The sequence below is a fragment of the Pseudomonas sp. UM16 genome, assembly GCF_050312595.1.
Classification (GTDB): Bacteria; Pseudomonadota; Gammaproteobacteria; order Pseudomonadales; family Pseudomonadaceae; genus Aquipseudomonas.
In genome coordinates this window covers 230,687-273,744 of the sequence record NZ_JBNPJT010000007.1, presented here as the reverse complement: position 1 = coordinate 273,744, position 43,058 = coordinate 230,687, and the positions used below count along the sequence as shown (strand labels likewise).

The 43,058-nt window shown below is 60.4% G+C and carries 32 protein-coding genes and 2 pseudogenes (1 of these 34 cut by a window edge); 13 read left to right on the top strand and 21 right to left on the bottom strand.

Features of this window, described 5'->3' with window-relative positions; translation table 11 throughout:
- Positions 1-3,094, bottom strand: a 3,094-nt coding sequence (locus ACQRAX_RS10805) for an amino acid adenylation domain-containing protein (RefSeq protein ID WP_427867737.1), incomplete at its 3' end; no start/stop codon positions are given.
- A complete protein-coding gene (locus ACQRAX_RS10800; RefSeq protein ID WP_412037405.1) occupies positions 3,087-9,683 on the bottom strand; it encodes an amino acid adenylation domain-containing protein in 6,597 nt (2,198 codons plus the stop codon). The genes ACQRAX_RS10800 and ACQRAX_RS10805, both read right to left, overlap by 8 nt.
- Before the next feature lie 224 nt (positions 9,684-9,907).
- Between ACQRAX_RS10800 and ACQRAX_RS10795 the strand changes: the two genes are divergently transcribed.
- From ACQRAX_RS10795 to ACQRAX_RS10760, 8 genes are read left to right on the top strand one after another with little or no spacing between them, the layout of a single operon-like run.
- Positions 9,908-11,113, top strand: coding sequence for a PepSY-associated TM helix domain-containing protein (locus ACQRAX_RS10795; protein ID WP_412037404.1), 1,206 nt, complete (start codon positions 9,908-9,910; stop codon positions 11,111-11,113).
- Entirely contained in the window at positions 11,110-11,646 is a 537-nt protein-coding gene (locus ACQRAX_RS10790; RefSeq protein WP_412037403.1) for a thiamine pyrophosphate-binding protein, read from the top strand. Before ACQRAX_RS10795 ends, ACQRAX_RS10790 begins: the two co-directional genes overlap by 4 nt.
- Positions 11,646-11,966, top strand: a complete 321-nt coding sequence (locus tag ACQRAX_RS10785; RefSeq protein ID WP_412037402.1) for a hypothetical protein — start codon at positions 11,646-11,648, stop codon at positions 11,964-11,966. The genes ACQRAX_RS10790 and ACQRAX_RS10785 overlap by 1 nt, the downstream gene beginning before the upstream one ends.
- Complete coding sequence (locus ACQRAX_RS10780; protein WP_412037401.1) at positions 11,963-12,532, top strand: DUF6162 family protein; 570 nt, start codon at positions 11,963-11,965, stop codon at positions 12,530-12,532. Before ACQRAX_RS10785 ends, ACQRAX_RS10780 begins: the two co-directional genes overlap by 4 nt.
- A gap of 14 nt (positions 12,533-12,546) precedes the next feature.
- Positions 12,547-13,467, top strand: coding sequence for a metal ABC transporter substrate-binding protein (locus ACQRAX_RS10775; RefSeq protein WP_412037400.1), 921 nt, complete (start codon positions 12,547-12,549; stop codon positions 13,465-13,467).
- A complete protein-coding gene (locus tag ACQRAX_RS10770; RefSeq protein ID WP_412037399.1) occupies positions 13,464-14,213 on the top strand; it encodes a metal ABC transporter ATP-binding protein in 750 nt (249 codons plus the stop codon). Before ACQRAX_RS10775 ends, ACQRAX_RS10770 begins: the two co-directional genes overlap by 4 nt.
- Positions 14,213-15,112: a metal ABC transporter permease gene (locus ACQRAX_RS10765; protein ID WP_412037398.1), complete on the top strand. Its 900-nt coding sequence runs from the start codon at positions 14,213-14,215 to the stop codon at positions 15,110-15,112. The genes ACQRAX_RS10770 and ACQRAX_RS10765 overlap by 1 nt, the downstream gene beginning before the upstream one ends.
- Positions 15,109-16,026, top strand: a complete 918-nt coding sequence (locus ACQRAX_RS10760; protein WP_412037397.1) for a metal ABC transporter solute-binding protein, Zn/Mn family — start codon at positions 15,109-15,111, stop codon at positions 16,024-16,026. Before ACQRAX_RS10765 ends, ACQRAX_RS10760 begins: the two co-directional genes overlap by 4 nt.
- Before the next feature lie 31 nt (positions 16,027-16,057).
- Here ACQRAX_RS10760 and ACQRAX_RS10755 read toward each other — a convergent pair whose 3' ends face one another.
- From ACQRAX_RS10755 to ACQRAX_RS10730, 6 genes are all read right to left on the bottom strand, one after another.
- A complete protein-coding gene (locus ACQRAX_RS10755) occupies positions 16,058-17,137 on the bottom strand; it encodes a DUF1615 domain-containing protein (RefSeq protein WP_412037396.1) in 1,080 nt (359 codons plus the stop codon).
- A gap of 27 nt (positions 17,138-17,164) precedes the next feature.
- Positions 17,165-18,505, bottom strand: a complete 1,341-nt coding sequence (locus tag ACQRAX_RS10750) for an endonuclease/exonuclease/phosphatase family protein (RefSeq protein ID WP_412037395.1) — start codon at positions 18,503-18,505, stop codon at positions 17,165-17,167.
- A 43-nt stretch (positions 18,506-18,548) separates the two neighbouring features.
- Positions 18,549-19,439, bottom strand: coding sequence for a hypothetical protein (locus ACQRAX_RS10745; RefSeq protein ID WP_412037394.1), 891 nt, complete (start codon positions 19,437-19,439; stop codon positions 18,549-18,551).
- A gap of 114 nt (positions 19,440-19,553) precedes the next feature.
- Entirely contained in the window at positions 19,554-20,105 is a 552-nt protein-coding gene (locus ACQRAX_RS10740) for a hydrolase (RefSeq protein WP_412037393.1), read from the bottom strand.
- A gap of 69 nt (positions 20,106-20,174) precedes the next feature.
- Positions 20,175-20,894, bottom strand: coding sequence for a thioesterase II family protein (locus ACQRAX_RS10735; RefSeq protein WP_412037392.1), 720 nt, complete (start codon positions 20,892-20,894; stop codon positions 20,175-20,177).
- Between the two features lie 10 nt (positions 20,895-20,904).
- Positions 20,905-21,129, bottom strand: coding sequence for an MbtH family protein (locus ACQRAX_RS10730; protein WP_045180291.1), 225 nt, complete (start codon positions 21,127-21,129; stop codon positions 20,905-20,907).
- Positions 21,130-21,300: 171 nt separating this feature from the next.
- On the opposite strand from ACQRAX_RS10730, the gene ACQRAX_RS10725 reads away from it, so the two are divergent.
- Positions 21,301-21,855, top strand: a complete 555-nt coding sequence (locus ACQRAX_RS10725; protein ID WP_412037391.1) for a UPF0149 family protein — start codon at positions 21,301-21,303, stop codon at positions 21,853-21,855.
- A 76-nt stretch (positions 21,856-21,931) separates the two neighbouring features.
- Positions 21,932-22,378 (top strand): NUDIX hydrolase, encoded by a 447-nt coding sequence (locus ACQRAX_RS10720; protein ID WP_412037811.1) that lies wholly within the window; start codon positions 21,932-21,934, stop codon positions 22,376-22,378.
- An 81-nt stretch (positions 22,379-22,459) separates the two neighbouring features.
- Here ACQRAX_RS10720 and ACQRAX_RS10715 read toward each other — a convergent pair whose 3' ends face one another.
- The 12 genes from ACQRAX_RS10715 to ACQRAX_RS10660 form a co-directional block, all read right to left on the bottom strand.
- Entirely contained in the window at positions 22,460-23,533 is a 1,074-nt protein-coding gene (locus ACQRAX_RS10715) for a class I SAM-dependent methyltransferase (RefSeq protein ID WP_412037390.1), read from the bottom strand.
- A gap of 47 nt (positions 23,534-23,580) precedes the next feature.
- On the bottom strand, positions 23,581-25,032 hold the full coding sequence (locus ACQRAX_RS10710) for a class-II fumarase/aspartase family protein (RefSeq protein ID WP_412037389.1): 1,452 nt from the start codon (positions 25,030-25,032) through the stop codon (positions 23,581-23,583).
- Positions 25,032-26,465 (bottom strand): adenylosuccinate lyase, encoded by a 1,434-nt coding sequence (purB, locus tag ACQRAX_RS10705; protein ID WP_412037388.1) that lies wholly within the window; start codon positions 26,463-26,465, stop codon positions 25,032-25,034. The genes ACQRAX_RS10710 and purB overlap by 1 nt, the downstream gene beginning before the upstream one ends.
- 30 nt (positions 26,466-26,495) lie before the next feature.
- A complete protein-coding gene (locus ACQRAX_RS10700; RefSeq protein WP_412037387.1) occupies positions 26,496-27,482 on the bottom strand; it encodes an HOASN domain-containing protein in 987 nt (328 codons plus the stop codon).
- A gap of 41 nt (positions 27,483-27,523) precedes the next feature.
- Positions 27,524-28,549 (bottom strand): HOASN domain-containing protein, encoded by a 1,026-nt coding sequence (locus ACQRAX_RS10695; protein WP_412037386.1) that lies wholly within the window; start codon positions 28,547-28,549, stop codon positions 27,524-27,526.
- Positions 28,550-28,954: 405 nt separating this feature from the next.
- The gene (locus tag ACQRAX_RS10690; RefSeq protein ID WP_412037385.1) at positions 28,955-29,149 is read right to left on the bottom strand and encodes a heavy-metal-associated domain-containing protein; all 195 of its coding nucleotides are present in this window, start codon (positions 29,147-29,149) and stop codon (positions 28,955-28,957) included.
- A 49-nt stretch (positions 29,150-29,198) separates the two neighbouring features.
- A complete protein-coding gene (locus ACQRAX_RS10685; protein WP_412037384.1) occupies positions 29,199-29,447 on the bottom strand; it encodes a hypothetical protein in 249 nt (82 codons plus the stop codon).
- A 26-nt stretch (positions 29,448-29,473) separates the two neighbouring features.
- Positions 29,474-30,496 carry a 2Fe-2S iron-sulfur cluster-binding protein gene (locus tag ACQRAX_RS10680; RefSeq protein ID WP_412037383.1) on the bottom strand — a complete coding sequence of 341 codons (1,023 nt, stop codon included), beginning with the start codon at positions 30,494-30,496 and terminating at the stop codon, positions 29,474-29,476.
- A 24-nt stretch (positions 30,497-30,520) separates the two neighbouring features.
- The gene (locus ACQRAX_RS10675; protein WP_412037382.1) at positions 30,521-33,079 is read right to left on the bottom strand and encodes a heavy metal translocating P-type ATPase; all 2,559 of its coding nucleotides are present in this window, start codon (positions 33,077-33,079) and stop codon (positions 30,521-30,523) included.
- 60 nt (positions 33,080-33,139) lie between these two features.
- Positions 33,140-34,633 (bottom strand): efflux transporter outer membrane subunit, encoded by a 1,494-nt coding sequence (locus tag ACQRAX_RS10670; RefSeq protein WP_412037381.1) that lies wholly within the window; start codon positions 34,631-34,633, stop codon positions 33,140-33,142.
- On the bottom strand, positions 34,630-37,806 hold the full coding sequence (locus ACQRAX_RS10665) for an efflux RND transporter permease subunit (protein WP_412037380.1): 3,177 nt from the start codon (positions 37,804-37,806) through the stop codon (positions 34,630-34,632). Before ACQRAX_RS10665 ends, ACQRAX_RS10670 begins: the two co-directional genes overlap by 4 nt.
- Positions 37,803-38,969, bottom strand: coding sequence for an efflux RND transporter periplasmic adaptor subunit (locus ACQRAX_RS10660; protein ID WP_412037810.1), 1,167 nt, complete (start codon positions 38,967-38,969; stop codon positions 37,803-37,805). Before ACQRAX_RS10660 ends, ACQRAX_RS10665 begins: the two co-directional genes overlap by 4 nt.
- Positions 38,970-39,193: 224 nt before the next feature.
- Here ACQRAX_RS10660 and ACQRAX_RS10655 point away from each other — a divergent pair, with 224 nt between their 5' ends.
- On the top strand, positions 39,194-39,865 hold the full coding sequence (locus ACQRAX_RS10655) for a DUF3313 domain-containing protein (RefSeq protein WP_412037379.1): 672 nt from the start codon (positions 39,194-39,196) through the stop codon (positions 39,863-39,865).
- Between the two features lie 69 nt (positions 39,866-39,934).
- Here the strand turns inward: ACQRAX_RS10655 and ACQRAX_RS10650 are convergent.
- A pseudogene (locus tag ACQRAX_RS10650) lies at positions 39,935-41,095 on the bottom strand (IS3 family transposase).
- A 98-nt stretch (positions 41,096-41,193) separates the two neighbouring features.
- Here ACQRAX_RS10650 and ACQRAX_RS10645 point away from each other — a divergent pair.
- Together ACQRAX_RS10645 and ACQRAX_RS10640 are read left to right on the top strand one after the other, a co-directional pair.
- A pseudogene (locus ACQRAX_RS10645) lies at positions 41,194-42,078 on the top strand (IS5 family transposase); the annotation flags it as partial.
- A gap of 436 nt (positions 42,079-42,514) precedes the next feature.
- On the top strand, positions 42,515-43,058 hold the 5' portion of the coding sequence (locus tag ACQRAX_RS10640) for a hypothetical protein (RefSeq protein ID WP_412037378.1). Its footprint extends 500 nt past the window's final position; only the first 544 of its 1,044 coding nucleotides appear in the window; the start codon lies at positions 42,515-42,517; the stop codon falls past the right edge of the window.

The window sequence follows — 43,058 nt, the reverse complement described above, 5'->3', positions numbered from 1 at the left end:
CAACCTTCAGCACCTCCTGCCAGATCGCCGCGATTCGCTGTTCCAGCGCCGTACGCGGCGCCACGTAGGCTTTTTGCACGCGGTTGGCGTCAGGTTTGGGCAGGGCCTTGCGCTCCAGTTTGCCGTTGGGGCTCAGCGGCATCTGCTCGATGAACAGCAGCTGCGCCGGCACCATGTAGTCCGGTAGTGTCTGGCGCAGGGGTTCACGGATCGCTTCGCGCAGGGCCTCCTGAGTATCCGCCGCCCACTCGTCAGGCACCACGTAGGCAACCAGGGCACCCTCGATGGCCAGTACCACCGCCTCGCGCACCGCGTCTTGCTCCATCAGGCGGGCTTCGATTTCGCCCAACTCGATGCGCAGGCCACGGATCTTCACCTGGTGGTCGATACGTCCACGGTATTCGATCACGCCGTCAGCCCGTTGGCTGGCCAGGTCACCGGTGCGGTACAGGCGTTCGCCTTGGCCGAACGGGCTGGTGACGAAGCGCTCGGCGGTTAGCGCCGGACGACGGTGGTAACCGCGCGCCAGACCAGCACCACCCAGGTACAACTCACCCACCACGCCCACCGGCACGGCTTGCAGTTCGGCGTCGAGGACGTAGGTCTGCAGGTTGGCGATTGGCTGGCCAATCGGCACGCTGTCGCGGCCTTCCTCGCGGCAGGTCCAGTGGGTAACGTCGATGGCCGCTTCGGTCGGGCCATAGAGGTTGTACAGCGCGGCGGCCGGCAGCTTGGCCAGGACCTGGGTCTGGGCATCCACCGGCAATGCCTCGCCGCTGCAGATGATCCGGCGCAAGCCGGTGCAGCTGGCGACCTGTTCGTCGAGCAGGAACATCTGCAGCATCGACGGCACAAAATGCAAGGTGGTGACCTGGTGTGCATGGATCAGCTCGACCAGGCGCCGCGGGTCGCGGTGATCGCCAGGAGCGGCCATGGCCAGACGCGCGCCGGTCATCAGCGGCCAGAAGAACTCCCAGACCGAGACGTCGAAGCTGAACGGGGTTTTCTGCAACACCGTGTCGCCCGCGCCGAGGCCGTAGGCTTGCTGCATCCAGCACAGGCGGTTGGTCAGGGCTTTATGGCGGTTGCCAGCGCCCTTGGGCTTGCCGGTGGAACCGGAGGTGTAGATCACGTAAGCCAGGTGTTCGGGGTCGAGCGTGATCGCCGGGGCGTGTGCCGGGAAGCCTTCAAGCGCCAAACGATCCAGAGCCAGCACCGGTAGTTCGGCTGGGCATGGCAGGCGCAGGTGCGATTGAGTCAGCAGCAAGGCAATGCAGCTGTCCTCGATCATGTAGGCCAGACGCTCTTCAGGGTAGTCCGGGTCCAGCGGCACATAGGCGCCACCCGCCTTGAGAATCGCCAGCAGGCCGATGACCATGTCCAGGCTGCGCTCGACGGCGATACCGACCAGCACCTCGGGGCCGACGCCCAAGGCGATCAGTTGGTGAGCCAGTTGGTTGGCACACTGGTCCAACTCGCGGTAGCTCAGTTGCTGCTCGCCCATGCACAGGGCTGGGGCATCCGGGGTGGCGCGCACTTGCTGTTCGATCAGCCGGTGCACTGGAGTGTCCAGTGGGTAGGCGGTGCTGGTGGCGTTCCACTGCGCAACGATCTGCTGCTGTTCGTCGCCATCGAGCAGGGGTAATGCGCCAATCGTGGCCTGCGGCGCGGCGACGATCCCCTGCAGCAGGTTCAGCCAATGGCGCGCCATGCGCTCGATACTGCGGTGCTCGAACAGGTCGCTGGCGTAGATCAGTGCCGCTGACAGCCCTTGGCCGGAGTCCTGGGTTTCCAGGGTCAGGTCCAGCTGTGCCGTGCCGGCGTCCCACTCCAGTGCTTCGACCGTAAGCCCTGGCAACGCCAAGGAACCGGCTTGGCGCACCCCATCCTGATGGTTGTGCATGGCCTGGAACAAGGGGTTGTGGCTAAGGCTACGGGCCACACCCAAAGCCTCGACCAGATGCTCGAACGGTAGGTCCTGATGGGCCTGGGCGTCTTGCACCTGCTGGTCAATGCGCTGCAACAACGCCGTGAAACCTTCATCGCCGCGCAGCTGCGCTGTCAGCACTTGAGTATTGACGAACAGCCCGATCAAACGCTCGGTTTCCAGACGGTTGCGGTTAGCCACCGGCACCCCGACGCGGATCTCAGCCTGGCCGCTATAGCGGTGCAGCAACACCTGGAACGAGGCCAGCAACAGCACGAACAGGCTGACCCCCTGCCCTTGCGCCAGCTGACGTAAGGCGCTGGCCAGCACCGATGGCACAGCAAGCTCCAGACGGGCGCCGCGGTAGCTCATGGTCGCCGGGCGCGGTTGGTCGCAGGGCAGCTCGAGCACATCTTCAGATGCGCCCAGCTGACGCTTCCAGTACGCCAGCTGACGCTCGCCTTCCCCCGACTCCATCCACTGACGTTGCCACCCCGCAAAGTCGGCATATTGAATCGGCAGCGCCGCCAGCGTGGGTGCCTGGCCTTGCGAGTACGCCGCATAGCAAGCCATCAACTCTTCGACCATCAGGCTCATCGACCAGCCATCGGTGACGATGTGATGCAGCACCAGCACCAGCAGGTGCTGGTCCTCGGCCAAGCGCACCAGGCGCACCCGCAGCAACGGCCCGTGCTGCAGGTCGAACGGCTGCGCACTCAGCTCGGCGACGCAGGCACGCAGCAGCGCCTCGCGCTCACGCCCCTGCGCCTGCAGGCGGCTTTGTTCGATGCTAATCGGCGCCGGGGCATCGATGACCTGACGGACCTGGCCGTCGACTTCGACGAAGCGCGTGCGCAGGCAGGCATGGCGTTCGACCAGGGTCGCAAAGCTCTTTTCCAGGTCGGCGACGTTCACCGCACCCCGCAATATCAGCGCGGCGGGGATGTGGTAGGCGCTGCCGTGCGGCTCCAGTTGCCAGAGAAACCACTGGCGTTGTTGGGCATAGGACAGTGGCGCTTGCTCCTCGGCACGACCGGGGACAATGGGCAGCTTGGCGACATCGATGCCCATCTGCGCAAGCTTGGCGAACATCTGCCGGCGCTTGTCCGCCGACAAGCCCTTGATGCGCTCGACCAGTTGCTGGTTGCGACCTGATTGCTCAAACATTTTCCGTCTCCAGTTCATCCAGCACGCCGAAGATCTGATCCAGCTCGGCGTCTTGCGATTGCGCCGAGACGTCCTGTTCCAGGTGCGCCGCCAATTCGCCAAGGCTGCGCAAGCCATGGAAGTCCCTGATTTTCAGTTCCACGCCAAGCTCGCCGCGAATGCGCGAGAGCAGCATCACCAGTTGCAGGGAGTGCCCACCGAGGGCGAAAAAATCATCGTTGCGGCCGACGCGTTCAAGGCCCAGCACGTCCTGCCAGATCTGCGCCAGGCGCTGTTCAAGGTCGCTTTGCGGCGCCACGTAGTCCTGCTGCAGCAAGTTGGCATCCGGCACGGGCAACGCCTTGCGATCGAGCTTGCCGTTGGTGGTCAGCGGCAGCTCGCTGAGCAGCAGCAGATGCGCCGGAACCATGTACTCCGGCAGTTCGCTGCGTAGCGCACGCTTGAGGTGTTCGCGCAACTGCGCCTGCACTTCGCTGCTGGCCTCCACCAGCGCTGCATCGCGGGGCACCAGGTAGGCCACCAATTGCAGGGCTTCGCCTTCACCCCACGGCAATACCGCAACGCTGCCCACGGCCTCATCGGCCAGCAGGCGTGCTTCGATTTCACCCAGCTCGATACGGAAGCCGCGGATCTTCAACTGTTGGTCGATGCGGCCGATGTACTCAATCACCCCGTCCGCCTGATAGCGGGCCAGGTCGCCGGTGCGGTACAGGCGGCCGCCGTCGCGGCCGAACGGGTCGGGCACAAAGCGCGTCGCGGTAAGCTCGCCGCGCTTGAGGTAGCCACGCGCAAGGCCGGCGCGGCCAACGTAGAGCTCACCGACGCACCCCTTGGGCACCGGGTTCAGGTCGGCATCGAGCAGGTACCAGGACAGGTCGGCAATCGGCTCACCAATCGGGCTGCTCGCCTGCCGCTCAAGGTCGGCCAGCGACAGCGGCCGGTAGGTCACGTGCACGGTGGTTTCGGTGATGCCGTACATGTTCACCAAGTGCGGCGCACGGTCACCGAAACGTTCGAACCAGGGGCGCAGGCTCTTCACGTCCAGCGCTTCACCGCCAAAGATCACCTGGCGCAGTGCCTGTTTGCCGGGTTCGGTACAGGCCACTTGCATCAGCGCCTTGAACGCTGACGGCGTCTGGTTCAACACCGTTACCCCTTCGGCGCACAGCAACTGATAGAACTCGCGTGGCGAACGGCTGACCTCGTGGGGCACGACTAGCAGGCGACCGCCGTACAGCAGCGCGCCGAAGATTTCCCAGACCGAAAAGTCAAAGCCATAGGAATGGAACAGGCTCCAGACATCCTGCGGACCGAAGTTGAACCAACTATCGGTGGCGGCGAACAGGCGCAGCACGTTGCGGTGTGGCAACAGCGTGCCTTTGGGCTTGCCGGTGGAACCGGAGGTGTAGATCACATAGGCGAGGTTGTCCGGGGTCACCGTGGTCAGCGGGTCGTCTTCGCGCAATGCCTGCTCGCCCGCCTCCAGCAGCAATACCGGCAAATCCGCAGGTAGCGGCAGTTGCGCATGCAAGGCGGGCTGGCTCAGCAACAGGACAATGCCGCTGTCCTCGATCATGTAGGCCAGGCGCTCCTGCGGGTAGGCCGGGTCCAGCGGTACATAGGCGCCGCCAGCCTTGAGGATCGCCAGCAGGCCGATGACCATCTCCAGGCTGCGCTCCACCGCCAGACCGACCAACACATCCGGGCCGACGCCACGGGCAATCAGGGTATGGGCCAGGGCGTTGGCGCGGCCATTGAGCTGGGCGTAGGTCAATTGCTGCGCGCCGCAGGTTACCGCCACGGCATCGGCCGAGGCGCGGGCGCGCTGGGCAATCCGTTGGTGCAGGCAGTGCGCGACCGGGAAATCGACCACGGATTGGTTCCAGTCGCGAAGCGTCGTCTGGCGCTCGTCAGCATCAAGCATCGGCAGTTCGGCGATGCGTTGCTGCGGGGCATCCACCATCGCTTGCAGCAGCGCTTGCCAATGAGCGGCCAAGCGCTCGATGGTCGACGCTTCGAACAGATCACTGGCGTAGGTGAACAGCGCTTCGATACCTTCCGTGGAATCAAAAGTGTCGAGCATCAGATCGAACTGCGAGGTGTTACTCGCCAGGGCCAAGCCCTCCAGGCTCAACCCGCCCAACTGCTTAGGCAGTGCCCCCTGACGTGCCTGGGCCTGATGGTTGAACAGCACCTGGAACAATGGATGGTGGCTGGCATCACGTTGCGGTTGCAGAACTTCAACCAGTTGCTCGAACGGCAGATCCTGGTGCGCCTGTGCCTCCAGCGCCGCGTGCCTGGCCTGTTGCAGCAACGTCGACACCGCCATGTGCGAGTCGATGCGTGCCTGCATGACCTGAGTATTGACGAAGAAGCCGATCAGGCCCTCAGTCTCCAACTGCTGACGGTTGGCCACCGGAACACCCACGCGAATCGTCGATTGCCGGCTATAGCGATGCAGGAGCACCTGCAGGGAAGCCAGCAACACCATGTATAACGTGGCGCCCTCAGCCTGGGCCAGCGCTTTGAGCTGCGCACTCAGAGCGGGTGTCAAGCGCATGCCCAGGGTCGCGCCGCGGGTACTGGCCTGGGCTGGACGCAGATGATCAAGTGGCAGCTCCAGTACCGGGTGCTCGTCGCCCAACTGCGCCGTCCAGTAGGCCAACTGCCGTTCGCGCTCGCCACCGGCCATTTGCGTCCGCTGCCACTGGGCGTAGTCGGCGTACTGCACCGCCAGTGCAGGCAAATGCACCGGCTGCCCCTGACTGAAACCGTTATAAAACTGCAGCACCTCGTCGACCATGCGCTGCATCGACCAGGCATCGGAGACGATATGGTGCTGGGTCAGCGACAACACATGGTCATCTGCCGCCAGACGTAACAAGCCGACACGCAACAATGGTCCCTGTTCCAAGTCGAACAGACGACGGGACAGGGTTTCGATCCATGCGCTGATTTGCCCGGCAACCTCGCCGTGACCGCTCAGCGCTTGCTCTTCGATTGGCAACGAGGCTGTTGGCGCAATCATTTGCAGCAACTGCCCGTCCCGCTCGACAAAGGTAGTGCGCAAGGTTTCGTGACGGGCGATCAGCGCCTCGAAAGCACGCTGCAGCGCCGACACATCCAGCGGGCCGCGCAGACGCAGGGCGGTAGGGATATGGTAGGCAGTGCTTTGCGGGTTCAGTTGCCAGAGGTACCACTGGCTTTCCTGGGCGTAAGACAGCAGCAACGGCTGGCGACGATCGGCTGGCAGCAACCGCGCCTGGCGAGCCGGCGCCTGTTCTTGCAGGCTGGCGGCAAAGGCACGCAAGGTGGTGTGCTCGAACAGATGCTTGAGTGGCACTTGCATGTCCAGTGCCTGACGCAAGCGCGACACCACCTGGGTCGCCAGCAGCGAGTGGCCACCCAAGGCGAAGAAATCATCCTCAGCCCCCACTTGCGGTAGTTGCAAGACATCAGCCCAGATGCCTGCGACGGTTTCTTCAATCTGTCCTTGCGGCGCCACGTAGGCCTGCTGCAACAGACTGGTATCCGGCACGGGCAACGCCTTGCGATCGAGCTTGCCGTTGGTGGTCAGCGGCAGTTCGCTGAGCAGCAGCAGGTGCGCCGGGACCATGTACTCCGGCAGTTCGCTGCGCAGCGCGCGCTTGAGGTGTTCGCGCAACTGCGCCTGCACTTCGCTGCCGGCCTCCACCAGCGCCGCATCGCGTGGCACCAGATAGGCCACCAATTGCAGGGCCTCGCCTTCACCCCACGGCAATACCGCAACGCTGCCCACAGCCTCATCGGCCAGCAGGCGTGCTTCGATTTCGCCCAGTTCGATACGGAAGCCGCGGATCTTCAACTGATGGTCAATGCGGCCGATGTACTCAATCACCCCGTCCGCCTGATAGCGGGCCAGGTCGCCGGTGCGGTACAGGCGGCCGCCGTCGCTGCCGAACGGGTCGGGCACAAAGCGCGTCGCGGTAAGCTCGCCGCGCTTGAGGTAGCCACGCGCAAGGCCGGCGCGGCCAACGTAGAGCTCACCGACGCACCCCTTGGGCACCGGGTTCAGGTCGGCATCGAGCAGGTACCAGGACAGGTCGGCAATCGGCTCACCAATCGGGCTGCTCGCCTGCCGCTCAAGGTCGGCCAGCGACAGTGGCCGGTAGGTCACGTGCACGGTGGTTTCGGTGATGCCGTACATGTTCACCAACTGCGGAGCACGATCACCGAAGCATTCGAACCAGGGGCGCAGACTCTTCACGTCCAACGCTTCGCCGCCGAAAATCACCTGACGCAGCGCCGGTTTGCCAGGTTCGGTACAGGCCACTTGCATCAGCGCCTTGAACGCCGACGGGGTCTGGTTCAACACCGTTACCCCTTCGGCACACAGCAGTTGATAGAACTCGCGTGGCGAACGGCTGACCTCGTGGGGCACTACTAGTAGGCGGCCGCCGTACAGCAATGCGCCGAAGATTTCCCAGACCGAAAAATCGAAGCCATAGGAATGGAACAGGCTCCAGACATCCTGGGGGCCGAAGTTGAACCAACTATCGGTGGCGGCGAACAGGCGCAGCACATTGCGATGTGGCAACAGCGTGCCTTTGGGCTTGCCGGTGGAGCCGGAGGTGTAGATCACATAGGCGAGGTTGTCCGGGGTCACCGTGGTCAGCGGGTCGTCTTCGCGCAACACCTGCTCGCCCGCCTCCAGCAGCAATACCGGCAAATCCGCAGGTAGCGGCAGTTGCGCATGCAAGGCGGGCTGAGTCAGCAACAGGGCAATACCACTGTCCTCGATCATGTAGGCCAGGCGCTCCTGCGGGTAGGCCGGATCCAGCGGTACATAGGCGCCGCCGGCCTTGAGGATCGCCAGCAGGCCGATGACCATCTCCAGGCTGCGCTCCACCGCCAGACCGACCAGTACGTCCGGGCCGACGCCACGGGCAATCAAGGTATGGGCCAGGGCGTTGGCGCGGCCATTGAGCTGGGCGTAGGTCAATTGCTGCGCGCCGCAGGTTACCGCCACGGCATCGGCCGAGGCGCGGGCGCGCTGAGCAATCCGTTGGTGCAGGCAGTGCGCGACCGGGAAATCGACCACGGATTGGTTCCAGTCGCGAAGCGTCGCCTGGCGCTCGTCAGCATCAAGCATCGGCAGTTCGGCGATGCGTTGCTGCGGAGCATCCACCATCGCGTGCAGCAGCGCCTGCCAATGAGCGGCCAAGCGTTCGATGGTCGAGCCTTCAAACAGGTCACTGGCGTAGGTCAAGGCTGCATGCAGTTCGCCACCCTGCTCATAGGTGTCCAGCGTCAGGTCGAACACCGTGGTGCGGCTTTGCCATTGCAGTGGCTCCAGGGTCAGCCCCGAGGCCAGCGAGTAAGCCCCGATATCCGCCACCTGCGGCTGGTGGTTGTACATCACCTGGAACAACGGTGTACGGCTGGCGTCGCGCTCAAACTTGAGCGCTTCAACCAATTGTTCGAACGGTAAATCTTGATGCGCCTGGGCCCCCAGCACCACGGCCTTGACCTGCTCCAGGAAGCGGGCGACGCTCAATTGGCCGTCAACGCGATTGCACAACACCTGAGTGTTGACGAAGCAGCCGATCAGCCCCTCCACCTCGGCGCGGTTACGGTTGGCAATGGGTGAGCCGATGCGGATGTCCTGCTGGCCGCTGTAGCGCTGCAGCAGCAGGTTGAAGGCGGCCAACAACAGCATGAACAAGGTGACATTGTGCTGGCGGGCGAAACGGCGCAAGCGCTCGACCAGCGAAGAGTCGAGGGCGAATTCATGGCGGTGGCCACGGTAACTGGGCTGCGCTGGGCGCGGATGATCGAGCGGCAGCTCCAGCGCGGGATGATCGTTACCCACCTGTTGCAGCCAGTAGGCCAGCTGGCGCTGCTGCTCTCCCGCTTCCAACCAGCGCCGCTGCCACAGGGCGTAATCACTGTACTGGATCGCCAGGGCGGGTAACGCCGGCACCTGCTTGCCCACATGCGCCGCATACAGCTGACTGAACTCCTCGATCAGCACGTTCATCGACCAGCCGTCCGCAACAACGTGGTGCAGGGTCAGCAGCAGTACATGTTCATCAGCCTTGAGTTTGAGCAGGGTGATACGCAGCAGCGGCCCACGTGCCAGGTCGAAGGGTTGCAGCGACTGCTGCTGGGCAAGCTCGCGCACTTGCTGCTCGCGCGCGGGCTCCGTCATCGCCGAGAGGTCCAGATGGTCGACCTGTGGCCATTGCGGCGCGGCGCTCATTACCAGCCGTTCGTCGGGCCGCTGGACGAACACACTGCGCAGGGTTTCATGGCGCTGCACCAGGCTGGCAAAAGCCTGCTCCAGCGCCGCCACCTCCAGTGCGCCTCTCAGTCGCACTGCGCCGGGAAGGTTGTAGGCGGCACTGCCAGGCTCCAGTTGCCACAACAGCCACATACGCTGTTGGGCGTAGGACAACCCGTCGCGCTCGGCCACCGGCACCTGCGCCGGGATCGGAAACTGGGCAAAGTCGACGCCTTCGCGGGCCAGCCCCTGAAGAAAGACGCGGCGCTTTTCCAACGGCAACTCTATGAATCGGCGGGCAAGCTTGCGGGCATCTTCGGCATTCATCGACTTTCATCCATCCAGAGGAACAACGAGCCTGCAGGCCCGGTAGTCCAAGAAAAACGGATGAACGCGAATGAAAATTAACGACAAGAGGTATATCGTTTCGCAAGTTGAAACATTTGCTTTCAACTGAAGGTTAGGGATTTGCAATTCTCGTTCGTCTTATCTATTGCAGTCCCAAGGCTGAGCATTGACTCGACCTCAATTTCTCTAAAAAGACACCTGTGATGTCCCAAAAAACGAAGAAATCCAAGTCCAGACTGTGGTTCCTGGTGCATAGCTGGCTCGCCCTGCCGATCTGGTTTTTCGTCTTGATCGTCTGCGTTACCGGCACCCTGGCCGTGGTCAGTCAGGAAATCGTCTGGCTGGCCAACCCCGACGTGCGCGCCAGCAAACCCAGCGACGATGCCCAACCACTGAGTTTTCAGCAGGTGCTCGATGCCTTGCACAAGGCCGAACCGGACATGGCGGTGCGCTTTCTCAGCCAACCGGACGGTTCGCACTTCGCCCTCAATGCCTCGGTGACCTACCCCGACGGCAGCGCCCCGACGCTCTACGTCAACCCGTACACCGGGGCGATCCAGGGCAAGGTACCGGACTTCAACTTCGAAGCCTTCACCCGCGCCTTACACGGCTGGTGGCTGGTGCCCTTCACCAACGGCTACAGCTGGGGCTGGTACCTGGTGTCGTTGCTGGGCCTGCCGATGCTGGCCTCGCTGGTAACGGGGCTGGTGGTCTATAAACGCTTCTGGAAAGGATTCTTTAAGCCGACTTTGCGCTTTAACCATGGCTCGCGGATTTTCTGGGGCGATTTTCACCGCCTGAGCGGAATCTGGTCGATCTGGTTCATCGCGGTGATCTCGATCACCGGCACCTGGTTCCTGATTCAGGCGATCCTGGCTGACAACCATGTGACTATCTCCACCGAACCGGTGGTGCCGGTAATCGCCCGGGAAGACGTGCCACGCACCGAATCCGGTGAACCAGCGCCACGCATCAGCCTGGACGATGCCACGCGGATTGCCAAAGAACAGATCGCCGGCCTCGACGTGAGCTTCATCGTCATGCCCGGCAATGCCTATTCCCACGTTTACCTGGGTGGCCGCGGCTGGTATCCGTTGATGTTCCAGACGGTCAACGTCAACCCGTACAACAGCAAGATCGAATCGCAGTTCCTGCTCAGCGACCGCTCGCCTCTGGAATTCGTCACCGAGTCCATGCGCCCGTTGCACACCGGTGACTTCGGTGGGTTGATCATCAAACTGATCTGGGCGTTCTTCGGCCTGCTGCTGTCGATGATGGTGCTCAGCGGCCTGCTGATCTGGACCAAGCGCACCGCCCAGGCCACCGCTGCGGCACTCAAACGCAGCGAACGCACACCGCGCAAGGGCGCTGAAACCACTACCGATACCGCTACGGAGGTCAGCCTATGAGCAAGGCAGCCGTTGTGCCGCAAAGCCCACTGAGCCGTTTCTGGTACAAGTGGCGCTTCCACTTGAACATCCTCCTGTTGCTGATCCCGCTGGGTTTCATGCCCAAGTATTTTGCTGATGCTGCGCTGTTTCGCGGCGACAGCGGCCTGGGTGAGCGCGAACTGGGCGAAATCCAGGTCGGCCCGTGGAGCCTGCAACTGGCCGAGCTGCGTGACCAGGCGCCACTGGCCGACGGTCCGGCCGGGCACTTCAAGGCGTTCAACGCCAGCCTGTGCAAGACCTGCATCAACCAAGTCAAGGCCGTCTACCTGCGAATCGGCAAGCCGCGCAGCCTGCGCGCTGCCGGGACGATCTTCTTCGGTCCGCCGTACCGCATGGCAACCAACCTGCCGATTCCGACCAAGACCCGCCCAGATGCTGAAATCTGGATAACCCTCGAAGGCTGGGATGGCAGCATGCACCAAGCCGCCGTGCCACTGGCCAAGGCCTCTCCGGCCACCGTCGCCTGGCTGAACACACAAGGAGGCAAATGATGAAGTGCACTGCCCGCAAGCTGCTCCTGCCCCTACTTGTACTGGGCGTAGCCAGCCCGGCCCTGGCGCACAACCCGATGTGCGAATGCACGCCGATCGACGGCGAGCAGATCGAGTGCACCGGCGGTTTTTCCGATGGCAGCGGCGCGCCAGGGGTGACCCTTGACGTGATCGGCTACAACGAAGAGATCCTCGTGCCCGGCAAGCTCGGGGAAAACTCCAAGCTGACATTCAAGCGCCCTGAGGGCGAGTTCTATGTGCTGTTCGACGCAGGTCCCGGCCATGTCGTGGAAATCGACTACGCAGACATCGACCAATGAGCCGGGTCCAGGTGGTGCGCCCGGCCGGTGCTGGGCATGAAACCCTTTATGTACTGCTGATCAGCCTGTTCATCCTCTCCGTGGCGGCCGCTGTTGTCGCCCTGCGGGGGGAAAAACACGATGAGATCAGCATCGAGGCTCATCAACTCGATGCCCGCCGCAACCTCAGCGCCGCCGAACAGGGGGTATACGCTGACCTGCGGGTGGCCTTCGAGGAAATCCAGCTGCGCCGCGAAGAAGACCCGGCGCTGCTTGAAGTGGCAGTGCTGGCCGAGGAAGGCTTCCCACCCTTCGTCAAGGATGCCAGCAGCGCCAGCCGCGGCGAGCATCAATGGCAATTGCTGAGCGATCAGGCCTACCTGGGCCTTAGCCAGGCCACGAGCGTGGCCGGCAGTTTCCTCCTGTTGGTGCCAACGGCACATGACGGCGCCGCCGATGTCTGGCTGCAGCGCAAAGCCGACGCCTACGTGCCTGCCGACCTGAGTCCGGCCGCCTTGATCGCTGCCGGCTGGCAGCAGATTGCCGCCCACTACGACGCCGGCGTCACTCGCCAGCATCGCCACTGAGACAAGGACACCCCATGCTCCGCTCCGCCCTCGCCCGCTGCGCTTTGAGTGTATTGATTGCCTTGGCCCTGCCCTCGCTGGCGCTGGCCGAGGTCAATGGCAAGCCGCTGCGCATTGGCATCACCCTGCACCCGTACTACAGCTATGTGACCAACATCGTCGGCGACAAGGCTGAAGTGGTGCCGCTGATTCCCGCTGGTTTCAACCCCCACGCCTATGAGCCGCGCGCCGAAGACATCAAGCGCATTGGCAGTCTCGACGTGGTGGTGCTCAACGGCATCGGCCACGATGACTTTGCCGACCGCATGATCGCCGCCAGCGAAAAACCGCAGATCAGCGTGATCGAGTCCAATACCAACGTACCGCTGCTGGCCGCCACCGGGGTTGCCGCACGCGGCGCCGGCAAAGTGGTCAACCCGCACACCTTCCTGTCGATCAGCGCCAGCATCGCCCAGGTTAACAACATCGCCCGCGAACTGGGCAAGCTCGACCCGGACAACGCCAAGTACTACAGCCAGAATGCCCGTGCCTACGCCAAACGCCTGCGCAAGCTGCGCGCCGAGGCCCTGGCCCAGGTTACCGAAGCGCCCGGCGCCGAGTTCCGCGTGGCCACCATCCATGCGGCCTACGACTACCTGGTACGTGAGTTCGGCCTGGAAGTTACCGCCGTGGTTGAGCCAGCTCACGGTATCGAGCCAAGCCCGAGTCAGTTGAAAAAGACCATCGACCAGCTCAGAGCCCTGGATGTCAAAGTGATCTTCTCGGAAATGGACTTCCCCTCAGCCTATGTCGAAACCATCCAGCGTGAATCCGGTGTGAAGATCTACCCGTTGACGCACATTTCCTACGGTGACTACAGCAAAGAGAAGTACGAAGTCGAAATGAAGCGCAACCTCGACACCGTGGTTCGAGCGATCAAGGAGTCCAAGGCATGACAGCCGCCGAACCCGTCATCACCCTGCCCTGTGGGCCGGACATCGAGTTTGCCGCGATCGATCTGACCCTGGGCCGTACGCGAATTCTCGATCAAGTCAGCTTCAAAGTCGCCGCCGGTAGTGTGCATGCCCTGGTCGGCCCCAACGGCGGTGGCAAGAGTTCGCTGGTCAAGACGTTACTCGGACAGATGCCGCATCAGGGCCAACTGACCCTGACCTGGCCGGACGACACGCAGGTCATCGGCTATGTCCCGCAGGCGCTGGAATTTGACCGTGGCCTGCCGATGACCGTCGATGATTTCATGGCTGCGATGTGCCAGCGGCGTCCGGCCTTCCTCGGCCTGTCACGCAAGGTGGCCCCAGCCATTGATGCAGCATTGGAACGGGTTGGCATGCTCGATAAACGCAAGCGGCGCATGGGCGCCCTCTCCGGCGGTGAGCGCCAGCGCGTGCTGCTGGCCCAGGGCTTGATCCCAGCGCCGCAACTGCTGGTACTGGACGAACCGATGTCGGCGTTGGACGAAGCCGGCATTCAGGTGTTCGAGCGCTTGCTGCTGGACTGGCGCGCAGCTGGCACCACGGTGCTGTGGATCGAGCATGACCTGCAAGCGGTGGCGCGCCTGGCCGACAAGGTCACCGGCCTCAGCCGTCGGGTGTTGTTCGACGAGCCGCCACAACAGGCCCTTACCCCGGAGCGTCTGCTCAGCCTGTTCTCCATCCACCCGCGCAGCGAGAGCGTCGCCTGATGAACTACGAAGAATTTCGCCTGCTGATCCAGGGCTGGGCCAGTTCCGGCTACCTGCCGGAGGCCCTGGCCTATGGTTTTGTGGTCAATGCCCTGCTGGCCGGCCTGATGATCGGCCCGGTGCTCGGCGGTCTTGGCACTCTGGTGGTGGTCAAGCGCTTTGCCTTCTTTTCTGAAGCCGTCGGCCATGCGGCACTGACCGGGGTGGCCATCGGCATCCTCCTCGGCGAACCCTACACCGGCCCCTACGGCAGCTTGTTCGGCTATTGCCTGCTGTTCGGCATCCTGCTCAATTTCCTGCGTAATCGCACCGGGCTGTCGCCTGACACCCTGATCGGTGTGTTCCTCTCGGTATCCCTGGCCCTGGGCGCCAGTCTACTGCTGATGTTGGCCGGCAAGATCAACGTGCATATCCTCGAAAACGTACTGTTCGGTTCGGTGCTTACCGTCAACGGCCAGGACCTGCTGGTGCTCGGTATCGTCGGCAGCCTGGTGCTGGCCCTGGCCCTGCCGCTGTACAACCGCATCATGCTGGCCAGCTTCAACCCGCAACTGGCGGCAGTGCGCGGTGTGGCGGTGAAGAGCCTGGACTACCTGTTCGTGATTCTTGTCACCCTGGTCACGGTGGCGGCGGTGAAAGTCATCGGCGCCATTCTGGTCGGTGCCCTGCTGGTCATTCCGGCGGCGGCGGCGCGGCTGATCAGCCAATCACTCAAAGGCTTTTTCTGGGCGTCGGTAGTGATCGCCACGCTGAGCACCCTGGTCGGCATTTTGCTGCCAATTGTTTTCGACCTGCCGGTGCCGTCTGGCGCCGCGATCATTCTCGTCGCCGGCTGCTGCTTCGCCCTCGCCGCCCTGGCCCGCGGCCTTGTTCCACGCTTGCAAGGAAACCCGGCATGACTTTCGACCTCAAGCACCTGTGCCTGGCGCTGGCCCTGGCTGGCCTGCCGACATTGAACCTGGCGCAGGCTGCCCCGGCTGCGGCCGAGCAAGCACCAGGTGCTACTGTCCTCGCCGCGCTGCCGGTAACCTACGCACTGGCCAGCGCGCTGCTCGACGGCACGGCAATCAAACTGCAGCGCGCAGCACCGGCGAATATTCCGGCTTCGCGCCAACCTTCGTACTTCAGCGGTCGTGGTGGTCCGAACCTGCAGAAAGCGGCAAGCCAAGCCGATGCGGTGATCGCCCTGCGTTCGATCTGGAGTGATGATCCGCTCTATCCGATTGCGCGGCGCAGTAACATCCGCATCGTCGAGATCGACGCCGCACGCCCCGTCGACGGCGCCCTGCCGGGGATCGCGGTGCAGGGCAACAATGCCTTTGCCGCTTACCCCTGGCTCAACCCTACCAACCTTGGGCGCATGGCTGACGTGCTGGCCAACGACCTCGGCCGCCTGAGCCCCAGTGAGCAGCCGAAGATCCAAGCCAACCTGGCCAGCCTCAAGCGTCAGTTGCTGGAATTCAGCGCCGACAGCGAAGCGCGCCTGGCCGAGGCCGACAACCTCAGCGTGGTTAATCTGTCGGACCGTCTGGATTACTTGATTGGCGGCCTCAACCTGGACCTGATCGACCACCCGCGCGTAGCGGATGATCAATGGGATAACGCGGCACTCAAGCGACTAGGCGACGAGCTTAAAGGTCAGGATGTGGCCCTGGTGTTGCACCACAAGCAGCCGAGCAAGGAAATCGCCGAGGTGATCGCCGCCTCCGGCGCCAAGCTGCTGGTGATCGATACCGATCCGCAAGACACCCTGGCTGGCCTCAAGGCCAGTGTCGAGCAGGTGGTGGGAGCACTGGTGACGGGCAATAGTTGATACTGCGCCACCCATTCAGCCACCCCAGTTATCAGCGTTTCATGCAGCGCTGATAGCGCTCATCCACCCGTTTGGCGAACCAGGCGGTGGTCAACTTGCGGGTGATTTTTGGGCTCTTCAGTTCGATCCCCGGCAGTTGTGCCCGGGGCAACGGTTTGCCAGCCTTGCCGTCCGCCAGGGCGTACACGCCGCTGTACAACCGAGTCTCTTCAAACTCCAGGCTGTCGCCCTTCTCCAGTTGATTACGAATGCTCGGATTGCGCAGGTTGAGTTGCTCACCCAGGCGCCGCGCAGCCTTTTCGGTGTTGCCCGGCAGGATCGCACCCGGCGCGATCAAGTCGCCATCCAGGGCCAGCTTGACCCCGCTGGCACGGCTCAAGGCACTCTGAAAGGCCGCGTTGCGGCTCGCATACCACCCGGCGTTGAAGTCAGCAAAGCGGTACAACTGACGCTCATAATGGCTGGGGTAGCCGAGCAGGTGGGCAATGCCAAAGTACATGCCGCCACGCCGGGTGAACACCTCCTGGCGGATCGTCCCCTCATGGCTGTATGGATAGTCGCGGGCATTGCGCTCGGCAAAGGCAATGCTGACCTGCATCGGGCCACCGGTACGCACCGGGTTCAAGTCGCCCAGCAACGTGCGGCCTAGCGGCAGGCTGCCGATCAGGTCATCGAAGATCGCACTGAGCTGCTTTTCACTGCGCACCGCTCCAAGCCGTTGGCTATAGGTCTTGCCGTTGGGAGACTGGGTGTTCAGCGCAGCATTGACCAGCATCTGCGGGATATGCAAGCTGGCGGCGCGGCGGTCGATTTCCTGGCGTGCAATTCGCCCCAGGCCCGGCACCTGTGGGTCGGCCTGGAACGTCGATTCCTGTTCGGTGACCGCCAGCACAGCACACACATTGGAGCGGCTGGCGGTGATCTTCTGCGTGGTGAAAGCGGTCTGGATATCACGGGCCCAGCCTTCGCGATCCTTGGTGGCAGCAGGCAGCAAACGCTGAATCTGTGCCCGCACCTTGGCCGGATCTGACTCAGACTCTTCACGCTGCGTAACACAACCTTGCACCGTCAACAGCACGGCAAACCCAAACGCTAAACCTCGAACGTGCATGCAGCTCCCCGAACGCTCACTTGGCAGTCACTGATGGAAATTGAAAATGTAAGAGACCGCCAAATGATCAGACTGCCCCATACCACTTACAGTACCAAGATTTGTAGGCCCTACAGTACCGTTGCAGATCGCGTAGTCCAGCATGGTCACTGGCGCAACACTGGGATGCGTGTTGCCGTTCGCCAGGACAACCTGAGCAATGTCCGGAGGTGAGACCCAATTACCGCGATTAGCCTGCTGAGCATCAGGTTGTCGCGGGTCGCGATTGAAATCGCCGAGCAATACATAAGGCACGTCGGTATGCCAATTAATTTCCCTCAATAGCCGTGGCGCATTAGGACCTCCGCCTGAAATAGCGTGAAGATTCGCCACAACAACATCATTGACCATCCCATTCAAACGCAAACGTAGGCCTAGCACGGGCCGACTCGTGAGTGCGTTTGCATCGCGCGGTACACCATCGGCAACTACCATTACGGACTGAATGGTCAGAGGGGCTGCATCGGCGACAATGATTGCCAGATTGACCCGCAGACGCTGCACATCGAGGACAAATACTTGGTAGTTTCTCGGTTTTCTTGAAGTTCCCATTGCCCAGATGTAGTGATTTACCTCATGCTCACCACCAAATTGGTCAATGATGTGCATGTCCTCCAGATGCCGACAAGAAGCAGGTGGCGTACCCGCCTCCTGCAACACAATTACATGATTTCTGCGAGCTAGCTGAAATATGCTGGTGTGCCATTTATAGTCAGTCGATGCAGAGCTGCCTTGAAGATTCCAAGTGGCCACCTGCAGGTCAATCGATCGGCCGCCCCGGTTAAATCGACCTACTTCAATTTGCGCACCGCCGCCACTGATGTCCACCCTGGCATGGTGATATTCGCTTATCGCGCCACTCAACCGAACATGCGCATGCCACGGCCCAATTGCCGCCCCAACGATAATCTGCAGCATGCGCAGAGCATCGAAGGCATCTAATGTGGTAGCGCCGTCGCCGCTACGCAAGCCGTTCATTAACAAAGCGTGGTGAAAATGATAGATATTGACCAAGACTGCCAGGCTTTGCGCACGTGGGGCAGCAACAAACACATTGATCACGCCCCGCTCATTATAATTTCGTCGCAGCAACTCCGTCACATAGTAAGCATACCTTGCTTGCCGCGCCTGATTACTGCTACGCATAAACAGAAAAGAAATTTGATAGGCCAAGAAAGCGGACGTTGGCGGGGCATCATTCGGTGACCGCGCTAGCAAATCAATGATATCAGCGAAAACTATATCCAACTGACTCTCAAAAATTCCGGGCGACAAATCAAGCGTCAAGTTTTGCTCAATATAGCTGCGAATAGTTTGATCCAATGGCATGAAAATTTACTCTTATAGGTATTATACAATTCGGCGCCGCACCTCAACTCCGACCTCTGTAAACCACGTATAAGTAGTCATCTTGAACAGCCATAGAAACCTGAAATTGCGCGCCCAGCTCAAAACTAGATTCCGGCGAACTCAACGAATTCCCGTCGTAAGCGTACAAATCGAGACCCCTACTCCCATTGGCCCTCGTATCACTGAACGCTACTTTCAACAGGCCATTATGGATCGCTACGCCAGGAGAACTTGGATGGTCTTTTCCTATAAATGTCCTGGTACATGCCCAAGCGGATTCGCCATCAAACCTCATCAACTCCCAGCCAGGTTGAGTGCCACTTTTGACTATCAGATGGATCAGCCCATGATAACTGATCACGGCTGGCCCCACTGCCGGATGGAGATCTCGCACTCCATCAATCTTAACTGACTGTGGATCACTCCAGGTCGCCATATCACGTGTGGACTTCCATAAAAGCGCAGTGGTTCCCGGCGCTTTATAGAACATATAAAGTCGACCGTTATTCTCCACAAAACTAGCACCCCGTCGGTAGTCCGTTGAAAAGTTCGCAACCGTAAATGACCCGGTTAATTCATCGTATTCCGCCAGCCGGGTTGGTGTCACCAGATCATACGAAGGTGCGTCGCCACTACAGAGCACATAGAGCTTATCTTTAAAAGCAAAGACGCTCATCGCTTCATGTAAAAAAGTATCAAACTCGATACCAACAGGATCACTCCATGCATCGGCAACCGAGACCTTAGTCATCAACCTCGCACCACCATCAGTGCCACCATTGCCTTCGGCAACATAAAATAGAAACAGCACCCCCTTATGATTTATTATCTTCCCCGGATATTCCATGTTCACCGAAAAAGAAAATTGATTACTTAATATTCCGGAACGACTGTATGTGTACCAACACTTCATAGTAACTTACCTCCCCGCATGGAGGTCCAGTACACACTACGTCAAACCCTATAAGCACATGGAAATAATACACATACCTTTAATGGCCCATGTCGTCTTATCATCACGCGTAGATCAAGCACTCCCCGGCACAATGTAGGTCTTACTGATATGGCGGAATTGTTCGTGGGCCGAACTTTCCATCAGCTCGAACAGCGCCATCTCGCGGGTGACGATCTGGGCCCCGGCGTCGCGCATGCGGGCAAGGCCCGCTGCCTGGTTGTGGGCGCCGCGACAGTCGCAGGCATCTTCGACCACAAACACCTGCTTACCCAGTTCACGCAGGCCAAGCACGGTTTGCAGCACGCAGATATGGGTTTCCATGCCGCAGACAATCACCTGTTCGCGAGCAAGCAAGGATGCAGGCAGGCACTGAGCGGCCACGCAGGAAAAATGCAGTTTCTCCACCACCTGAGCATCCGGCGCTGCCTGCAGGAGGGCCGCGACGGTCGGGCCGAGGCCCTTGGGGTACTGCTCTGAAATCACCGTCGGCACACCAAGCTCGGCACTCGCCGCCAACAGCCAGCGGGTCCGGGCCAAGGTGCCTGTTGGATCGCTGACTGCGCCAATGAGTTTTTCCTGCACGTCGATGACCAGCAAGCTGGCCTGATTCGCCTTGATCAACATTCCTTGCACCTGCGTTATGGTTGAACCGTCAAGGCTCACCCAGCGCTGGTAGTCACGTCAATGGCCAGTTCAGGCCGACAACCGATGAGGTTCCAGCACGGCGCTGAGCACACCCAGCACCCGCTCTTCCTGCTCATGGATAAAGAAGTGACCACCAGGAAAAGTCTCCAGGGAGAAATCACCCAAGGTCTCCCGACGCCAGGCCAACAACTGCGCTTCACTGGCACGATCATCTTCGCCGCCCAGCACATGCAGCGGACACTGCAGTGGCGGACGCTGACGGTAGGCATAGTGGCCGCACAACAGAAAGTCGCCACGCAGCACCGGCAAGGTCAGGCTCATCAACTCCTGGTTGGCCAGCACCTCTTCCGGCGTACCCTGCAGCCTGCGCAACTCATCGATCAGTTCGGCATCGCTTTTGGGCTCGCGCCAGTTATCGCCGTCATAATCCTCGCGCCGGGTCGGTGCTGCCGTGCCGCAGGCAACCAGCGCCACCGGCGACGGACAACCCAGCGCCTGCAGCTCGTGGGCGAGCTCGAACGCCAACAAGGCCCCCAAGCTATGGCCAAGCAAGGCATAAGGCTGGCTGGCAGCCAAACGCTGTTCGCTGGCCAGTTGCCGGGCCAGGGCCTGCATGTCGGTTTGTACCGGCTCGCCCATGCGCGCCCCACGCCCGGGCAATTCCACCGGACGCAGGTTCAGCCAGGCCGGCAGCTTGCGCCGCCAGCGGCTGTAAACCATGGCACTGGCCCCGGAATACGGCAGGCACAACAGGTTCAGTGATGACACCAGTGGCCCCTTACTGCGCCGCAGCGGTTTCGGCCATTTTCTGGCGCAGGCTCAACGGCCGCATGTCGGTCCAGACTTCGTCGATGTAGGCCAGGCACTCTTTCTTCAGGCCGCTTTTGCCCACGGTGCGCCAGCCGGCTGGAACAGCCTTATAGTCGGGCCAGATGGAGTACTGTTCTTCATGGTTGACCACTACCTGGAACACGATGTCGTCGCGGTCGAATACGGATGTCATTGCCTGTCTCCTGGATTGAATGGGCCCGCCGCGCAGCGGGCGAGCGGTGGCTACCAAGAGAACGAACGACTGCGCGAATAAATTAATCCCGTCACACAGGGCTGGATAAAAACGCTGCAAAGCGCCATCCTCCCCGGTTTTTTTACGCTCACCTCGCCAAGGAACCTTTTTATGCACATTCACCCCCTCAGCCCCAGCGAGTTCGAGTTCATCGAAGACACGTTGCTTAAGTACGGTAACGACCACTCCGTGCTCAACCCCTCCGAGCTTGAAGGCTACTTCACTGCCCTGGTGTCGAGCCCGGCGCAGATCGACATTGCCGAATGGTTCCCGGCGATCTTTGGTGGGCAGACCCCGCAATGGCAGACGCCTGAAGAATGCCGCACATTCATCGACCTTTGTGTGCGTCTCCTCAACACCCTGGCAGCCCAGCTGACCACTGAACCGCAAGCCTTCAAGGCCCGCTTCGAACAGACCGAACACGCCGGCCAGCCGCTGGCCTTGGCGCAAGAGTGGTGTTTTGGCTACCTGCGTGGCGTCGCCGTCGGCAACTGGCCGGCTCTGCCGGAGCCACAAGCACTTCAATTGCAGAAGATCAGCGACTGCGCCGAGCAAGATAACTTCGACCTGCCGGTAGATCTGGATGTGGTGCTGCATCGTCAGCAAGTAGCCGCGATCGAGCCCGCAGCACGGGCACTGCAAGGGTATTGGGTAGCGCAGCGCTAGCATTTCCAGCGATGCAGACGCCCCATCCCGGCAGCAACAGATGAAGCAGCCACCTCTAACAAATGGATTTAACGTCGTGTCAGCGCCTCGCATTCGCGCCCTCGCCCTGTGCGTTTTTCATCATCAAGGAAAGATTCTAGTCAACGCGTTCTACGACGACGAAAAACAGCAGACGCTCTTTCGCCCTGTCGGTGGCGGCATTGAATTTGGTGAGCGAAGCGTTGACGCCATTACCAGGGAAGTGCAGGAAGAACTGGGCCAACGCATCACGGCTGTTCTCTTGCTCGGCACGCTGGAAAGTATTTTCACCTACGCCGGTAAGCCGGGGCATGAGATCGTCCAGGTTTACGACGCAAGGTTCATCGACACCAGCCTATACGAACAACCGTGGCTCGACGGTCACGAAACTGATGGTGCCGCGTTCAGGGCCCAGTGGCGCGATAGCTCAAACTTTACCGCGACCTCACCACTGGTACCTGAGGGGTTGCACGATCTACTCAAGGCTGCGTCGTTACTTGAATGATCCGCACCTTTGGGCCAGCCTTGCTTTGGCCCCTCGTAGATACCCCAGACCGCGCGATGCGCAGTCCAGGGCAGCACGGCCTCAGGGCTTGAGTTCGAACAAGGCGGGCATCGCCGGCCGCTCGGAAGGCACCTTACGGAAGCGGCTGAAGCCGGCGGCCTCGCCCATCTGGCGGGCACGCTTCTCGCCCATGAACGCGCCAATACCGGCACCGCCGTGCGACAGCGAACAGGTCATGCAGTAGAGCGTGCTCTGCGGGTACATCACGCGACCGAACAGATTCATGTTTTCGTGGAGGTCTTCCGAGAGGTTGAGTTCCACCATGAGGTAGGTGCCGTCGTCGGCGGTCGACTCACGCAAGTCCTTCAACATTTGCTGCGGGTCGGTAGCGTCATGGATGACCACGAAAGTGGTCACGAAGTCGAACTTTTTGCCCACCAGCGCATCAGAATCACTGACCTCGAACTGCACTCGATCGGCAACCCCGGCCGCCTCGGCATTTGCCCGTGCACGTTCAATCGACGGCGGATGGAAATCACAACCGACGATACGCGCCTCGGGAAATGCCTTGGCCATGGTGATTGCCGCCAGGCCACTGCCGCAACCAAAATCAAGGACGCTGCCGCCAGTCTCAAGTTTTGCTTTGACGCCGTCCAGCGACGGGATCCAGTGCTGGACCAGGTAGTGTTTGTACCAAGGCATGGTCATGCGCTCCATACCCTCCCAGGTCTCGATCGGGAAGGCTTCTTCCGGGCAGCCGCCACCGTTACGGAACGCCTCGATGACACGGGGCGCCATGCTCACGAACGGCACGCTAAGCTGGATGATCCCGCCAGCGAAGTAAGGTGAGTCCTCGTCGGCTAGCACCGGAGCGAACTCGGGCGGCATTCGATAACGCTTGGTTTGCGGATCGTAGGTCACGTAATTGCCGGTCGCCATGCTGCCCAACCACTCGCGCAGGTATCGCGCATTGAAACCGGTCTGGTCCGCCAACTCCTCCAGGGTCACCGCCTCACCGTGCGCGAGCGCTTTGAACAGGCCCAACTGGTCGCCGATGTACAGCATCGCGCCGCGCAGGGTGTTGCCGTAGTCTTCCATGATCCGCGCAGAAAATTGCTCGACCTTGGCGTTATCCAACCCAATAGCTTTTGACATTTTTCTCTCCATGATTTGCCGTACGGCTGCAACTAGTGATTGATAACTCAGTGATGGCTGGCAACCTTGCCCAGCACGTTGTCGACGATCTTTTGCGCCATACCAAGATGGCTTCTGGGTTCGAACAGCCTGGCCAGCGTCTGCGCGTCCATAACGGCGTTTACCCTCGGGTCGGACTCGATTGACTCACGCATCGAGACGCGGTTGCGTTGGCACGTCTGGGTGATCTCGAAAATGATTTCGTAGGCGCTGCTCTTGCCCAGCTTTTTCGCCATTTCAAACACAAACGCCTCGGTGCAGATGGCATCGCTGAACGCGTTTGCCGTGCGTGCCATGGTCTTGTCGTTGACCGTGAGGTTGCTGATCGTGTCAATCAGCAATGAAAAGGCCATCAGCGCGTAATGAGAAACGTCGGCAACCGCACACCACTCAAGGCGCGTGCCGCGGTAGTCGCGTTCGTGCTCCAGGATCATCGCGTCGAGGGCGAGCATGACCTGAGCCTTGGCCAGACGTGCGAGCACTACTACCTGTTCGCAACCCTCAGGGTTGCGCTTGTGCGGCATCGTGCTGCTGCCGATCTGCTGCTGCGTCCAACCCACCTCCACCTCGCCGATTTCCCAGCGGTTCAAGGTGCGGATTTCGTCTGCTACCCGCGCCAGGGAAGCGGTGACCATCGCCAGGGTGCTGACGAACTCGGTGACCCGATCGCGCGACACATGCCAGCCCGCCAGTGGCACCTGCAACGACAGCCGCTGGGCAAATCTCTCCAGCATGGCCATGGCTTCAGTGCCAAAGGCTGCCATCGTACCGACACCACCGAATAGCTGTACCACCAGAATCCGCTTGCGGGCCTCACCAAGGCGTTCGCGGTGCCGCAAAAGCTCGTCGACCCATCCGGCGACCTTCAGGGCGAAGGTGGTGGGCAGTGCTGGAATCGAGTGGGTTCTGGCAACCATCAGGGCATCACGCTGCGCATCCGCCAGCACCGCCAGTTTGGCCAGCAGCACATCAAGTTCGAGCTCCATCGCATCCAGTACGTCGCGCATTTCCAACGACTGGGCGGTGTCTTGGATGTCCTGAGTGGTGGCGCCGAAGTGCACGTATTCGCGGGCGCCCGGGCTGCAATTTTTCTGCAACGCACTGAGCAGCGGCATCAACGAATGCCCAGTGCTGGCCACGCCATCGGCAATCTGGCGCAGATCGACCGCTGATAGCTGCGCCGCCTTCTCAATATCGAGCGCGGCCTGGCGCGGGATGATACCGACATCCGCCTGCGCCATTGCCAGTGCGGCTTCCACGTCGAGCCAGCGCTGCAAACGACAGTGGCTGCAGAAAATCCTCCGGCTCACCGGGCCTGCATAACCTCCACCGTGAGTTTTTGAGTCCAGAATATGGCTGTGTTCGTGCTGGCACCCCTCTTCAGCTTGATCAGCACCGATGCTCTGCGAATGTGCAGTGCAAGCAGTACGGGCTACCCTTTCCAATGTTTGCTGATCCATCACATACCCTCCATCACGTGCTGAGACTGATTGGGTTTTCCTTGCCTTGACTTCGTGCCTTCACGCTCATCGCGTGCAAGGTCGGGTAGCGCAATGCCGGCGACCCGATCGACCATCTGCGTCGCCAAGCCTGTGTAGGTTGCGGGGTTGAGCAGGTCTTCCAGCGCCTGTACGGTGAAGCAACCCTGCAGGCGTTGATCATTAAGCAAGGCATCACGAAACGAGATGCCACTTCGCCGCGATTCCCGCGATACCTCATGGACCAGCTCGTGGGCGGTCTGCTTGCCAAACTGCGTTGCCAACGCAAGCATCACCCGCTCCGACAAAATCAGCCCGCCGAACAGCTCAAGATTGGCGCGCATGCGCTCCTCGCGCACTTCAAGCCCGGCCGCCAGCAATCCCTCCATGCGGGTAAGCAGCGCACCGGCGTAAATGAACAGTTCCGGCAACGCCGCCCACTCGATACGCCAGGCGCTACCGTCACGCTCATGCAACTGAAAGGCTGCGTCGGTGAGCGCAACCATCTGGCCCCGCACCAGGCGCGACAACGCGCTGATCAGATCAACCGTCGACGGGTTCTGCTTGTGCGGCATGGTGCTGCTGCCAACCTGCCCCGGCCGCGCGGCCTCGCGCACTTCGTCTATTTCGCTGCGCTGCAGGTGATAGATTTCGTTAGCGATCCGACCTAGCGTCAGCGAGACCTGGACCAACAGCCAGGCGGCCTCCAGCACCCGGTCCCGTGCGCTGTGCCAACTGGTCAGCGGCGCGCCGAGCCCGAGCTTGGCCAAGGTGCGTTGCTGAATCTCAAAACCCTGCCCGGAAAACGCCGCCATGGTACCCACGGCCCCGGTCAGGTTGCCCACCAGCACCCGTTCTCGCGCCTCGTCAAAGCGCGCCAGGTGGCGGTCAATCTCATCGATCCAGACCGCAACCTTGTAGCCAAACGTAGTCGGCAGTGCCTGCTGACCATGGGTGCGTGCCACCATTGGCGTGTGCTTATGGCGCTGGGCCAGGGTAAGCAGATGCTTGCGGATCGCATGCAACCGGCTCAGGACCCGGCTCCATGCTTGCTTGATCTGCAGGATCAAACCGGTATCGAGAATGTCCTGGGTGGTCACGCCGTAATGCACGTACTCGCCCCACCCGTTTGAACACAACCTGGCCAAGGCGCGGATGGTGGGCACCAGAATGTGCCCTGTCTCCATACCTTCCTTGCCCAATGCCTCGAGATCGAATCGTCCCACCTCAGCCACGCGGGCAATCTCCTGCGCCGCCTGCTGAGGAATAACGCCCATCTCTGCCTGGGTTAGCGCCAGCGCCAGCTCGACATCAAGCCACTTCTGCACCTGATTGGTATCTGAGAAGATCGCGGCAAATTCCGGGGACGAGTAAGCCCCTCCGTGGATACGGGATTCTGTTATATGACTCGGCATGTTCTATTGCTCGCTTTGTCCCAGGGGCAGTTACTTGACGCTCTGCAGTTCTTCCCAGACCGCATCGTAGTAAGCCCTTTCCAAACGGAAATGCTGCGCCAACGAGGTCAGGAACGAATTCTGGAACGCCACGTCCGGGATACGCCGCGCAATCAGCTGCCATTCGCGCTTGGCACGAGGCGGCACAAGGCTGATGTGGATCTTGTAGTACTCGGCCGCATCTTCGCTGACACCCGCCTGAAGCAATGCGTGATAGAGCTTCTCGTGATTGCCCGGGACCACCAGTTCGGTGATGTAGAAAACCGCCAGGCCCCAGCCAGCATCAGGATTGCGGAAGCTGCGGGCGCGATTGTTCAGGTAGGCGATTTCTTCGGGCATCGTCGTAATGGCCTCAAAGTCCGCGTCCAGGTCCACGGCATTGAGCAGTTTGGCCAGCAGTCGCGGATGCGAACGCTGCTCGTCCTCCTCACCCAGCTCACCGTAGAGGTAGCGACTGAGCGCGGCAGCCTCGTCGACATCCGTCAGGTTCACCAACAGGTCCGCCGCGTCCCGATACAGGCGATAGGTACGGAACCACTGATGCCGCAGAAAGACCTGCAACTGCGCAGGGGATGCGTTACCCGCAAATACGTACTGCGACATGGGGTGCTTTTCGCGAGACTGCGCGGCAATTTCTTGTTCCAGGCGCTTCTGGAAATCGGCCTCGGACAGCGGCGCAGACAGATCGGCAGCTGGCATGAAACGCTCTTCTACACGATAGATGGCATTGGCCAGCCAGCGGCGGGTCAACGCTGTTTCAACGTCATCGCTCAGCGAAAGGATATAGAGCAGCTGCTGATACTCAGCGTAGGCCGTGGCGTTACCCTGGTGGGCCGTCTCGGTCAGATCGCCAAGCACCTTGGCGGCGCTTTCGATTTGGCTGTAGGTGGCATTGGCTGTCAGCGCATCAGCGACGATACGTGCCTCACGGCTATGAAGGTGTTGCAGTTGCTGCAGAGAAAAATTGCGAGTACTCATCCTGTGTGCTCCTTATTTTGTTCTACGTGCACCCTGACGGCTCAGGCTGTGTGGGTGGACTGCTTCTGCATTTCCTGCCACAACATATCGAAGTAGGCCTTGTTGATTTCAAAGTGACGCGCCAGCGCCTGCAAGAAGGTGCGCTGGAACGCTTCGCTCGGCGCGAATTTGGCAATGAGCGCCCACATCTCCTCGGTATCGATCTCGTCCTGAGTACCGTGAAGGCGGTGAAACTCGCTGGGCTGCTCTGGAACATCCAGACGTTGCAACAGTTCGTAGATGCGCCGGTGGTTGACGCAACTCACTGACTCGACCGCGTACAGCAAGGCAAGTCCCCAGGCGACATCGGTGTGACGCACGCAACGGATGCGGTTATTCAGATAGGCCTTTTCCAAGGGTTGCAGCGCGGGGAAATCGATACGCAGCGGAATATCGAAATAGGTCATCAGATGGGCAAGCAGCGCCGGGTGCGAACGTTCCGGGGTCTCCGCTCCCGCTTCGCCATACAGGTTGCGATAAAATACCGAGGCGTCTTCGATGGCTTCGAAGCGAAAGGCCAGTTCGGCCAGAAGGCTGTAGAAGTTGTAAGAGCGGGTCCAGTGGTGCTCCAGGAAGAATCGCACATCTTCAATAGGCGGCGTGCCCTGGAAAAGGTGGACCGACATCGGGTGATTTACCCGGCTACGTGAGGCAATCTCGTCGTCGACTTTTTTGCGGAACGCTTCCACCGATAGCATAGAAAAGTCAGACAACTTTGGCGCGAACTGATCTTCGATCAGATAGACCTGGCTTGCCATCCAGCGGCGGGTCGGCTCTGTGCGAGGCTCACCGTTATTGTGCAATTCCAGGAGCAGTGACTGATATTGCGCGTAGGCGCTGGCATCCCCTGCCAAGCCCTTCTCGGTGATCGCAAGCAGGGCCTCGAGCGCGAGGGTGATCTGCGCATAGGTGGCACCTGGCTTCAATGCCTGGGCCAATAGAGCGGATACATCAGCAGTGGACGCTGCCGATTGGTCGAAAACAGTTTCTGAATTAACAGCGTCGCGGTATGCACTGACCTTATTCATGAACATCTCCATTAGTTACCAATGAATTCCTTTTCATCAACGGTTCACAAAAAAAGTATCGATTCTGTCCTCGTTAGTGAGAGTGATGGTGAGGTTGTTTATGGCTAATGGCATGTCGATATTCACTGGCGGTGCATGCATCGCACGGCCACCAGACGCGGCCAGAGGGCCTGGAGGAATAACTAAGTAAGAGGATGTACAACAGCGATGTTGGTGCGGAGCTAAATCCATGTAACTGCCCTTTCTTTGTTGTTGTGGAGAAACCCTAAAGCTTCCCACCATGGAAAGGTCAAGCTATCGATACAGGTTTTTCCGCCCCTTTTTCGATTTTGAGGATGTGCACCCGTGCGAGGAGTGACGGCAGTGCCTGGAAACCTTTCAGCGCACCGCCGTCATGGCCTTGGCTTACTTTTGGTGTGGATATCCGGCCTCTTCGAGTACCGCGAGGAAATCGCGCTCATCGGTCGTGCTGTTGACGCTGACTTTGCGTGTAGCTGGATCAGTTTCAATGCGAGCGTCAGGGTCGACACTGCGCAGTGCGTTAGTGACGGACTTGGCGCAACCGCCACAGGTCATGTTAGGAATATTGAAAGTAAGCATTAAACGCTCCTGATGGTTGAGTGCAGGTTTTAACGGTGGGCTACAACAATTACTCGTACTGCTTTGATGCCTCGCTTTCACGGGCGGCTACAGCACTGTTTTCCTTGCTGCTGCGGCGCTCGCTCAGGTATTCGGGGTTTTTCACCAGCCGCCCCTCTCGCCATACGAAAAGCGGGGTAATGTCGTCATTGTTGATGTCGTAATTACCGTTGTTCTTCGGGTTGCCGCCCTTGGCCATAGCCGCACTGGCGGCCAGAGTAATACTGGTGACCAACAGGGCGGTGAATAGCTTATTCATCTTCCATTCCTTTTATCGTGAGTCCTTTATGTGTTCGCTATTCCTGATGTCGGCGTATAGAACACATCCGCATGCAAGTCTTCCGGTTGCAGGCCTCGCGTCGTGGTGATTTGCATCGCCGCTTCGACCATCGCAGGCGGCCCGGCGACATAGGCTTTCCAGCCGTCCAGGTCCTGCAGGTCGGCACCAATGGCATCTGTCACCCAGCCGGTACGCCAGTGTGTCGCCGATGTGGCATCCGACAGCACAGGCATAAACATCAGGTTGGGGTGTTGTTGCACCAAACGTGCGAAGTGATCCAGCAGATAGAGATCGCGCTCGCTGCGGGCGCCGAAGTAGCAATGGATCGGTTGCTTCATGGCGCGTGCAATGGCCGTCTCGATGATCGCCTTGATCGGTGCCAGGCCTGAGCCGCCAGCGATGCATAGAATTGGCCCGTTGTGCTGCTCGCGAAGGTAGGAGGAACCGAACGGCCCCTCCACCACCACCGGATCCCCTGGTTTCAACTCGTTGTGGATGCGTTCGCTCGCGGCCCCGCCTGGCACCCGCCGAATGTGGAACTCCAGCCCGCGCTCGCCGGGCCCATTGGCCATCGAATAGTCGCGTGTGAACGCACCTGGGAAGGTCACCTGGGCGTATTGGCCGGCGGTAAAGGCCAGCGGCTCGGCGTCGTCGATAACAAGCCGGACCTGCTTGATGTCGTGGGTCACATTCTCAATGGCTTGCACACGGTAGATCAGGCGGCGACGGGGATGCGCCGGGGCTTGCTCGTCGCCGCCAAGCCAGGAGACGACCGCATCGGTTCTTGGCAGTGCCCGGCAGGCGAGGATCAGGCCCTGGGCCTTCTCCTCGTCCGAGAGCGCAAAACGGCTGTGTTCAAGCAAGTCTACCTCACCACTGATCAGCCGTGACTTGCACGCCCCGCAACGGCCAGAGCGGCAGCCATGCGGAAAGTCTATGTGCTCAGCGAGCGCCGCTTCCAGAAGGGTCATGCCCTCCGGCACCACAAGGGTACGACCGGCCTGGCGTATCTCAACATGTTTGCTCATCGCGCGCCTCTCAATGCTCATTCATCAGGCGTGACGCGGCGCTGGTGCAGCGTTCGGCGATGCCTCTGCGTGCGCCTCTACCGCCATGGGTACCTGCAAACGCTTAAGCCGCAACGCGTTGCCGAGCACAAAGACACTGGAAAGCGCCATCGCCGCAGCGGCGAAGATCGGCGAAAGTAAGGTGCCATTGAGCGGATACAACATCCCTGCTGCCACCGGGATCAGCACCGCGTTGTAGGCGAAGGCCCAGAACAGGTTCTGTTTGATGTTGCGAATCGTCGCCTGGCTGAGGGCGATGGCGTTTGGTACACCGCGCAGGTCACCCGACATCAACACCACGTCCGCCGCCTCGATCGCTACATCAGTACCGGTGCCGATGGCAAGCCCAACGTCCGCTTCAGCCAGTGCTGGCGCGTCGTTGATACCATCACCAACGAAGGCTACGCGCGCACCGTCGCTGCGAAACTTCTTCAGCGCCGCCACTTTGCCGTCGGGCAAGACCTCGGCGGCGACTTCGTCGATGCCCAACTGCTTGGCAATTGCGGCGGCAGTCGCGGCGTTGTCGCCAGTGATCATCGCGACTTTGAGCCCCAGTGCGTGGAGCGCCTTGATGGCATCGGGGGTGGTCTCTTTGATCGGGTCGGCGACCGCGATTACCGCCGCCAAGCGGCCATCGATCGCGGCATACAGCGGGCTCTTGCCTTGCTCACCCAGGCGCCGGGCGGTTGGCAGCAGGCTGCGCACATCAAGGCCAAGGTGGGTCATGAAGCGGTCAGCACCGACGGCGACGGTTCGGCCAGCCACTTTGGCCGAGACACCGAAGCCTGGGGTGGCGTCGAAGCCCTCGATAGGGGCTACCGTCAGATCGCGTTGCTGGGCCGCGGCAACGATTGCTTCGGCAATCGGGTGTTCAGAGCGGGTTTCGACCGCCGCCACCAGGGCGAGAACTTCGTCATACTCAAAGCCCTCGGCGGTAATCAGGTCGGTCAGCTCCGGGCGGCCTTTGGTCAGCGTGCCAGTCTTGTCGAGGGCGACAACGCTAACATCACGCAATGCTTGCAATGCTTCACCCTTGCGAAAGAGCACGCCAAACTCGGCGGCCCTGCCGGTACCGACCATGATTGAGGTCGGCGTGGCCAGGCCCATGGCGCACGGACAGGCGATGATCAGCACCGCGACGGCGTTGACCAGGGCAAAGGTCAGCGCCGGGGCCGGGCCGAAGAACAGCCAGACCAGAAAGGTCAACGTCGCAGCAGCCATGACCGCCGGGACGAACCACATGGTCACTTTGTCGACCAATGCCTGGATCGGCAATTTCGACCCCTGGGCTTGTTCGACCAGGCGAATGATCTGCGCCAGCACCGTGTTGGCACCGACCTTGGTCACACGGAAGCTGAACGCACCGGTCTTGTTGATCGTGCCGCCGACAACTTCGGCGCCCACGCTTTTTGCCACCGGCACCGGCTCACCACTAATCATGCTCTCATCGACATAGGAGGCGCCTTCCACCACTTCGCCGTCGACGGGGATCTTCTCGCCCGGACGCACGAACACCACGTCACCAGCGACAACCTGATCAAGCGCAATTTCAATGGTTTTGCCGTCGCGCTCGACCCGTGCGGTCTTGGCCTGCAGCCCGACCAGCCGCTTGATGGCTTGCGAGGTTTTGCCTTTGGCGCGCGCCTCCAGCGTGCGCCCAAGCAGGATCAGGGTGACAATCACCGCCGCCGCTTCAAAATAGACGTTGGCGGTGCCCTGTGGCAGTACCTCAGGGACAAAGGTTGCGACCAGCGAGTAACCATAGGCGGCCGACGTACCGACCGCGACCAGCGAGTTCATGTCCGGCGCACCCCGCAACAATGCCGGTATGCCCTTTTGGAAAAACCGTAGCCCCGGACCGAACAGCACAAGGGTGGCGAGCGCAAACTGCACATACCAGTTCAACTGCTGGCCCAGCACCTCCATCACCCAGTGATGCATGGCCGGCACCAGGTGCGAGCCCATTTCAAGGATGAACACCGGCAAGGTAAGGATCGCGGCAATGAGCAATGAGCGGTGCAGCGATCGTGCTTCGTGCTCACGACGCTCATTGTCCTGATCGCCCGCATCGGCCGATTCCGAGGACAACGCTCGAGCGCTATAACCGGCCTGGTTGACTGCGGCCTGCAGGTCGCTTGCCGCAAGGGCGCCGGCAAGGTGACGGACCTGCGCGCGCTCTGTGGCCAGGTTGACGGTGGCCTCGAGCACACCAGGAACTTGTTTGAGCGCCTTCTCTACCCGGCCTACGCACGAGGCGCAGGTCATGCCCTCGATCGACAGCTCGAGCGTCTGCTCAGGCACGCTGTAACCCGCACGCTCGATGGCGTGTACCGCCGCCTGCGGATCGGCCACGCCGGTAAAGGTCAAATCGGCACGTTCAGTGGCGAGATTGACCGTAGCCGAATGCACGCCGGGAACGGCCTTGAGTGCGCGCTCGACACGGCCGACGCAGGAGGCACAGGTCATGCCTTCGACCGGCAGGCTAAGACGACGGCCTGCGGACTTGGATGAATTGGAATCTGCTTGCACGGCAACGGATGTCATTGAACTACCCCTTGAGTGTTACTGTTAACGCAAAGCTTGAAGCCTCCCAAGAGGGGAAGGTCAAGGCCTTAGAGTGATTTGTTTCGCATCAGGCACGTAAGCAAGGCCATCGGCGCCGGCACACTCGCGCTGCGCCTGCGCACAAAGCTCCCAGCCGCCGCCCAGTGCCTTATAGATGCTGACCACCGCAAGGCGCTGGTTGGTACGGGCGATCACCAGCGCACGCCGGCTGGCGTAATCAGAGCGTTCAGCTTCGAGCACATCCAGGTACACCCCCTCGCCTTCCATAAACTGCACCCGCGCCAGGCGGGCCGCCTCACGGCTGGCGGCTGACTCAAGCAGACGCAAGCCAAGGGTGTCGCCCGCAGCGCCATAGCCTTTGAAGGCATCGTCGGTTTCCTGCAGGGCGCGCAACAGGGTTTGGTCATAGACGATCAACGCTTCTCGAGTGCGTGCCTCGCTGGCAGCGATCCGCGCCCGCACCCGCCCGGTATCGAGCAGTGACCAGCGAATGGCCGGGCCAATGAAGCTCGATTGCGCCCCATCACTCATCGCATCAAGACTCCCGGCGACCAACCCGATCGAACCTCGTATTTGAATATCGGGATAGAGACCGGCCGTTTCGACCCCGATGCGGGCGGTCGCCGCAGCGAGGTTACGTTCGGCCGCAGCAATGTCGGCTCGCCGGGAGAGGAGCCCGGCCGGATCGCCCACGGCGATGCTGCGAACAGCCAGCGTTTCACGCGCAGGCTGGGCAGCAGGCGGCTTGAACGTCTGTGGCGATTCACCCAGAAGCACTGCCAGGGCGTTGAAGGAGGCTGCACGACGGCGTTCAAGGTCCGGCACCACGGCCTCAACACTGCGTAACAACGCCTCGGCGCGCAGGCGATCGAATTCGTGGGCAGAGCCGGCACTCACCAGACGCTCGACCATTTCCAGGCTTTCACGCTGGCTTTGGCTGATGTCGACAGCGACTGCCAGTTCAGCCTCCAGACCGCGTAGCTCGAACCAGGTCGCAGCGACCGCAGCGGCGATCCCGGCCTGCACACTGCGCAGCAATGCCTCACGAGAACCTGCTTGAGCCTGAGCCGCCTCCACCGAGCGGCGCACCCGGCCAAACAAATCGATTTCCCAGGACGCATCGACCGCACCGCGATAGGTTTCGATATGCCGCTGCTGACCAGACGGCGTTTCGACTTCACTGCGGCGAAAGCTCTCATAGCTGAGCGCGGGGCCGCCGCTAGGCAGAAACGCCTGGCGGTTCTCACGGACAATCGCCTTCGCCTCTTCGAGCCGCGCGACCGCGATGCCGATGTCATGGTTCGACGCCAGCGCGCGCTGAATCAAAGTCGATAGCGCCGGTTCGTCAAAGGCCCGCCACCACTCGACTTCGACGGCCCCTGCACTGAGGCCCGTGCCTGGCTCGCCAAAGCTGGCCGGAAAGCGCGATGAAGGCAGCGTAGAGGGTGAATAGTCAGGGCCTACCGCCGCACATCCGGCCAGCAGAATGAGCGCACTGAGCGGTAACAGCACGGCGTGAATGGGACCTTTCATGACCTGCTCTCCTCCATGTGCGTCATCGAACGTGAGCCGTGGCGCTCAAAGCGGGCCGCCACACGGCGTACCACCACATAAAACACCGGGGTCAGGAACAGACCGAACAGCGTCACCCCAAGCATGCCGGCGAAGACCGCAACCCCCATGGCCTGACGCATCTCAGCCCCTGCGCCACTGGCCATTGCCAGCGGAACGACCCCGGCGATAAACGCCAGCGAGGTCATCAGGATCGGCCGCAAGCGTAATCGACACGCCTCGATGACCGCCTCCAGGGTGCTCGCACCTTGGGCTTCACGGCTGCGTGCAAACTCGACGATGAGAATGGCGTTCTTGGCGGCCAAACCAACCAGCACAACCAGCCCGATCTGGACGAACACGTTGTTGTCGCCGCCCACCCACCACACGCCGATGATCGCGCTGAGCAGGCACATCGGCACGATCAGCAGGACCGCCAAGGGCAGCAGCCAGCTGTTGTATTGCGCGGCGAGGATCAGATAAGCGAGCAGCACGCACAGCGGGAAAATGAACAACGCAGAATCGCCGGCCAGTTTTTGCTGGTAGGTAAGGTCAGTCCATTCGAAGCTCATGCCCTCAGGCAGCATTTCCTTCGCCAGTTGCTCCATGAGTGCAACCGCTTGCCCGGAACTGACCCCCGCCATTGCGCCGCCAGAAATGTCCGCCGACGGGTAACCGTTGTAGCGGATCACCCGGTCCGGGCCGGAACTCGGCGTAACGGTGACGAACGAAGATAACGGCAGCATGGCCCCCGCAGCGTTGCGTACTTGCAGGCGGCCGATGGCCTCCGCCTGCATGCGGTGGTCGGCATCGGCTTGGGCCATAACCTTGTAGGTGCGACCGAAGCGGTTGAAGTCGTTGATATAGAGGGAGCCGAGATAGACCTGCAGCGACTCGAACACATCCGCCAAGCGCACCCCTTGGCTTTTCACCTGGGTACGGTCGATCACCACATCGAGCTGCGGTGCATTGATGTCGAAGCTGGTGAGCAGTCCGGCCACTTGGCCTGACTCGGTGGCTTTCATCATCAACAGCTGGGTCTGCTGGACCAAGGCCTCGAGCCCGGCACCCGCGCGATCCTCGACCTGCATTTTAAACCCACCGGTAGCGCCAAGGCCTGGCACCGGAGGCGGCGGGAACACGCCGAGGAAGCCGTCGGGGATGCTGGCGAACTTGGCTTGCAGGCGTCCCGCAATGGCGTTCGCCCCCAGTTCGTCAGTCGCACGCGCCTTGAACGGATCGAGCATGACAAACATCACGGCGGCGTTGGGCACGTTGACAAAGCCGTTGATCGACAGCCCCGGGAAGGCAACGACGCTTTCCACTCCGGGCTCTGCAAGCGCAAGCGTCGACATTTGCTTGACCACAGTTTCGGTACGATCCAGCGATGCGGCGTTCGGCAGTTGGGCGATTGCCACCAGGTAGTATTTGTCTTGCATTGGCACGAAGCCCGGCGGCACCGCCTGGAAGCCGACGTACGTCAGCCCCAGCAGCCCGGCGTAAACCACCAGCGCTACACCGCTGACCCGTACGACTTTGCGCACCGAGTTGCCATAAGCGTTCGGGGCATTTTCCAGCGGTCGACCAAGCGCCTGCAGCAGACGAACCACGCGACCACGCAGACTGCGAGGATCGCCAGCAAGCGCCGCCTGGCGCGGGCGCAACAGAAGGCCGGCGAGTGCCGGGCTAAGGGTCAGCGAATTGATCGCCGAAAGGATGGTCGAGATGGCGATCGTGAGCGCAAACTGGCGATAGAACTCGCCCTGCAAACCGCTCAGGAACGCCGTCGGAATGAACACCGCAGCAAGCACCGAGGTAATCGCGATGATCGGGCCGGTAACTTCATCCATGGCAAGCCTTGCGGCCTGTTTCGGTGGCTCGCCGTTCTCGATATGACGCTCGACGTTCTCGACCACGACAATCGCGTCATCGACAACGATACCAATCGAAAGCACCAGGCCGAACAACGACAAGGTATTGAGCGAGAAGCCCATCAAGTGCATGACCGCGAAGGTGCCGACCAGCGACACCGGCACGGCCATCAGCGGGATGAGCGACGCCCGCCAACTGCGCAGGAATACCACCACCACGATGACGACAAGAAAGATCGCTTCCAACAAGGTGATGGCCACGGTCTCAAGCGAAGCGCGAACGAAGACGGTCGGATCATAGGCGATGCGCGAACTCAGCCCTGCGGGGAAGTTGACTTCAAGTCGCTGGATGGTTTCCCGTACCGACTGGGCAACATCGAGTGCGTTGGCACCCGGGCTCTGAATGATCTGCAACGCCACTGCCGGTTCGCCGTCAAGCAGGCTGCGCAGTGCATAGGCATCGCCACCCATTTCGATGCGGGCGACATCGCGCAAACGCGTGACCTGACCGTTTTCGCCAGTACGAATGATGATATCGCCGAACTGCTGCTCATCACTCAAGCGCCCGAGGGTATTCACCGTGACCTGAAAGGCCGCGGTGGAATTTGGCGCCTGGCCGACTGAGCCGGCCGCCACCTGCACGTTCTGTTCACGCACCGCGGCAATCACTTCGCCGGCGGTCAGCCCGCGCGCGGCAATCAGGTTCGGGTCGAGCCAGAGGCGCATGCTGTATTCGCCTGCGCCCCACACCAGGACATCACTGACACCCGGCAAGCGGGACAACTCGTCGCGCACCTGCAGGTAGGCATAGTTCGATATGTACAGGGGATCGTAGCGTTTGTCGGGCGACAGCAGGTGCACCACCATGAGAATGTCCGGTGATGTCTTCTGGGTGATGACGCCCTGGCGCTGGACCTCTTCCGGCAGCCGCGAGAGTACCCGCGAGACCCGGTTTTGCACCTGGACCTGGGCCATGTCGGCATTAGTGCCCTGGGCGAAGGTGACGGTCAGGATCATGCGCCCGTCGGTTGCCGACTGCGACGACATGTAGAGCATGCCCTCTACCCCTGTGATCGCCTGTTCAATCGGCGCTGCCACAGTTTCTGCAATAACCTTGGGGTTGGCGCCGGGATAAGCGGCGGTTACTTGCACGGTTGGCGGTGTCACTGCCGGATATTCGCTCAGCGGCAACTGGAAGAAAGCAACGATTCCGGCAATCATCATCAGAATCGAGAGCACGATGGCAAAGATCGGCCGATCAATGAAAAAGCGTGGAAAGCTCATGGCGCGACTCCCACGGCTTCGGACATTTCAATTGGCGTGCCATCTATCGCAGCCATCTGTGGCGTGATCTGCATGTCCGGGCGTACCAGGCCTTTGACGACGATGCGCTCACCCGCTTGCAAGCCTTGATTGATTACCCGCAAGCCATCGACCATCGGCCCCAGCTCTACCGGGCGGTATTGGGTCTTGTCACCTTCGCCGACGACCAGCACATAACGGCTGCCCTGGTCGGTGCCTATCGATTGATCGGAGATCAGCACCTGCTCTTGCGGCGCCCCGGTTTCCAGCTTGATCTTGGCAAAAAGCCCCGGCGTCAATTGTCCATCGGGGTTATCGACCACCGCGCGCACCCTCACCGTTCCGGTACCACGATCGGCGGCATTGGAGAGAAAGTCGAGGCGACTGGGGCGCGCATAGGTTGTGTCGCTGAGCAAAGCGACCATCACCTTGGGCGCCTGTGACGCCTGTGCGCCGGCCTTGCCTCGACCTTGGGCGAGTGAACGCAAATAGGTACGTTCATCGACATCGAAATAAACGTGCAGCGGATCGACCGAGACGATGGTGGTGAGCAGGGTCACGCCATTGGTGACATAGTTGCCTTCAGTAACATGGGTGTGGCCAACCCGGCCGCTGATCGGTGCGGTGACACGGGTGAAGCTCAGGTCCAATTGCGCAGCGTCCAACGCGGCCTTGGCGGCGTCGACCTGGGCTTTGCCGGCATTGCGTGAGGCGATAGCGGTGTCCAGGCGGTCACGGGCAACCACCTTTTTCGCGAACAACTGTTCGGCGCGTGCATGCTCGGCTTGAGCGAGCAGTGATGCCGCCTCAGCCTCGCGCAATCGCGCAGAAGCTGCGTTTACGGCGGCCTGGAATACGCGCGGATCAATGAGAAACAGCCGACTGCCTTTCTCAACGTAGCGCCCCTCCGGCACGCTCACTTCCTGGATGTAGCCGGCGACTCGCGGGCGAAGCTCAACCCGCTTGACCGCGCTCAGGGAACCGGTGAACTCAACATAGGGGGTCACCGGGCGAACGATCACCTCGGCGACCGGAACGCTGGGGGGGTTGGCCGCAGCGGCAGTGGGCTGGGTCTCTTTGCATCCAGCAGTAATGAGAGCGAGCGCTATCGTCGCCGTGATCAGGGTTATGCGTGTACCTTTCATCATTGTGCCTTCCAGGGCTGGAGTCGACTTGGATTTGCTGAGACGAAACAGCTTCCAGATCGCTTATCCGACTTGACACATTGGGAAGGTCAACCAATTTTTAGGGCAAGACCTTAGGACCCTAAGCTGATCGTTGATATTTCTATGGAAAAGATCGGCTTTCTGGAGAAAACCGACTAGTTTTACCAATGCTCACGTCACTGCTGACAACACTGGAGCTTCATATGCAAATCAGATCACTTGCCGCATCGTTGTGCGTGCTTTCTTTCGCGCTGTCGGGGTGCGCCAGTAAGTATGTCGAACCCGACCAGTACTCGGGCTTTTTGAAGGATTACAGCCAACTCAAAGAAGAAACATCGCCTTCTGGGGCATCGGTCATGCGCTGGATTCAACCCGGTATGGATGTGAAGCGCTACACCAGCGTTTATCTTGAGCCCAGCCAGCTGTACCCACAGCCACAACCGACCGAAAAGCTGCCTGCAAATACCCTAAAAGGCATCACCCAGTATTACGACCAGGCGCTGAAAACAGCCTTTGCCAAAGAGCTGCCGTTGGCTAACGGCCCCGGCCCACAAACCCTGGTAGTGCGACCAGCCATCACCGCGGTCAGCGCTTCTACCAAGGGTCTGCGCCCTTACGAAGTAATCCCTATCGCCCTGGTGGCCGCGGGCGTCAGCGCCGCGACCGGTATCCGCGACCAAGACACCACCCTTGCCACAGAAGCCGCGTTCATCGACAGCGCCAGCAACAAAGTGGTAGCTGAAGTGGTACGCAAAGGCGCCGGTGCAGACCTCGACAACTCATCGCAGGTCGTACAAGCCACCGACTTCCGGGCGGTGCTTAATATCTGGGCACAGGATATGGCCAAATCCTATCAACACCTCAAAACCCAGTAAGCGGGCGAATCAGGAGGACCGTCGGTGCCAGGGCGGTCCTTCTGCCAAGGCAAGGCCATAGTGTAGTGGTCAACTAATCCCGGACACTGCGTTAAGTTTCTCCTCGGCCACAGCGGGCGCCAGCCCGCTGTTAAATTGATGTGGCCGTTGCCAGTTGTAGCGCTGCATCAAAAACCGGCCGATATCCTGCTGTGCCAGCGTAGCGCTCATGTAGCCCACGCTCGGTACCCATTCCGTTTTCAAACTGCGAAACAACCGTTCCATCGGCGCGTTGTCGTGGCAGTTTCCACGCCGGCTCATGCTCTGCTTAAAACGATAGCGCCACAGTCGCTGACGGAAGCTTCGGCTGCCGTATTGGCTTCCTTGTCGCTGTGAAACAGCACATTCTGAGGTCGACCACGCTGCTCATAGGCCATGTCCAAGGCCTTGATTACCAGGTCGGCATCGGGCTTCGATGAAAACGCCCAGCCCACCACGCGGCGGGCGAACAGATCAATCACAGCCGCCAAATAGTGCCAGCGACCTTGAGCCCAGACATACGTGATGTCACCACACCAGACCTCATTGGGTGCCGATACGCTGAACTCTCGATCCAGCACGTTCGGAATATCCGGCCGCTCGACCGTCGCCTTTTTGTAGGCATGTGAGCCGGGTTGCTTGCTGATCAACTTCATTTCGCTCATCAGCTTGCGCACCTTGAAACGCCCGATTTCTATGCCGTCCTCGCGCATCATGAACATAATGCTTCGACTGCCTGCGGCACTGCGGCTTTGGGTGAACAATTCGTTCACACGGCTGCGTAAAACCAGCCGCTCAACGTCGGGAGTTCGACGTTTTCGGCAGTGTGCGTAGTAGCAAGATCGGGTGACTTCAAATATCGAGCACAACAGATCAACAGGCTCCTCAGAACGGAGTTGATCGATTAACGCGAACGCTCGTGTTCCTCGGCCATCAAGAGCGCGGTGGCCTTCTTTAATATAGATTTTTCCCGTTCCAGCCGATTGATCCGAGCTTCCAGCTCCTGGATTTTTTGCTGCTCGGGTGTGAGCGCCTTACTGGTCGGAGTGACACCGCCTCGTTCTTGCTGGAGCTGGTTGACCCAGCGGCGCAGGGCAGACTCAACCAACCCTAGTGATCGAGCTGCTTCGATATGGCTGTAGCCCTGATCGAGCACAGGCTGGCGGCTTCGCGCTTGAACTCGGGCGTAAAGGTACGGCGTTGCTTGGTCATCAGACACCTCTCTGTGGCGAGCATTCTCGCCTAAGGAAATCCTGAAGAAGACTTCCTGATTTTGGCAAAATGCCCGGACTCACCCGCCGAGTTTTCCGATGAAGCAAATGACCTTCGCCGATGCCGAGTATGCCGGCAAGCGTATGCAGACCCGCAAAGAGTTGTTCCTGATCGAGATGAATCAGGTGGTGCCGTGGCAGGGTTTGATTGCCCTGATCGAGCCACATTACCCGAAAGGTGATGGTGACCGTCCGGCCTACCCGTTGATGGCGATGCTGCGCGTACATCTGATGCAGAACTGGTTTGGCTACAGCGATCCAGCGATGGAGGAAGCGCTGTACGAGACCACCATCCTGCGCCAGTTCGCCGGACTGAGGCTGGAGCGTATTCCCGACGAAACCACGATCCTCAACTTCCGTCGTCTGCTGGAAAAACACGAGCTGGCTGCTGGCATCCTGGCCGTGATCAATGGCTATCTGGGTGATCGAGGCCTGTCGTTGCGCCAAGGCACCATTGTCGATGCCACGCTGATCAATGCGCCGAGTTCGACCAAGAACAAGGACGGCAAACGCGACCCAGAAATGCACCAGACCAAGAAGGGTAACCAGTACTACTTCGGCATGAAGGCGCACATCGGTGTCGATGATGAGTCGGGTCTGGTGCACAGCGTGGTGGGCACGGCGGCCAATGTGGCGGATATCACCCAAGTCGACAAACTGCTGCACGGCGAGGAAAACATGGTCGGCGCCGACGCGGGTTACACCGGCGTCGAGAAACGCCCTGAACATGAAGGCCGAGAGGTCATCTGGCAGATTGCCGCCCGCCGCAGTACATACAAGAAGCTGGGTAAGCGCAGCCCTTTGTACAAAGCCAAGCGCAAGATCGAGAAGGCCAAGGCCCAAGTGCGCGCCAAGGTCGAGCACCCGTTCCGGGTGATCAAACGGCAGTTCGGTTATGTGAAGACGCGCTTCCGTGGTCTAGCGAGCTACTTCAGACCATCCCTAAATGGGTGTCCGGATTCATTAGACCACTACATAGCCTCATAGCGCTGCAGTTGAACTATGTTGTAACAACCTTCCCAGCTTAAACACATCGCCCGTCCCGCAGGAGATAACATTAATTATGTGGCTCGCCAGAAGAGAAGCACACGCGACACAACATCCGTTTATGTTTGCGCAATCGAGGACAACAGCTACGCTGGGTAACAGCATTTCGTTAATTTTTACCTGAAGAACGGTCACATCCGATCTCCTGTCCCAAAACCACCTACACACCGGTCTATAAGACTAGAGATTATGCATGTTGAGTCAGTCGACATTGGACTTATGCACGTCCAGAAATAATTCAGCAGATTCGGAAGCACACATGAAATAGCACGAAAGCATCCAGATTCGAATGCGCCCTTCCAGAGAGGAACTCATGAATAGAAATAATAGAACTAAAGTCAACCTGTTAGGGCATGCTGTCTTGGCAGTAGCCTTTACCGGATTTCTTCCAGAGTCACTTCTTGCTCAAACTGTCGACAAAGCAGAGCCAACAGTCAGGTCTGAAAAAAAGGCTCCCGAAACCTCTAATCTAGCCAATGATAAAGCTAAAGGGCCTAGCCAAGCAGAGCTAGAAAAACTCGCCAAAATGTCCGCAAACCCATTGGGCGCGGCGTGGATGCTTTGGCTACAAAATGACTATACCCACAAGGATGGCGATAACGACGCACTTCCCAGCAACGGGCGCTGGACTAACACTACGAACTTTCAACCGGTAATGTCCTTCCCGATTAGTTTCGGTGACGACGACTGGAACCTGATTGTTCGTCCAGTCATCCAATACTCCTCCACACCGATGGACGAAAGCTTCGGTCATGCGCTGCAGGGACGTCCTGGAAACATCCCCAGTTCAGACTTGTCCAGTCGCAACTACCCATTCAATGACCGTACAACTGGTTTTGGCGATACTGCACTCATGA

Bases quoted from the DNA above. Each gene is read 5' to 3' on its own strand.
- ACQRAX_RS10690 (WP_412037385.1), bottom strand. From the start codon at position 29,149: ATGCTTACTTTCAATATTCCTAACATGACCTGTGGCGGTTGCGCCAAG.
- ACQRAX_RS10700 (WP_412037387.1), bottom strand. From the start codon at position 27,482: ATGAGTACTCGCAATTTTTCTCTGCAGCAACTGCAACACCTTCATAGC.
- ACQRAX_RS10755 (WP_412037396.1), bottom strand. From the start codon at position 17,137: ATGCACGTTCGAGGTTTAGCGTTTGGGTTTGCCGTGCTGTTGACGGTG.
- ACQRAX_RS10710 (WP_412037389.1), bottom strand. From the start codon at position 25,032: ATGGATCAGCAAACATTGGAAAGGGTAGCCCGTACTGCTTGCACTGCA.
- ACQRAX_RS10745 (WP_412037394.1), bottom strand. From the start codon at position 19,439: ATGAAGTGTTGGTACACATACAGTCGTTCCGGAATATTAAGTAATCAA.
- ACQRAX_RS10770 (WP_412037399.1), top strand. From the start codon at position 13,464: ATGACAGCCGCCGAACCCGTCATCACCCTGCCCTGTGGGCCGGACATC.
- ACQRAX_RS10765 (WP_412037398.1), top strand. From the start codon at position 14,213: ATGAACTACGAAGAATTTCGCCTGCTGATCCAGGGCTGGGCCAGTTCC.
- purB (WP_412037388.1), bottom strand. From the start codon at position 26,465: ATGCCGAGTCATATAACAGAATCCCGTATCCACGGAGGGGCTTACTCG.
- ACQRAX_RS10730 (WP_045180291.1), bottom strand. From the start codon at position 21,129: ATGACATCCGTATTCGACCGCGACGACATCGTGTTCCAGGTAGTGGTC.
- ACQRAX_RS10715 (WP_412037390.1), bottom strand. From the start codon at position 23,533: ATGTCAAAAGCTATTGGGTTGGATAACGCCAAGGTCGAGCAATTTTCT.
- ACQRAX_RS10785 (WP_412037402.1), top strand. From the start codon at position 11,646: ATGAAGTGCACTGCCCGCAAGCTGCTCCTGCCCCTACTTGTACTGGGC.
- ACQRAX_RS10800 (WP_412037405.1), bottom strand. From the start codon at position 9,683: ATGAATGCCGAAGATGCCCGCAAGCTTGCCCGCCGATTCATAGAGTTG.
- ACQRAX_RS10665 (WP_412037380.1), bottom strand. From the start codon at position 37,806: ATGAGCTTTCCACGCTTTTTCATTGATCGGCCGATCTTTGCCATCGTG.
- ACQRAX_RS10780 (WP_412037401.1), top strand. From the start codon at position 11,963: ATGAGCCGGGTCCAGGTGGTGCGCCCGGCCGGTGCTGGGCATGAAACC.
- ACQRAX_RS10660 (WP_412037810.1), bottom strand. From the start codon at position 38,969: ATGAAAGGTACACGCATAACCCTGATCACGGCGACGATAGCGCTCGCT.
- ACQRAX_RS10750 (WP_412037395.1), bottom strand. From the start codon at position 18,505: ATGCCATTGGATCAAACTATTCGCAGCTATATTGAGCAAAACTTGACG.
- ACQRAX_RS10795 (WP_412037404.1), top strand. From the start codon at position 9,908: ATGTCCCAAAAAACGAAGAAATCCAAGTCCAGACTGTGGTTCCTGGTG.
- ACQRAX_RS10680 (WP_412037383.1), bottom strand. From the start codon at position 30,496: ATGAGCAAACATGTTGAGATACGCCAGGCCGGTCGTACCCTTGTGGTG.
- ACQRAX_RS10685 (WP_412037384.1), bottom strand. From the start codon at position 29,447: ATGAATAAGCTATTCACCGCCCTGTTGGTCACCAGTATTACTCTGGCC.
- ACQRAX_RS10655 (WP_412037379.1), top strand. From the start codon at position 39,194: ATGCAAATCAGATCACTTGCCGCATCGTTGTGCGTGCTTTCTTTCGCG.
- ACQRAX_RS10775 (WP_412037400.1), top strand. From the start codon at position 12,547: ATGCTCCGCTCCGCCCTCGCCCGCTGCGCTTTGAGTGTATTGATTGCC.
- ACQRAX_RS10695 (WP_412037386.1), bottom strand. From the start codon at position 28,549: ATGAATAAGGTCAGTGCATACCGCGACGCTGTTAATTCAGAAACTGTT.
- ACQRAX_RS10725 (WP_412037391.1), top strand. From the start codon at position 21,301: ATGCACATTCACCCCCTCAGCCCCAGCGAGTTCGAGTTCATCGAAGAC.
- ACQRAX_RS10675 (WP_412037382.1), bottom strand. From the start codon at position 33,079: ATGACATCCGTTGCCGTGCAAGCAGATTCCAATTCATCCAAGTCCGCA.
- ACQRAX_RS10670 (WP_412037381.1), bottom strand. From the start codon at position 34,633: ATGAAAGGTCCCATTCACGCCGTGCTGTTACCGCTCAGTGCGCTCATT.
- ACQRAX_RS10790 (WP_412037403.1), top strand. From the start codon at position 11,110: ATGAGCAAGGCAGCCGTTGTGCCGCAAAGCCCACTGAGCCGTTTCTGG.
- ACQRAX_RS10760 (WP_412037397.1), top strand. From the start codon at position 15,109: ATGACTTTCGACCTCAAGCACCTGTGCCTGGCGCTGGCCCTGGCTGGC.
- ACQRAX_RS10740 (WP_412037393.1), bottom strand. From the start codon at position 20,105: ATGTTGATCAAGGCGAATCAGGCCAGCTTGCTGGTCATCGACGTGCAG.